Source organism: Micromonospora sp. NPDC049900, from assembly GCF_044461025.1.
Classification (GTDB): Bacteria; Actinomycetota; Actinomycetes; order Mycobacteriales; family Micromonosporaceae; genus Micromonospora.
Genome location: NZ_JBITKM010000010.1, coordinates 1 through 51,621 on the forward strand (window position 1 = coordinate 1; position 51,621 = coordinate 51,621).

46 protein-coding genes, 2 tRNA genes and 2 pseudogenes are annotated in these 51,621 nt (G+C 70.0%); 23 read left to right on the forward strand and 27 right to left on the reverse strand.

Going from position 1 to position 51,621, the window contains the following annotated elements:
- Positions 1-145: 145 nt before the first annotated feature.
- Together ACIBMZ_RS21080 and ACIBMZ_RS21085 are read right to left on the reverse strand one after the other, a co-directional pair.
- A complete protein-coding gene (locus ACIBMZ_RS21080; protein WP_396696269.1) occupies positions 146-2,212 on the reverse strand; it encodes a S8 family serine peptidase in 2,067 nt (688 codons plus the stop codon).
- 244 nt (positions 2,213-2,456) lie between these two features.
- Positions 2,457-3,917 carry a CCA tRNA nucleotidyltransferase gene (locus tag ACIBMZ_RS21085; protein WP_396696271.1) on the reverse strand — a complete coding sequence of 487 codons (1,461 nt, stop codon included), beginning with the start codon at positions 3,915-3,917 and terminating at the stop codon, positions 2,457-2,459.
- Positions 3,918-4,042: 125 nt separating this feature from the next.
- Between ACIBMZ_RS21085 and murJ the strand changes: the two genes are divergently transcribed.
- The 7 genes from murJ to ACIBMZ_RS21120 all read left to right on the forward strand — a co-directional run bounded on the left by murJ (position 4,043) and on the right by ACIBMZ_RS21120 (position 12,532).
- Positions 4,043-5,794: a murein biosynthesis integral membrane protein MurJ gene (murJ, locus tag ACIBMZ_RS21090; protein ID WP_396696273.1), complete on the forward strand. Its 1,752-nt coding sequence runs from the start codon at positions 4,043-4,045 to the stop codon at positions 5,792-5,794.
- Between the two features lie 443 nt (positions 5,795-6,237).
- The gene (locus ACIBMZ_RS21095) at positions 6,238-7,842 is read left to right on the forward strand and encodes a protein kinase family protein (RefSeq protein ID WP_396696275.1); all 1,605 of its coding nucleotides are present in this window, start codon (positions 6,238-6,240) and stop codon (positions 7,840-7,842) included.
- 40 nt (positions 7,843-7,882) lie between these two features.
- Positions 7,883-8,611 (forward strand): RNA polymerase sigma factor SigM, encoded by a 729-nt coding sequence (gene sigM, locus ACIBMZ_RS21100; RefSeq protein WP_396696277.1) that lies wholly within the window; start codon positions 7,883-7,885, stop codon positions 8,609-8,611.
- The gene (locus tag ACIBMZ_RS21105; protein WP_396696279.1) at positions 8,608-9,675 is read left to right on the forward strand and encodes a hypothetical protein; all 1,068 of its coding nucleotides are present in this window, start codon (positions 8,608-8,610) and stop codon (positions 9,673-9,675) included. Before sigM ends, ACIBMZ_RS21105 begins: the two co-directional genes overlap by 4 nt.
- Before the next feature lie 175 nt (positions 9,676-9,850).
- A complete protein-coding gene (gene trxB / locus ACIBMZ_RS21110; protein ID WP_396696644.1) occupies positions 9,851-10,801 on the forward strand; it encodes a thioredoxin-disulfide reductase in 951 nt (316 codons plus the stop codon).
- A 31-nt stretch (positions 10,802-10,832) separates the two neighbouring features.
- Positions 10,833-11,156, forward strand: a complete 324-nt coding sequence (gene trxA / locus ACIBMZ_RS21115; RefSeq protein WP_396696281.1) for a thioredoxin — start codon at positions 10,833-10,835, stop codon at positions 11,154-11,156.
- A 209-nt stretch (positions 11,157-11,365) separates the two neighbouring features.
- Positions 11,366-12,532, forward strand: a complete 1,167-nt coding sequence (locus tag ACIBMZ_RS21120; protein WP_396696283.1) for an N-acetylmuramoyl-L-alanine amidase — start codon at positions 11,366-11,368, stop codon at positions 12,530-12,532.
- Positions 12,533-12,549: 17 nt separating this feature from the next.
- On the opposite strand, the gene ACIBMZ_RS21125 is transcribed toward ACIBMZ_RS21120, so the two are convergent.
- Complete coding sequence (locus ACIBMZ_RS21125; protein WP_396696285.1) at positions 12,550-13,218, reverse strand: GNAT family N-acetyltransferase; 669 nt, start codon at positions 13,216-13,218, stop codon at positions 12,550-12,552.
- A gap of 291 nt (positions 13,219-13,509) precedes the next feature.
- On the opposite strand from ACIBMZ_RS21125, the gene ACIBMZ_RS21130 reads away from it, so the two are divergent.
- Both ACIBMZ_RS21130 and ACIBMZ_RS21135 read left to right on the forward strand, forming a co-directional pair.
- On the forward strand, positions 13,510-14,823 hold the full coding sequence (locus ACIBMZ_RS21130) for a PLP-dependent aminotransferase family protein (RefSeq protein WP_396696287.1): 1,314 nt from the start codon (positions 13,510-13,512) through the stop codon (positions 14,821-14,823).
- 8 nt (positions 14,824-14,831) lie between these two features.
- Positions 14,832-15,821 carry a D-alanine--D-alanine ligase gene (locus tag ACIBMZ_RS21135; RefSeq protein ID WP_396696289.1) on the forward strand — a complete coding sequence of 330 codons (990 nt, stop codon included), beginning with the start codon at positions 14,832-14,834 and terminating at the stop codon, positions 15,819-15,821.
- 50 nt (positions 15,822-15,871) lie between these two features.
- On the opposite strand, the gene ACIBMZ_RS21140 is transcribed toward ACIBMZ_RS21135, so the two are convergent.
- From ACIBMZ_RS21140 to rpmH, 9 genes are all read right to left on the reverse strand, one after another.
- On the reverse strand, positions 15,872-16,882 hold the full coding sequence (locus ACIBMZ_RS21140) for a hypothetical protein (RefSeq protein ID WP_396696291.1): 1,011 nt from the start codon (positions 16,880-16,882) through the stop codon (positions 15,872-15,874).
- A gap of 1,553 nt (positions 16,883-18,435) precedes the next feature.
- Positions 18,436-19,464, reverse strand: a complete 1,029-nt coding sequence (locus ACIBMZ_RS21145; protein WP_396696293.1) for a ParB/RepB/Spo0J family partition protein — start codon at positions 19,462-19,464, stop codon at positions 18,436-18,438.
- Positions 19,465-19,491: 27 nt separating this feature from the next.
- Complete coding sequence (locus ACIBMZ_RS21150) at positions 19,492-20,778, reverse strand: AAA family ATPase (RefSeq protein ID WP_396696295.1); 1,287 nt, start codon at positions 20,776-20,778, stop codon at positions 19,492-19,494.
- Between the two features lie 352 nt (positions 20,779-21,130).
- A complete protein-coding gene (gene rsmG, locus ACIBMZ_RS21155) occupies positions 21,131-21,931 on the reverse strand; it encodes a 16S rRNA (guanine(527)-N(7))-methyltransferase RsmG (protein WP_396696297.1) in 801 nt (266 codons plus the stop codon).
- 3 nt (positions 21,932-21,934) lie between these two features.
- Positions 21,935-22,522 carry a protein jag gene (locus ACIBMZ_RS21160; protein ID WP_396696299.1) on the reverse strand — a complete coding sequence of 196 codons (588 nt, stop codon included), beginning with the start codon at positions 22,520-22,522 and terminating at the stop codon, positions 21,935-21,937.
- A gap of 213 nt (positions 22,523-22,735) precedes the next feature.
- Positions 22,736-23,728, reverse strand: coding sequence for a membrane protein insertase YidC (gene yidC, locus ACIBMZ_RS21165; protein WP_396696301.1), 993 nt, complete (start codon positions 23,726-23,728; stop codon positions 22,736-22,738).
- Positions 23,725-23,970: a membrane protein insertion efficiency factor YidD gene (yidD, locus tag ACIBMZ_RS21170; protein WP_217706055.1), complete on the reverse strand. Its 246-nt coding sequence runs from the start codon at positions 23,968-23,970 to the stop codon at positions 23,725-23,727. The genes yidC and yidD overlap by 4 nt, the downstream gene beginning before the upstream one ends.
- Before the next feature lie 44 nt (positions 23,971-24,014).
- Positions 24,015-24,428: a ribonuclease P protein component gene (gene rnpA, locus ACIBMZ_RS21175; protein ID WP_396696304.1), complete on the reverse strand. Its 414-nt coding sequence runs from the start codon at positions 24,426-24,428 to the stop codon at positions 24,015-24,017.
- A 29-nt stretch (positions 24,429-24,457) separates the two neighbouring features.
- Positions 24,458-24,595, reverse strand: coding sequence for a 50S ribosomal protein L34 (gene rpmH / locus ACIBMZ_RS21180; RefSeq protein ID WP_067300964.1), 138 nt, complete (start codon positions 24,593-24,595; stop codon positions 24,458-24,460).
- A gap of 628 nt (positions 24,596-25,223) precedes the next feature.
- Here rpmH and dnaA point away from each other — a divergent pair.
- From dnaA to ACIBMZ_RS21205, 5 genes are all read left to right on the forward strand, one after another.
- Positions 25,224-27,062, forward strand: a complete 1,839-nt coding sequence (gene dnaA / locus ACIBMZ_RS21185) for a chromosomal replication initiator protein DnaA (RefSeq protein WP_396696306.1) — start codon at positions 25,224-25,226, stop codon at positions 27,060-27,062.
- A gap of 777 nt (positions 27,063-27,839) precedes the next feature.
- Positions 27,840-28,973, forward strand: a complete 1,134-nt coding sequence (gene dnaN, locus ACIBMZ_RS21190; protein WP_396696308.1) for a DNA polymerase III subunit beta — start codon at positions 27,840-27,842, stop codon at positions 28,971-28,973.
- 40 nt (positions 28,974-29,013) lie between these two features.
- A complete protein-coding gene (gene gnd / locus ACIBMZ_RS21195; protein WP_396696310.1) occupies positions 29,014-29,886 on the forward strand; it encodes a phosphogluconate dehydrogenase (NAD(+)-dependent, decarboxylating) in 873 nt (290 codons plus the stop codon).
- Between the two features lie 15 nt (positions 29,887-29,901).
- On the forward strand, positions 29,902-31,035 hold the full coding sequence (gene recF, locus ACIBMZ_RS21200; RefSeq protein WP_396696313.1) for a DNA replication/repair protein RecF: 1,134 nt from the start codon (positions 29,902-29,904) through the stop codon (positions 31,033-31,035).
- Positions 31,025-31,768 (forward strand): DciA family protein, encoded by a 744-nt coding sequence (locus ACIBMZ_RS21205; protein WP_396696315.1) that lies wholly within the window; start codon positions 31,025-31,027, stop codon positions 31,766-31,768. Before recF ends, ACIBMZ_RS21205 begins: the two co-directional genes overlap by 11 nt.
- Before the next feature lie 62 nt (positions 31,769-31,830).
- Here the strand turns inward: ACIBMZ_RS21205 and ACIBMZ_RS21210 are convergent, their stop codons facing one another.
- Positions 31,831-32,412, reverse strand: coding sequence for a hypothetical protein (locus tag ACIBMZ_RS21210; protein ID WP_396696317.1), 582 nt, complete (start codon positions 32,410-32,412; stop codon positions 31,831-31,833).
- A 539-nt stretch (positions 32,413-32,951) separates the two neighbouring features.
- Between ACIBMZ_RS21210 and gyrB the strand changes: the two genes are divergently transcribed.
- From gyrB to ACIBMZ_RS21245, 7 genes and pseudogenes are all read left to right on the forward strand, one after another.
- Positions 32,952-34,898 carry a DNA topoisomerase (ATP-hydrolyzing) subunit B gene (gene gyrB, locus ACIBMZ_RS21215; protein WP_396696319.1) on the forward strand — a complete coding sequence of 649 codons (1,947 nt, stop codon included), beginning with the start codon at positions 32,952-32,954 and terminating at the stop codon, positions 34,896-34,898.
- Between the two features lie 128 nt (positions 34,899-35,026).
- The gene (gene gyrA, locus ACIBMZ_RS21220) at positions 35,027-38,806 is read left to right on the forward strand and encodes an intein-containing DNA gyrase subunit A (RefSeq protein ID WP_396696321.1); all 3,780 of its coding nucleotides are present in this window, start codon (positions 35,027-35,029) and stop codon (positions 38,804-38,806) included.
- Between the two features lie 4 nt (positions 38,807-38,810).
- Positions 38,811-38,999, forward strand: a pseudogene (locus ACIBMZ_RS21225) (DUF3566 domain-containing protein); the annotation flags it as partial.
- A 177-nt stretch (positions 39,000-39,176) separates the two neighbouring features.
- Positions 39,177-39,737 (forward strand): annotated as a pseudogene (locus ACIBMZ_RS21230) (DUF3566 domain-containing protein); the annotation flags it as partial.
- A gap of 198 nt (positions 39,738-39,935) precedes the next feature.
- A tRNA-Ile gene (locus ACIBMZ_RS21235) sits at positions 39,936-40,009 on the forward strand.
- Between the two features lie 43 nt (positions 40,010-40,052).
- On the forward strand, positions 40,053-40,181 hold the full coding sequence (locus ACIBMZ_RS21240; protein WP_217705935.1) for a DLW-39 family protein: 129 nt from the start codon (positions 40,053-40,055) through the stop codon (positions 40,179-40,181).
- Positions 40,182-40,221: 40 nt separating this feature from the next.
- Positions 40,222-40,297, forward strand: a tRNA-Ala gene (locus tag ACIBMZ_RS21245).
- 55 nt (positions 40,298-40,352) lie between these two features.
- Here ACIBMZ_RS21245 and ACIBMZ_RS21250 read toward each other — a convergent pair.
- The 14 genes from ACIBMZ_RS21250 to ACIBMZ_RS21315 all read right to left on the reverse strand — a co-directional run bounded on the left by ACIBMZ_RS21250 (position 40,353) and on the right by ACIBMZ_RS21315 (position 48,981).
- A complete protein-coding gene (locus ACIBMZ_RS21250; RefSeq protein WP_396696323.1) occupies positions 40,353-41,504 on the reverse strand; it encodes a tyrosine-type recombinase/integrase in 1,152 nt (383 codons plus the stop codon).
- Positions 41,501-41,707, reverse strand: coding sequence for a helix-turn-helix domain-containing protein (locus tag ACIBMZ_RS21255; RefSeq protein ID WP_396696325.1), 207 nt, complete (start codon positions 41,705-41,707; stop codon positions 41,501-41,503). The genes ACIBMZ_RS21250 and ACIBMZ_RS21255 overlap by 4 nt, the downstream gene beginning before the upstream one ends.
- On the reverse strand, positions 41,707-43,446 hold the full coding sequence (locus ACIBMZ_RS21260; protein ID WP_396696327.1) for a replication initiator: 1,740 nt from the start codon (positions 43,444-43,446) through the stop codon (positions 41,707-41,709). Before ACIBMZ_RS21260 ends, ACIBMZ_RS21255 begins: the two co-directional genes overlap by 1 nt.
- A 102-nt stretch (positions 43,447-43,548) precedes the next feature.
- Positions 43,549-43,986 (reverse strand): hypothetical protein, encoded by a 438-nt coding sequence (locus ACIBMZ_RS21265; protein ID WP_396696329.1) that lies wholly within the window; start codon positions 43,984-43,986, stop codon positions 43,549-43,551.
- Entirely contained in the window at positions 43,983-44,612 is a 630-nt protein-coding gene (locus tag ACIBMZ_RS21270; RefSeq protein WP_396696331.1) for a hypothetical protein, read from the reverse strand. The genes ACIBMZ_RS21265 and ACIBMZ_RS21270 overlap by 4 nt, the downstream gene beginning before the upstream one ends.
- Positions 44,597-44,866, reverse strand: a complete 270-nt coding sequence (locus tag ACIBMZ_RS21275; RefSeq protein WP_396696333.1) for a hypothetical protein — start codon at positions 44,864-44,866, stop codon at positions 44,597-44,599. Before ACIBMZ_RS21275 ends, ACIBMZ_RS21270 begins: the two co-directional genes overlap by 16 nt.
- Positions 44,867-44,882: 16 nt before the next feature.
- A complete protein-coding gene (locus tag ACIBMZ_RS21280; protein ID WP_396696335.1) occupies positions 44,883-45,161 on the reverse strand; it encodes a hypothetical protein in 279 nt (92 codons plus the stop codon).
- On the reverse strand, positions 45,158-45,346 hold the full coding sequence (locus ACIBMZ_RS21285) for a hypothetical protein (RefSeq protein WP_396696337.1): 189 nt from the start codon (positions 45,344-45,346) through the stop codon (positions 45,158-45,160). Before ACIBMZ_RS21285 ends, ACIBMZ_RS21280 begins: the two co-directional genes overlap by 4 nt.
- A 24-nt stretch (positions 45,347-45,370) precedes the next feature.
- On the reverse strand, positions 45,371-45,682 hold the full coding sequence (locus ACIBMZ_RS21290) for a spread protein (RefSeq protein ID WP_396696339.1): 312 nt from the start codon (positions 45,680-45,682) through the stop codon (positions 45,371-45,373).
- Positions 45,679-47,337: an FtsK/SpoIIIE domain-containing protein gene (locus ACIBMZ_RS21295; protein WP_396696341.1), complete on the reverse strand. Its 1,659-nt coding sequence runs from the start codon at positions 47,335-47,337 to the stop codon at positions 45,679-45,681. Before ACIBMZ_RS21295 ends, ACIBMZ_RS21290 begins: the two co-directional genes overlap by 4 nt.
- Positions 47,337-47,510: a hypothetical protein gene (locus ACIBMZ_RS21300; protein ID WP_396696343.1), complete on the reverse strand. Its 174-nt coding sequence runs from the start codon at positions 47,508-47,510 to the stop codon at positions 47,337-47,339. The genes ACIBMZ_RS21295 and ACIBMZ_RS21300 overlap by 1 nt, the downstream gene beginning before the upstream one ends.
- Before the next feature lie 423 nt (positions 47,511-47,933).
- Positions 47,934-48,098, reverse strand: a complete 165-nt coding sequence (locus ACIBMZ_RS21305; RefSeq protein WP_396696345.1) for a hypothetical protein — start codon at positions 48,096-48,098, stop codon at positions 47,934-47,936.
- 291 nt (positions 48,099-48,389) lie between these two features.
- The gene (locus tag ACIBMZ_RS21310) at positions 48,390-48,581 is read right to left on the reverse strand and encodes a hypothetical protein (RefSeq protein ID WP_396696347.1); all 192 of its coding nucleotides are present in this window, start codon (positions 48,579-48,581) and stop codon (positions 48,390-48,392) included.
- Position 48,582: 1 nt separating this feature from the next.
- The gene (locus ACIBMZ_RS21315; protein WP_396696349.1) at positions 48,583-48,981 is read right to left on the reverse strand and encodes a transcriptional regulator; all 399 of its coding nucleotides are present in this window, start codon (positions 48,979-48,981) and stop codon (positions 48,583-48,585) included.
- Between the two features lie 178 nt (positions 48,982-49,159).
- Between ACIBMZ_RS21315 and ACIBMZ_RS21320 the strand changes: the two genes are divergently transcribed.
- Both ACIBMZ_RS21320 and ACIBMZ_RS21325 read left to right on the forward strand, forming a co-directional pair.
- Positions 49,160-50,002, forward strand: coding sequence for a sigma-70 family RNA polymerase sigma factor (locus ACIBMZ_RS21320; RefSeq protein ID WP_396696351.1), 843 nt, complete (start codon positions 49,160-49,162; stop codon positions 50,000-50,002).
- The gene (locus tag ACIBMZ_RS21325; RefSeq protein WP_396696353.1) at positions 50,002-50,835 is read left to right on the forward strand and encodes a protein phosphatase 2C domain-containing protein; all 834 of its coding nucleotides are present in this window, start codon (positions 50,002-50,004) and stop codon (positions 50,833-50,835) included. The genes ACIBMZ_RS21320 and ACIBMZ_RS21325 overlap by 1 nt, the downstream gene beginning before the upstream one ends.
- Positions 50,836-51,621: the final 786 nt, after the last annotated feature.

Here is a 51,621-nt window from a genome sequence, read left to right on the forward strand (position 1 = left end):
TGGGGTTTCCCCGGGCTGGCCTGCCCCCTCTACCCGCCAGGGGGGGCCCCCCCCGCCCGGCCCCCCCCCCCCCCCCCGGCCCCCCCCCCGGGGGGGGCCCCCCGGGGGGGGGGCCGCGGGGGGGCGCCGGGGGTGGTACGAGAGGTCAGGCGATGGCGAAGAAGAACTTCTCGCCGTTGCCGAGCCCCAGGTCCTCCCTGTTCCAGTTGATGTTCTTGCTGGAGATCAACTGCTTGTTGCCGGCCTTGCCTGCGGTGACCGCCTGGCCGTCCCGAGCGCCGAGGTAGACCGAGCCGTCCGGGTTGTAGTCCAGGAAGTCGAACGTCTGGTACGTGCCGGTCGACTTGCTGTTGGCGATCAGCGGCTTGCTGCCCTTGCTCGCCGCGATCACGTAACGGTTGTTGGCCAGGGCCTTGAGGTAGAAGAACCCGTTGCCCCGGTTGACCATCTGGTACTTGGTCGACTTGGTGACCGACTTGCTGGTGGCGATCAGCGGCTTGCTGCCCGCGACCACGTACCTGTTGCTCGCCTTGGCCTTGATGGTGACCACCGGGGCCGGCGCGTCGAAGGTGAACTTCTCCGAGGAGCCGACGCTGGTCTTGCTCGCCTTCAGCGACGACTTGCCGGACTTCGCCGCGGTGACGTACTTACCGTTGACCTTGGCCTTGAGGCTGATCGTCCCGTCGGTGTGGTGCACGATCGTGAACTTGCCCGCCGTGACGATCGTCTTGTGGCTGGCGATCAGCGGCTTGGTGCCCTTGCTCGGCGCAACCACGTATCGGCCGGTGCTCTTGGAGCGCAGCGCGACCAACCCGCTGCCGGCGTTGACGACGTCGTACCGCTGCGCAGTGCCCAGGCTCGACCCGTTGTTGACGAGCGCCTTCTTGGTGCTGGCGGCGGTGACGAACTTGCCGTTGGAGCTGGCCTTCAATCCGTACCCGCTGCGGGCCTGAGTGACCGAGCCGACGGTGAGCAGCCGGTCCATCGAACCCTTCGGGTCGTACACCGCACCGGCGATGCCGGTGGTGACGATCCGGTCGCGGACCTGCTTCGGCTTCCACGTCGGGTTGCTGTGCAACAGGAGGGCCGCCGCGCCGGCCACGTGCGGAGCGGCCATCGAGGTGCCGCTCATCCCGACGCTGCCGGTGTTGTTGTCGTGCCGGGCCGAGACGATGCTGACGCCGGGGGCGAACACGTCGAGGCACTTGCCGTAGTTCGAGAACCACGCCCGCATGTCGATTTGGTCGGTGGCGCCCACCGTGATGGCGTCCGGCACCCGGGCCGGGGAGACGTCGCAGGCGTTCTGTGACTCGTTACCGGCCGCGATCGCGAAGGTGACGCCCGAGTCGATGGACTTTCGCACGGCCGCGTCGATCGCCGACGACACGCCACCACCGAGGCTCACATTGGCCACGGCCGGTTGCTGTGCGTTCTCGGTGACCCAGTTGATGCCGGCGATCACGCTGTCGGTGGTGCCCCAACCCTCACAGTCGAGCACCCGTACGCCGACGAGCTTGACCTGCTTGGCAACGCCGTACTTGGCGCCGCCGACGGTGCCGGCCACGTGCGTGCCGTGGCCGTCGCAGTCCTCCTGCGGCGGCTCCGGCGTAGGATCACCCGGCTCGGGGTCCACGGGCGGCTCGGCGAAGTAGTCGTACCCCATGACGGCCCGGCCGCCGAAGTCCTGGTGCTTCGTGTTGATACCGGTGTCCACGATGTACGCGGTGACACTGCTGCCCGTGTTCGGGTACTTGAAGCTCTTGTTCAGCTTCGCGGACGCCTGGTCGAGCCGGTCGAGTCCCCAGGACGGTGGGTTGCTTTGGGTGCCACTGGCCGACACCCGACGGACCGGTTCCACGTAGGCGACGGCCGGATTCGCCGCCACCTTCTCGGCCTGCTGCTTGCTCATCGAGGCCGAGAAGCCGCTCAGCGCCGTACCGAAGACCTGCCGGACGTTGCCGCCGTTGGCCCGGGTGAGCGTGGCGGCGATGGTCCGGACCGAGGTGTAGGTGGCCCGTTGGTCCTTCAGCACGACGATGTAGCGACCCGGCACGACGTCGGAGCGCTCGGTGCCGCGCACCTCGGCCCGCGCGGGCTCGTCAGGGGTGGTCGCCAGCGCGGCTTGGCCGCTGGCGACGGTGATGATGGAGGAGGCGGTCGCGAGGGCGAGCCCGGCCGCCGCCGAGCGGCGCAGTACGCCACGGCGTTTCACTAAATGATCTCCCCGTTGTGTCGACCGCGCCGGTGGGCCGGTCGGACGGACAGTGGATCGTCTCGCTTCGGCAGTGAATCTGCGAGCTGAAGAGACGTAGCAACATCATGTACGACCGCCGCAACGACCCGTCTCAACCTTTCGGTCGAAACGTCGGCGTTTCGTCGTAGCGTCCTGCCCCGACGGAACGAGCCACGATGGACGTCGGGTCGGCGCGGTGTCCGCGATGGCATGACGACGGCGGTCAGCCGACGATGCCCTCCTCGCGCGCCCAGCGCAGCAGCTCGGCCTCGGCGGTGTCGCGATCCAGCGGCCCGCGCTCCAGGCGTAGGTCCTTGAGGTGCTTCCAGGCACGGCCCACGATCGGCCCCGGCGGTACGCCGAGCAACTCCATGATCGCGTTGCCGTCGAGATCGGGCCGGACCCGGGCCAGGTCCTCCTCGGCCGCGATCCGGGCGATCCGCTCCTCCAGCGCGTCGTAGTCGGCGGCGAGCTGGGCGGCCTTGCGGCGGTTACGGGTGGTGCAGTCGGACCGGGTCAGCTTGTGCAGACGGGGCAGCAGGTCACCGGCGTCGGTCACGTACCGCCGTACCGCCGAGTCGGTCCACTCGCCCCGACCGTAGCCGTAGAACCGCAGGTGCAACGCGACCAGCTCGGTGACCTTGGCGGTGACGTCCTTCGGGTAGCGCAGCGCCTTCATCCGCGCCTTGGTCAGCCGGGCACCCACCACCTCGTGGTGGTGGAAGCTGACCCGCCCGTCCGTACCGACCGACTTGGTGGCCGGTTTGCCGACGTCGTGCATCAACGCGGCCATCCGCAGGACGAAGTCCGGCCCGTCCTGCTCGTACGAGATCGCGTTGCGGACCACCGTGAGGGTGTGCTCGTAGACGTCCTTGTGCTGGGCGTGCTCGTCGATCTCCAGCTTCAGGCCGGTCAGCTCCGGCAGGAAGCGCTCGGCCAGCCCGGTGTCCACCAGTAGCCGCAGCCCGGTGATCGGGTCGGCTCCGGTGAGCAGCTTGGTGAACTCGTCACGGATCCGCTCGGCGGTGATCCGGTCCAGGTCGGCCGCCATCCGGCTCATCGCCGCGTGCACGTCCGGGTGGACCGCGAAACGGAGCTGCGCGGCGAAACGGGCGGCCCGCAGCATCCGCAGCGGATCGTCGCCGAAGGACTCGGCGGGCGTGCCGGGGGTACGCACCACCTTCGCCGCCAGGTCGGCCAGCCCGCCGTACGGGTCGGTGAACCGGTGCTCGGGCAGGCTCACCGCCATCGCGTTGACGGTGAAGTCACGCCGCCGCAGATCCTCGATCAGGCTGCTGCCGTACTGAACCGTCGGATTACGGGTGACCTGGTCGTAGGACTCGGCACGGAAGGTGGTGATCTCCAGCCGCAGGCCGTCGCGCTGGCAGCCGATGGTGCCGAACTCCCGGCCGGTCTCCCAGATCGCCTCGGCCCAGCCGCGTACGACCGCGAGTGTCTGGTCCGGGTGGGCGTCGGTGCAGAAGTCGAGGTCGTCGCCGAGTCGGCCGAGCAGTGCGTCACGTACCGAACCGCCCACGAGGTGCAGTTCGTGGCCGGCGGCGGCGAACCGGCGACCCAACTCGTCGGCGACCGGGGAGACTCGGAGGAGTTCGGCGACGGCGTTGCGCTGCGCGGCGGTGAGTTCGCGGCGGTCGGTGGTGTGGGATGCGGCGGCTTCGGACATCGGACCAGCAGCCTATCGGTCCAGATCGGCATCTCCTCCGCCGGGCGCGGGTAACAGGCCGGGGTTGACTAAGGTCTGTGGCGTGCGGGCCGGTACGGCTCCGGCGTACCCCTGGGAGGCACAGCATGAGCGGCGGGCTCTACCGCAGCGCGAACGCCGCGCAGGGCGGCGCGCCCGGCGGCCGGCCGGACGACGGTGCCACGTTCATCTCCGCCGACCCGCTGAACCAGCCGGCCGTCGAGTCGGTCGCGCCACCCCAGGAGCAGGTCGGCGAGGCCAGCGCCGCGACCAACAGCGCGGTCATGGCGATCGGCAGCCTGGTCAGCCGAGGTACGGGCTTCCTGCGCAACCTGGTCATCGGCGCGGCGCTCGGCGGGGCGTTGGTGGGCGACGCCTACACCACCGCGCAGATCCTGCCCGGAATGGTCTACGAGTTCCTACTCGGCGGCATCCTGACCAGCGTGCTGATCCCGGTGCTGGTTCGCCGACGCAAGGCGGACAGCGACGGCGGACAGGCGTACACCCAGCGGTTGTTGACCCTGGCGCTGCTGGCACTCGGCGCCGCCGCCCTGCTCGCGGTCGCCCTCGCCGCACCGCTGACCTGGCTCTACGGTGCCAGCGAGTCCGCACCCGGCTACTCGGGTCTGGTCACCATGCTGGCCCGGCTCATGCTGCCGATGATCTTCTTCTCCGGCCTGAGCGCACTGATCAGTGCCGTGCTCAACACCAGGGGCCACTTCGCCGCGCCGATGTGGGCGCCGATCCTCAACAACCTGGTGGTGATCGGCACCGCCGGCCTCTATATCGGGATCTTCGGTGCCGAGATCGTCGGCCCGGAGGACATGACCACCGGGCGGATCCTGCTGATCGGTGGCGGCACCCTGCTCGGCGTCGCCGTCCAGGTCGCCGGCCTGATGCCGGCGCTGCGCAAGGTCGGCTTCAGGTGGAAGCTGCGGTTCGACTTCCGCAAGCTCGGGCTGGCCGAGCTGGGCCGACTCGGCGCATGGATGATCTGCTACGTGGCGGTCAGCCAGATCGGCCTGATCGTGCTGTTCAACCTGTTGAACCGCGCCGGCAAGGAAAACTCCGCCGGTCCGTTGATCTACAACAACGTGTTTCTGCTGTTGATGACCGCGCACGGCATCATCGCCGTATCGATCATCACGGCGTTGATGCCCCGGATGAGCGCCGCCGCGGCCGACGGCCGGTACGCCGACCTCGCCGCCGACCTGTCCCGGGGCACCCGCACCGTGTCGGCCGTGCTCGCGCCGATCGCGGTCTGCTACGCCGTGCTCGCCACCCCGATCGCGTTCACGCTGTTCCGGTGGGGCGCGTTCGACGAGGACAACGCCAGTGCGACGTCGCTGGTGCTGCTCGCCGCCGCGCTGGCGCTGGTGCCGTTCGCGATCAGCCAGCTCTTCACCTTCGCCTTCTACGCACTGCCGGACACCCGCACCCCGGCGCTGATCAACATTCCGGTGGTCGCGCTACGGATCGGCGTGCAGATCGCGCTGTTCCTGGCCTTCTCGGCGAGCTTCGCGGGCGCCGGGATGATGATCGGCAATACGGTCTCCTACCTGGCCGCCGCCATCATCTCCGCCTGGCTGCTGCGGCCCCGGGTGGGGCGGATCGGGCTGGGTGCGATCCTGCGGACCCTCGGCCGCGTCGCCGTCGCCGCGCTCGGTTCGGCACTGGTCGGTCTGCTGGTGGTCGCTCTGCTGCCCGGGGGCGACACGCCGACTCGCCTGGAGGCGATCGTGCAGCTCGTGGTGGGTGGCGCGGTGATCGGCGGTACCTATCTCGGGCTGGCCACGGTCCTGCGGATCTCCGAGATCACCGAGGTGATCGGCATGGTCCGCAGCCGTCTCGGGCGTTGATCACCGACGTCGGGCACCGGTGCACTGAGCGTGACCGAGGATCACCAGGCTGGGGATGTACCTGTGGATAACTCCGTGAGTCGCCGCTCAACTGCCGGATCGGCCTGTGGATAACCAACCGGAAGGCCGAGTATGGTCAGCCGTTCGACGGGAACCCGCTGACGTCGTACCCGCCGTCGCTCTCGGTACCGCCCCTGCGGCAGCCGATTGTGGACGACCTCTAGATTGGCAACTACATGTACCGGCAACGTGGCTGACATCGGTCGCAACGGGACGAGTCCGCCTGACTGCGAACTCCCCGGCCGGCGACGGCGGGAAGATGACATGTCGGGGAGCGGGCCAACCCAGGTAAGGTCGCTCTCGACGGGTACGGCAGGAACGGCGCGCGTCACATCGCGGGACCGGTCCGTCCGGTGCCACACGAATGCGGAGCGGGAAGTCAGATGCCCAGCAGCGCGGGTCCATCGATCGACACGATCACCGAGGGAGGACGGGTGACCCAGGTCGGCGAGGGTCAGGACGCGGACGAGACCACTCCGCCGGTCATGACCTTCGGTGCTCCGGCGGTCGGTGAGATCCTCGCCGAGCGGTACGAACTGGTCGAGCACATCAACAACGACAGCGCGGGCCGGTTGGTCTGGCGCGGGGTCGACGTCGTGCTCCGCCGACCCGTCGCGGTCGTGATGCGCTACCCGGGCGGCGACTCCGCCACCGAGATGCTCCAGGCCGCGGTCGCCGCGAGCCGGGTCGTTCACCCCAATCTGGTCGGCGTCTACGACGCCATCGACGAGGCCGACCGGGCCTACGTCGTACGCGAGTGGGTCGACGGGCGTTCCCTGCGGGAACTGGTCGCGGACGGGCCGCTGGACGGTGCCCGGGCCACCGCCGTCGGCAGTGCGGTCGCCAGCGCGCTGGCCTCCGTGCACGCCACCGGCATGGTGCACGGCAACGTGCACCCCGGCACGGTGATGATCAGCGACGACGGCCGGGTGGTGCTGGCCGACGCGCGGACCGACGGCGACGACAGCCAGGAGAGCGACGTCCGAGCGGTCGGCGGTGTCCTCTACTACGCGCTGACCGGCTACTGGCCGCACACCGAGGCGCCGCTGCGGGGCGCCACCGCCGGGCACGGTCGGGCGGCCATCCCGGACGCGGTACGCGACGCCAACGGCGTGGTGGCGGCTCCCCGTCAGGTCCGGGCCGGAGTGCCGGCCTACCTCGACGACCTCACCACGGACCTGCTCGACGGCGGGATCGCCCCGCCCTCGTCCGACGTGCTCGCCGCCGAGTTGGCCCGACTCGACGTACCCGCCGACGACGACTACCTCGACAACAGCGGTCCGCTGCGCTTCGCCGCCGAGTCCGGTGACGAGCCCTCGCCGCTGGCAGCCGCAGGCGGGCGGAAGGTGGCCCTGGGTATCGCCGGTGTTCTGGTGGTGGCCCTGGTCGGCCTGCTCGTCGGAATCAGCGCCCTCGGTGGCGACGACGACAGCCCGCAGACCGACCCGGTCGCCGCGCCCACGTCCAGCGCCCCGGTGAGCGAGGATCCGCCCCCGCCCCCCGCCGTACGGAACCTCCAGATCAGCGCCGCCCGGATCATCGATCCGGACAGCGGCGACCGCAGTGAGGTCCGCGACGCCGAGAAGGTCTTCGACGGTGACCGGGACGAGGGCTGGTCCACGGAGACGTACAACCGGAGCAACTTCGGCAACCTCAAGGAAGGCATGGGGGTCTGGGTCGACCTCGGCGCCGAGCGGACGGTCAAGTCGGTGCAGGTCCACCTCTCCAGCACCGGGGCCTCCGCGTCGCTGCTCACCGGCACCGTAGAAGCCCCCTCGAACAGCGCCGGTGACCGCCAGATCGTGGACGCGTTCAAGAACGGCGCGATCGGGCAGCCCTTCGAGGAGCACGACGGCACCACGATGACCTTCAACGGCTTCGACGCCGACCAGAAGTACCGCTACCTCATGTTCTGGATCACCGAGTTGCCGTCGAACAACGGTGGCTTCAAGCTCGGCGTCCAGGAGATCACGGTCCAGGGGTCATGATCTGGTCTCCACCGGAGCGGCACACCCAGCGGACCCGGTGATGGAGGTACGCGGCCGGGACGCTGCCGGCGTACCGCCGGACGGGGCGGTCAGCGACATCGACCTGCTCCGCGCGCACGTCGACGGTGACCGGGACGCGTTCGCCACGCTGTTCCTGCGGCACCGGGACCGGCTCTGGGCGGTCGCCCTGCGTACCCTCGGTGACCGCGAGGAGGCCGCCGACGCGCTCCAGGACGCGATGCTGTCGGCCCACCGTGCCGCCGCGCGGTTCCGGGGCGACGCCGCCGTCACCACCTGGTTGCACCGGATCGTGGTGAACGCCTGCCTCGACCGCATCCGCCGTCGGCAGGCCCATCCCACGGTGCCGCTGCCGGACGGTACACACGACGCCGAGGCCGGTGGCGGCACCGGTGGCACCGAACCGACCGCGCCCGTACGCGATCACGACACCGCGATGGTGGTCCGGGAGGCGCTGGCCACTCTGCCGACCGAGCAGCGGGCCGCCCTGGTCCTGGTGGACGTGCAGGGCTACCCGGTCGCCGAGGTCGCGCGGATCCTCGGCGTCGCCGAGGGCACCGTGAAGAGTCGGTGCGCCCGAGGTCGCGCCCGGTTGGCGCTCCTGCTCGGACACCTGCGCACCGGCAGCGAACCGGCACCCGCCGGTGCCGCTGAGGTGCCGCGGATCACCCGGGGGAACCCCGGAGCCCCACACGGCGTCCGATCGAGGTCGGGAAGTCATCGCCCGGATGCCATCCAGGAGGAATCGTGAGTACCGGGGAGTTCAGCGGGGTCGACCTCGACCTGCTCGCCGATTACCTCGGTGGCGCGCTGGACGGCACCCCGCAGCAGGCCGAGGTCGCCCGCCTCGTGGAGCAGGACCCGGAGTGGGCGCAGGCGCACGCCCGACTCGCCCCGTCGATGGACGAGGTACAGGACGAGTTGGTCGACTGGGGCACGCCGCCGGTCGAGATGCCGCCAGCGGTCAGCGACCGGATCCTCGCCGCGTTGCGCGACGCCGACCTCCCGACGGCCGTGCCCTCGGTCGGCGTACCCGAGGAGGACCTCGACACCGACGACGCGGCGACCACGGATGGCGACCATGCCGCGACGAAGCCCTCGCCGGTGCCGGCCCAGCCGCTCGGCGGCACCCGGCGGCCCGGCGGCAGCCCACGGCCGGGCCAGGAGCGCGCCACCCCGAGCCACCCGGGTCGGCGTCGGCGCCGCTGGGCCCGGCTGGCCGGACCGGTCGCGTTGGCCGCCGCGGCGGTGGTCGGCCTCGGCGCCCTGCAACTGTCCCGGCCGCAGCAGGCCGGAGACTCGACGGCGGGGACGGCCCTGAGCGATCGGGGCACCAGTCCGGTCATGCCCCATGCCTATCCGGAGGACCCGGCCGGGCAGGCGCCCGAGGCCGCGTCGCCGGACCGCGCCGCCGCGTCGGCCCCCACCCCGTTCCGGATCGCCAGTCCGCCGTTGCGCACCGGGTCCGACTACACGCCGGAGAGCCTCGCCGGGCCGACGGTGATGAAGGGCCCCGGGTTCGGTGGAGGTCCCACGGACAGCACGGAGGGTGACAACCGGCTCGCCGTGCCCGGTGAACTCAGCCGGCTCGGCGACCAGGCGGCGTTGAGCGCCTGCCTGGCCGAGATCGGTGTCGAGCACGGCGACCAGCCGCTGGTCTTCGACGTCGTCGACTACGCCCGCTTCGGCGGGCTCCCGGCACTGGTGGTGCGTTTCACCGACGCCTCCGGCGAGCAGTGGGCGTGGGTCAGCGGGCCCGAGTGCGGAATCCCCGGATCCGCCTCGGACACCCGCTATCGATCGCGGGTAGGGTGAATCGCGGCCACCGGACGTTTGGCCGACCAAGTGACGTGACCCACCGGATGACCGGCTCGGGAATCTCCGCTTCGTACGATGACGTTCTGCAGGTCAGAATGCCGCCGCGTCGGCACTCGGTTCGGCATCGGCGGACGACGCCGGTGGCGACGCTCAACACGATTGGGAGATGGCAGTGGACGAGGTCCGCAACCTGATCATCATCGGCTCCGGGCCGGCGGGATACACCGCTGCGGTCTACGCGGCGCGGGCGAACCTCAACCCGCTGGTCATCGAGGGCGTACAGTCCGGCGGCGCGTTGATGACCACCACCGAGGTGGAGAACTTCCCCGGCTTCGCGGACGGCATCCTCGGTCCCGAACTGATGGACAACATGCGCAAGCAGGCCGAGCGGTTCGGGGCCGAGTTCCTGACCGACGACGTCACCCGGGTCGAGTTGGCCGACACCGGCCACCCGGGCGCGGTGAGCACCGTCTGGGTCGGTGAGAGCGCCTACCGCGCCTCGGCCGTCATCCTCGCCACCGGTTCCGCCTGGCGACCGCTCGGCGTACCGGGTGAGCAGGAGTACCTGGGCCACGGCGTCTCGTCCTGTGCCACCTGCGACGGCTTCTTCTTTCGCAACCAGCACATCGTGGTGGTCGGCGGTGGTGACTCGGCGATGGAGGAGGCCAGCTTCCTGACCCGCTTCGCCGAGTCGGTGACCATCATCCACCGGCGCGACTCGTTCCGGGCCAGCAAGATCATGGCGGAGCGGGCGCTGGGCAACGACAAGATCAAGGTCGAGTGGAACACCGTGGTCGAGGAGGTCCTCGGCGCGGACGGCAAGGTCACCGGGGTACGGGTACGCAACGTGCACACCGGCGAGGCCAAGGTTCTCGACGTGACCGGCGTCTTCGTGGCGATCGGGCACGACCCGCGGAGCGAACTGTTCCGGGGCCAGGTGGACATGGACGACGAGGGTTACGTCAAGGTCCAGGCCCCCAGCACCCGGACCAGCATCCCGGGCGTCTTCGCCGCCGGTGACCTGGTCGACCACACGTACCGGCAGGCCATCACCGCGGCCGGCACCGGTTGCGCCGCCGCACTCGACGCGGAACGCTTCATCGCCACGCTGCCCAAGGGCTGAACGAGAGACATCCCGGAGGAGGGGTCACACAGTGGGAGCAACCAAGTCGGTTACCGACGCTAGTTTCGCCGCAGACGTACTCAAGTCCGACAAGCCGGTCCTGGTGGATTTCTGGGCCGAGTGGTGCGCGCCGTGCCGCAAGGTGTCGCCACTGCTGGAGGAGATCGCCGGCGAGATGGGCGACCTGGTCAGCATCGTCAAGCTCAACATCGACGAGAACCCGGAAACCGCCCGCGCCTACCGGGTGATGTCGGTGCCGACGCTCACCGTCTTCAAGAACGGCGAGCCGGTGCAGTCGATCGCCGGCGCCAAGCCCAAGGGCGAGCTGGTCAAGCTGATCGAATCGGCGCTCTGACCTCAGCGCTGTGACCGTCGACCCCGTCCCGGGACCACCGGGGGCGGGGTCGACGCGTTTTTCCCCGCCCGCACCCGCGCCGAACGCCCAGCGCCTAACCTCGAACTACGGGGCCGCCGGACGCCGGTGAGCACCTGGGTCCCCGTCGCACTGCCACGCGTGCCGACGCAGGGCCCGGTAAGCCACCGATCGTGCAGAGGGGGCCGAACGTGCGTCCGATCCGTCCCGGTGACCGGGGACCCGCAGTGATCGAGATCCGAGCGGTGCTGACCAGCCTCGACCTGCTCTCCAAGGCGACCGGTCCGTTCAGCGACGAGTTCGACCCCGCCACCGAGCGGGCCGTACGGGCGTTCCAGCAGTCCCGGGGGCTCAGCGTCGACGGCCGGGTCGGTGCCGAGACCTGGCGGGCGCTCGACGCAGCCCGCTGGCGGCTCGGCGCCCGCACCCTCTACCACGCCGTCCCGGTGCCGCTCACCGGCGAAGACGTCCGGTCGTTGCAGGAACGCCTGCTGGAGATGGGGTACGACACCGGCCGCGCCGACGCCATCTACGGCATCCGCACCTCACGGGCGGTGGCCCAGTTCCAGCGCGAGGTGGGGCTGGCACCGGACGGCACCTGCGGCCCGCAGACCATGGACGCGCTACGCCGGCTCGGCCGTAAGGTGGTCGGCGGTCGCCCGCAGTGGCTCCGCGAGTCCGACGCTATCCGGCAGTCCGGGCCGACCCTGGTCGGTCGCACCGTGGTCATCGACCCGGGACACGGCGGCACCGACCCGGGCGTGGTGGTGCCCGACGGCCCGCTGCGCTGGACCGAGGCGGACCTGGTGCACGACCTGGCCAGTCGGCTCGAAGGGCGACTCGCCGCGTCGGGCGTACGGGTGCAGCTCACCCGGGGACCGGCCTCGGAGACCTGTCTGCCCGACATCGACCGGGCGCAACTGGCCAACTCGCTCGGCGCGGACGTGTTCATCTCGCTGCACGTCGACGGGCACGCCAACCCGGAGGCCGAAGGCGTCGCCACGTACCACTACGGCACCGACAACGGAGTGACGTCGGCGACCGGCGAGCGGCTGGCCGGGCTGGTCCAGCGGGAGATCGTCGCGCGTACCGGGCTGCGGGACTGCCGTACCCACGCCAAGGCGTGGGACCTGCTGCGGATCACCCGGATGCCGGCGGTACGCGTCGAGGTCTGCTACCTCACCTCACCGGCCGACCGGGCACGGCTGATCGACCCCCGGTTCCGCGACCGGCTGGTCGAGGCGATCGTGGCGGCGGTGCAACGGATGTACCTGCCGATCGAGCGGGACGTGCCGACCGGCTCGATCGACGTGAGCGAACTGCGGGCGGCGGTCGCCGCGGGCACCGTGGTCGACTGACCGCCCGGTGCAGGTCGTCAGCCCGCCGTGGTGGAGCGGGTGGCCGGGGCGGGCCGGACCGGACGCAGCAGCGACTCCGGGCTCATCGAGCCGAGCAGCTTCTCCAGCGCGTACTCGACGTCCGACTTCCAGCTCAACGCCGTCCGAAGCTCCAGCCGCAGACGCGGGTAGCGGGGGTGCGGCCGGACGGTCTTGAAGCCCACCGAGAGAAAGAAGTCGGCGGGTGCGACGCACGCCCCGGCGGGATCGGCGGCGTCACCGAACTTGGCGTCACCGAACGCCTCGATCGCCTTGATGCCCCGCTTGGTCAGGTCGCGGGCGACCCCCTGCACCAGCATCCGGCCCAACCCGCCACCGGCGAAGGCCGGCACCACGTTGGCGGTGGTCAGCAGCGCCGCGTCGGCCGACACCGGCGACGTCGGAAAGGCCATCGAGCGCGGCACGTAGGCGGGCGGGGCGTACATGACGAAACCGGCGGGCATGCCGTCGACGTAGATCAGCTTGCCGCAGGAACCCCACTCCAGCAGGGTCTGGGAGACCCACGCCTCCTTCTCCAGTCCGGGGTCACCAGCGGCGCAGGCGCGATCGGCGGAAACCGGATCAAGCTCCCAGTAGACGCACTGCCGGCACGGACGGGGCAGGTCCTCCAGCGTGTCCAGGGTCAGACTGACCAGACGTCGCGACATTGGCGCTTCCCCACACTAGGCTCAGACTCGGGACCGGCCCGGACGGCTCCGCCGCATCCCTGCCCCCGACGAGCGATCGTACGCCGCCGATCGGCGACGCGGGAGGGGACGCGCGAATGCCCACCCCAGGCACGGTCGACACCGGTCCGGCATGTGGACGCGCGGTAATCGAGGGCGCTCGTGGCGGTGTTCGGCGGCTACCATCGACACTCGGCGCGCCGTGTCGCCATGGTCGCCGGTGTCCTGGGTATCCCCGGACGGGAGCTGTCCGAGCAGCATCGAGGTGATGTCATGACCGGCACGACACTCGACGACTACACCGACCGGTACGCCCGCCGGGTGCGGGGCATGACCGCCTCGGAGATCCGCGCACTGTTCGCGGTCGCCAGCCGCCCGGAGGTGGTCTCGCTCGCCGGCGGTGCCCCGTACATCGCCGCGCTCCCGCTGGACGCCGTCGGTGAGATGCTCGGCCGGCTCGCCGCCGAGCACGGCACCACCAGCCTGCAGTACGGCATCGGCCAGGGCACGCTGGAGCTGCGCGAGCGGATCTGCGAGGTGATGGCCCTCTCCGGGATCGACGCCGCCTGCGGCGCCTCGCCCGAGGACGTGGTGGTGACGGTCGGCGGCCAGCAGGCGCTCGACCTGGTGGCCCGGCTCTTCCTCGATCCGGGTGACGTGGTGCTCGCCGAGGGGCCGACCTACGTCGGCGCACTCGGAGTGTTCCAGGCCGCCCAGGCACAGGTCGTGCACGTGCCCATGGACGACGACGGCCTGATCCCCGAGGCGTTGGAGATCGCCATCGCCGAGCAGGCCCGGGCCGGGCGGCGGGTGAAGTTCCTCTACACCATCCCCACCTACCAGAACCCGGCCGGCGTGACGCTGAGCGAGGAACGCCGGGAACGGGTCCTGGACATCTGCGAGCGTGCGGGCCTGCTCGTGATCGAGGACGACCCGTACGGCCAACTGGGTTTCGAGAGCGAGGCGCCGGCACCGCTGCGCGCTCGCCGCCGGGACGGGGTCTTCTACCTCAGCACCTTCTCCAAGACGTTCGCCCCGGGGCTGCGGGTCGGTTGGATCCTCGCCCCGCACGCCGTGCGCGACAAGCTGGTCATCGCCAGCGAGGCGCAGATCCTCTGCCCCAGCGCGTACGCCCAGGCCGCCGTGAGCACCTACCTGAGCACCATGCCGTGGCGGGAGCAGTTGAAGGTCTACCGGGAGGTCTACCGGGAGCGGCGGGACGCGATGCTGGCCTCCCTGGCGGACCTGATGCCGGCCGGGACGAGCTGGACCGTCCCCGGTGGCGGTCTCTTCGTCTGGGCGACGCTGCCCGAGGGCCTGGACTCGAAGGCGATGATGCCCCGGGCGATCGCCGCCCGGGTGGCCTATGTGCCCGGCACCGGCTTCTACGCCGACGGCACCGGCAACGGCCACATGCGGCTCAACTTCTCGTTCCCGTCGCCGGAGCGGATCCGCGAGGGGGTCCGTCGGCTGGCCAGCGTGATGGAGCAGGACATCGCCATGCGGCGGGTGTTCGGGGCGGTCGGCGCGCCGGACGCGCGGCGAGGTCGGGCCGGCTCCGACACCCCGGGTCCCGACTTGGCATGATGCCCGGCATGGGTGCCACCGCTGCCAGAGAATCCGCCGTGTCCGGTCCCGCCACCACCGACCTCCGCGTCCTCGTGCTCGCCGGTGGCCTGTCGTACGAACGGGACGTGTCTTTGCGTTCCGGCCGCCGGGTGCTCGACGCGCTGCGCTCCGTCGGGATGGAGGCCGAGCTGCGGGACGCGGACGTGGCCCTGCTGCCCGCGCTGGACTCCGACCCGCCGGACGCCGTGGTGATCGCCCTGCACGGCGCCACCGGCGAGGACGGCTCGCTGCGTGGCGTCCTCGACCTCTGCGGCGTGCCGTACGTCGGGTGTGACTCCCGCGCCTCCCGTCTCGCCTGGGACAAGCCGTCGGCGAAGACGGTGCTGCGCGAGGCCGGGATCGCCACCCCCGACTGGGTGGCGCTGCCACACGACCGGTTCAGCGAGTTGGGCGCGGTGGCCGTGCTGGACCGCATCGTCGCCCGGCTCGGGCTGCCGCTGATGGTGAAGCCCGCGCAGGGTGGTTCCGGACTGGGTGCCGCCGTGGTCCGGGACGCCGCGTCCCTCCCGGCCGCCATGGTCGGTTGTTTCGCGTACGACTCGACTGCGCTCGTCGAGCGGTACGTGCCCGGCATGGACGTGGCCGTCTCCGTCATCGACCTGGGCGACGGCCCCCGGGCCCTGCCGCCGGTCGAGATCGTGCCCCGCAACGGGGTCTACGACTACGCCGCCCGCTACACCGCCGGCCGGACCACCTGGCATACGCCGGCCCGGCTGGACGCGGCGGTGGCCGACGCGGTGGCGGAGGTGGCGCTGGCCGCCCACACCGCACTCGGTCTACGGGACCTCAGCCGCGTCGACCTGATCGTCGACCCGGCCGGGCAGCCGCACGTACTGGAGGTCAACGTCTCCCCAGGCATGACCGAGACGTCGCTGCTGCCACTCGCGGTGCAGGCCGCCGGGCTGGACTTCGGTCAGGTGATCGCCGACCTGGTCGGCCGAGCCGCCGCCCGCTGAGAGCCTCCTGACGACTCCGTTCGGATCCTCACCCACTCCGGGCCTGTCGATCAGCCGTTCGCCCCGTGGGCGCCCGCTGAACGCTGTTGCGGGGTGACGCGCGTGCTCCCCCCGCCGGAGTCCGGTGCGGTCGGTTCCGCAGTGCCCGTCGCCCCGGCCGTCTCATCGGCCTCCCCGGGGCGGTCCACGGACAGACCGTCGACCTCAGCCGTCGGTGCGGCGTCCTCGTCCCCGGCGTGCGCCTCCTCGACGTCCGACACCGGCCCGTCCGTAGCTTCGTCGCCCGCTTCCTCGTCGCCCGCTTCCTCGGCGGCCCGCTCGGGGAGCATCGTGCCGGGCGCGCTCGGCCGGGCGGCGAGGTCGTCGACCAGGGGTACGTCCGGCGGTTCGGCCGCCTCGCCGATGGCGTCCAGCAGTGACCCGCCCTCACTCGGCTGACTCTCCTGCGCGGGTGCCGCCTGCGCAGCGAGGCTTGACGGCGCCTGCCACTGGATCCGAGGTGGCTCGGCCAACGGCCGACCGCCGAACTCCGCGAGCCAGGCGGCGACCAGGGCCAGGTTCTCCCGCCACTTGTCCTCGGAGATGGGCGGCAGGATCGAATCCCAGAGGGAGAGGAACGTCCCGCGCAGTTGGAGTCGCCCGTACGGTCGGGCCAGGAACCAGAGGTGCAGGTGCGCCGACCCGTCGCCCCAGCGGTTGACGTGTACCCGGGCCACCCCGTCGAGCGAGCGGATGGCGCGCTCCAGCCGTACCGTCATCACCCCCAGCTCGGCCGCGAGCAGGTTGGGCAGGTCGCCGAGATCGAGGTGCGACCGGGACTCCAGGATGAGGACTATCGGCAGGCCGGTGGGGCGGTCCATGGCCCGTACGCGCCACCGCTCACCCACCCAGATGTACGCCTCGTCGGGAGCCTGACATGCAGTGCATTCGCGGTGCGCCTCGCCCTTGCGGGGCGGCTCCACCGCGACCGGTTCGTCGAGTCGCTTGACTTGCAGGTCACCTTCGAAGGGGAAAGACGGCCACTGGGTGAAGTCCGGGACTGAGGGAGGGGTGTCGTGCACGAGGCTGACCCTAACCGAGTACGGCACCAGTGTCCCTACCCGAAGCATGTTCGATTCCACTGCGGCTCGGATCGCGGGACAGCAGCACTCTCCCGCTTTCCCCAGAGTTATCCACAGGCTTGCACGTCTACGTACGGTCGTCGCGATCCCCAGTTCGACAAGGGTTTTCGGCCTTCGTTTCACGTGAAACGGCGCGAGCCTGTGGACAACCGGTGTGGATAACTTCTGGACCACCCGCGACCACTACCGCCGCCACTCGTTTCACGTGAAACGGTGCCTTCCTGGGGCTGGCGCGGTCGAGTCCGGCGTCCAGGGGCGACACTGCCGGGGCGTCGCGTCAGCGGTTCTCGTGACTGTCGAGTCCGTCGTACGCCCGCCTCTTACGGATCTCCGCGATGGGACGGCTGCCGGGCGGGGCGACGCCGCGCACTCATCGGATCTCGGGATGCCTCGCCGAAGTCCGGCCGACCGGATGACTCGCCCTCCGGCTCGCGTTTCTGTGGTCGACTTCGCGCACCACCGACCTCCGCATCTCCCGCACCTCTCCGCTTCGCGCACTGACCTCGCGCACTCAGCGGCGAGCAGGCATTGGAGCGCGCGCGTTCTGCGCCTACCGAAGAACGCTGGTTCGACGGTGCCGCGCCTGCTCACTGGATGCCTGTTCGGACGGGCGGACGGGCGGCCCTCTCGGGGCGCTGTGGTACCGGGCGACGGACAGGTCTGCTGCGCCCTCGCGTGCGCTCCGTGCCCGAGCGGGATCGGGCACGGATGCGACGGATGCGGATCGCAGCGGCGGCTCGTTTCACGTGAAACGAGCCGCTCAAGCGGGACCTCGCCTCAATCATCGCCGGCCCGATCGCCACCCGTGTTGAAGGCACGGCGACGTTCAACCGGCACGTCGGCCTCATCCGGCGGCGATCATCCAGGGCTCGATGTCTCTCCGCCGCCAGGGCTCGTGGCTTTTGGCACACGTGACCGGTCTGGTGGAGTCGGCCGGGCAGATACTCGACCACGCCGCACGGCCATTGCTTCCAAAGATCGGCCCGCGTAGGGGTGGGGGATCTCCCGCCCACAGCCGCAACGCCCACGGGCGGCGCGAGAACCAGGACGAGTCGCAGACCTCCGTCGCCCGTACCTTTCCTTCTCAGTCTCTGCGCTCTTGCTCTTTCCGTGCTGGCTGCCGCCTTCCTCGACCCTTTTACCCTGCCCCTTCCTCTGAACCGTCCCCTCCTACCGGTCATGACCTGTCTCCTTGGCCGTCGTCCCTCACGCAGGGGCGTCTTCGTCTCGGGCCCTCGCCAGCCCTCGACTTCGCGCCTTTCGGCCGCCCTGCGACGGACCCACCTCCCGCCAGTCCCTCGGCTTCCCTTCTGCCGACCGCTGAGCGGGCTCGTAGCCGTCCGATGCGTCGAAGCTTCGCCAGGGACCAGAGAGGCGGTCTCACCGTCGCCAGAAGGCCGTAGGAACTGTCGCCCAGACGGGCTGGGGTCCCTGGGGGCGACGAGAACGGCCGCGCCCATTCGGGACGCGGCCGTCGGTGGGACGAGGGTGGCTCAGTCCTGTGCTTCCTCGGACTCGACTCCGATGATGCCGACAATCCGCTCCAGATCGTCGACCGTCGCGAACTCGATCGTGATCTTGCCCTTGCTCCGACCGATGTCGACCTTCACTCGGGTGTCGAACCGATCGGAGAGTCGATCGGCGAGGTCGTTCAGGGCCGGGGCGACCGGCTTCGGCCGACGCTTGGCCGACTCCTTCGTACTCGGGCCGTCGCTGAGCGACAGCGCCACGATCTCTTCGGTGGCGCGGACCGACAGTCCCTCGGCCACGATCCGGAGCGCGAGCTGTTCCTGGGTCTCCGCGTCCTCCAGGCTGAGCAGCGCCCGAGCGTGACCGGCAGAGAGCACTCCGGCAGCCACTCGCCGCTGTACCTGGGCCGGGAGATTGAGCAGGCGGATGGTGTTCGAGATCTGCGGGCGGCTGCGCCCGATACGGCGGGCAAGCTCCTCGTGGGTGGCCCCGAACTCCTCCAGGAGCTGCTGGTAGGCGGCGGCCTCTTCAAGCGGGTTGAGGTTGGCCCGGTGGATGTTCTCCAGCAGGGCGTCCCGCAGCATCGCGTCGTCGCGGGTGTCGCGAACGATCGCCGGGATACTCTCCCGGCCGACTGCCTGGGCGGCCCGCCACCGCCGCTCGCCCATGACGAGTTCGAACTTCTCGTCGTCGAGCTGCCGGACCACGATCGGCTGAAGGAAGCCCACCTCCTGGATCGAGGTCTTCAGCTCCTCCAGCGCCTCCTCGTCGAAGACCTGCCGAGGTTGCTTCGGGTTGGGCACGATCGAGTCGACCGAGATCTCGGCGAACCGGGCACCGGGCACCGGGCTGAGGACCGGCTCAAGGCTGACCGCGGGGAGCGGCGCTTCCGGTACGGGCGGCGCGGCCACCTCGGGCGCACCGACGGCCCCGTTCGTGATGGCCCCGTTCGTCACGGCGCCGGCAGCGGCACCATCCGGCTCCTGTGCCGGCCCGGTCGGGATGAGTGCCCCCAGGCCCCGCCCCAGACCGCCCCGAGGACGGTTCTTCATGCCACGCCTCCCAGCGCCTCTTCCGCACTACGCATTCCGGCTCACCGGCTCCTTGACGCCACGCTCGGCGATCTCCTGGGCGGCCTCGAAGTAACTCGTCGCCCCCCGCGATCCGGGATCGTAGGTCATCACCGACTGGCCGTAGCTGGGTGCCTCGGAGACACGTACGTTTCGTGGGATCACCGCCTGGAGCACCTTGTCGCCGAAGTGGTTCCGCACGTCCTGCTCGACCGCGTCCGCCAGGCGGGTCCGCCGGTCGTACATGGTGAGCAGGATCGTGGAGACCTCGAGCTGCGGGTTGAGATGCTGGCGTACCAGGTTGATGTTGTTGATGAGCTGGTTCAGCCCTTCGAGCGCGTAGTACTCGCACTGGATCGGGATGAGCACCTCCTGGGCCGCGACCAACGCGTTCACGGTCAGCAGGCCGAGCGAGGGCGGGCAGTCGATGAAGACGTAGTCGAAGTGCCCGGGGTAGGCGGTGATGGCGCGGGCAAGCCGCGACTCACGAGCCACCACCGAGACCAGCTCGATCTCCGCACCGGCCAAGTCGATGGTCGCCGGTACGCACCAGAGGTTGGGGATGCCCTCGACCGCCTGGGCCACCTCCTCCAGCGGGACGGAGTTGATCAGGCAGTCGTAGACGTCCGGCACACCGGTGTGGTGCGGCACGTTCAGCCCCGTGGAGGCATTGCCCTGCGGATCGAGATCGACCACGAGTACCCGGTTGCCGTGCAGCGCCAAGGCCACTGCGAGGTTCACCGTCGTCGTGGTCTTTCCTACGCCGCCCTTCTGGTTCGCGACGCACATGACCCGGGTCCGGTCCGGCCGAGGCATGGTCACCTCGCCACTGGGGTTCAGGATCTGCACGGCGCGCATCGCCTCCATTGCCAACGGTGGATCATCCTCTTCGCGCGTCGGGGTTTCACGTGAAACGTACGCGGCCTCGGTGTCGGCCGGCTCGTAGGGCCCACCCGAAGGGGTAGGCGTGTCGGGGGCCGGGCGGGGGTCAGGTACCACTCCAGGGACCGCTTGGTATGTCGCCGCCTCGAATCGCGCGGCGGCTGAGGTGTTGCGGCGGATGGGGATCACACGGGCGTCGGGGGTGGCGTTCACGGGTCGACCGGCCCCGTCCGACGCGTCCCGACCGGACGAGAATTCCGGACTCGGGGACCACGGTACGCCAGAGGTCGGCCTGTCCCGCATGGACTCCGCCGGGTCCTGCGAGCGCCAGCGTGGGTAGTCGGTTTCACGTGAAACAGGGTCGCCCGCTGACCCGGTCACGCGCGGATCGTCGTACCTGCCGTCGTCATGCACCTGTCATCCCTGCCCGCTTCGGATGGTCGGTCTGCACCCGTCACCCGGGCCTCTCGCGCTGTCCTCGCAGAGGTACCCCCCGGCGGGAGCGGCCGGCCTTCGGGGAGACCCATCGCCGCCCGCTCCACACTATCGACGCGCGGTCAGCCTACGGCGCATAGGCGTGGCGGGTCCACGTCGGGTTCGCAACCCGCCGGCCACAGCCGCGCCGGTGCGGATCATCGACGCCTCCAGACGGTGCCGAACGGCACCGGCAAGCCGGGCGTGTCACGCGCGTCGTCGCCCGCAACGTGTGAAGAAGGGTCCCTTCCTATGCACGAGGCGTTAGCAAGGGACCCTTCCTTACGAGCGGTCAGCGACGACGTCGGGACTTCTTCGAGGCGCGCTGGGGAACGATCACCCGTTCGCGCACGACTTCGACCACAGTGGTCGGTGGTGCGATGACGTCCTCGCCGCAGCGGCGCAGCACCGGCTGCCCGCCGCCGAGCCGGTGTACCGCCTCGGCGTGCTCGGCGATCTCGTCGGCGGCCGAGGCGCCCTTGAGCGCGATCAGACGTCCGCCGGGCGCGGCCAACGGCAGGCACCAGCCGGCGAGCCGGTCCAGTGGTGCGACCGCGCGGGCGGTGACCACATCACTGGGCGGCAGCTCCGGTTCGGCGACTGCCTCCTCGGCCCGACCCCGGAACACGCGCACCGAGGCGGTCAGACCCAGCGACTCCACCGCCTCGTCGAGGAAGACGGTCCGTCGGGCCAGCGGCTCGACGAGCGTCACCGTGAGGTCGGGACGGGCGATGGCGAGCACCAGACCGGGCAACCCGGCCCCGGATCCGACGTCGACCACCGTCGCGCCCTGCGGGATCAGCTCGCCGACCACAGCGCAGTTCAGCAGATGACGGTCCCAGATCCTGGGCGTCTCGCGAGGTCCGATCAGACCGCGTACCACGCCGTCGGTGGCCAGCAGTTCGGCGTAGGCGGCGGCGAGGTCGAGCCGGTCACCGAACAGGTGCCGGGCCGCCTCGGCCAGTTCGGGCGGCAGCACCGCCATCGAGGGGGCGGGACCGTCGGCTGCGGCCGTCGCCGTGGACGGGTCCGGCCCGGGCGGCGTACCACCCGGGCCGGACGGGGCAACACCCCTGGCGTCGTCTGCGGTCACCCGTCAGCCCGCGGGCCGGACGACGATGCGACGGCTGGGCTCGACGCCCTCGGACTCGCTCTCCACACCGTCGATCGCGTTCACCACGTCGTGGACGCACTTGCGCTCGAAGGCCGACATCGGCTCCAGGCGTACCGCCTCGCCGTGCTCCTTGACCTTCTCGACCGCGTTACGGGCCACCGCGGCGAGCTCCTTGCGCCGGTTGGCCCGGTAACCGCCGACGTCGAGCAGCAGTCGGCTCGGCGATCCGGTCTGCCGGAAGACGGCGAGCCGGGCCAGTTCCTGGAGCGCCTCCAGGGTGGCGCCGCGCTGGCCGACCAGGTTCTGCAGCCGACCGCCGACGACCTCCACCACCGGACGACCGCCCGACACCAGCTCGTCGATGTCGCCGTCGTAGTCGAGGATGTCGAGCAGCCCCTCGACGTAGTCGGCTGCGATCTCGCTCTGTCGGAAGAGGTCGCCCTCACCGGCGGTCTTGCTCGGCGCCTTCTCGGCCTCGGTCTCCTCCGGCTCGCCGTCGACCGGAGCCGCCGCCGTCGGCTCCTCGTCGTCCAGGGGCTGGTCGGCGCGGGGGATGCTGGTGTCGGTCACGGTGTCATCTCCGTACTCACTCGGCCGGACCTCGGGTCCGCTGGTTCCCCGCGGCCGGCGGGACGTCGCCGGTGCCCACGGGCACGTCTGTAGGGGCGGTGTCGCCCGTTCGCCACGTCGCACGCGGCGCTTCCGCACTCCGGCGCCGGCCTCTCGGCGGCAGCACGTCGCGCGACGGGCCGCCGTCGGTCTCCCGACGGCGGCCCGGACGATTCAGCCCTGCCGTTTGGCGGGGCGACCCTTCTTCGGGTTGGCCGGCTTGGCGCCCGGCTTCGGGCCGGCGACCTTCGGCGCGGCCGGTGCGGGCGGCGCCTCGGCCGGCTTGCTGCGACCGAACAGGCCACGGTTCTTGGCCGGCTGCGCGCCGTTGCGCGCGGCGGCGCTGGTGGCCGGCTTGCTAGTGGCGGTCACCGGCGGCGGGAACTTCCGCAGCACCCACTGCTGCTGACCGAGGGTGAAGAGGTTGTTGGTGACCCAGTAGATGATCACACCGATCGGGAAGATGGCGCCGGAGATGAGCAGCGACAGCGGGATGCCGTAGAGCATCAGGCGCTGGATCATCCGCTGCTGCGGGTCCTCGGCCCAGCCGGTCTTGAGGATCATCTGGCGGCTGGTGAGGTAGGTGGTGCCCATCATCACCAGCACCAGGACACCGGCCATGATCTTCACGACGGTGCCGTTGGCGCCGAGCTGCGCCAGCTCGGCGGCGGTGGAGCCGAACTTGCTGGCGATCGGCGCGGTGAAGAGCGTCGCGTCCGAGGCGCTGTTGAACTGGTCGACCGTCCAGCCGTAGATGTCCTTGTTGTTCTTCGCCGGGTCCGGGTTGAGGCGGCGCAGGACGTGGAACAGGCCGAGGAAGACCGGGATCTGGAGGAACATCGGAAGGCAGCCCATCAACGGGTTGGCCTTTTCCTTCCGATAGAGCTCCATCATCTCTTTCTGGAGCGTCTCCCGGTCACCCTTGTGCTTCTCCTGCAGCGCCTTCACCTGCGGCTGGAGCGCCTGCATGGCCCGCTGCGACTTGATCTGCTTGACGAAGACCGGGAACAGGATCACCCGGACGGTGACCACCAGGAAGACGATGGCGAGAATCCAGGCCCAGTTCGTGCCGAGGACCGTGGCGTCGGGAATCCCGATGGCCTCCCAGGCCGAATGCCAGGCCAGCAGGATCCACGAGATCGCGTAGTAGATCCAGTCGAGACTCAATTCTCGGCTCCAGTCACGTCGGCAGGTCGGCGGCTGCCCGGCTCCGGTACCGGGTCGTATCCACCAGGATGGAATGGGTGGCAGCGCGACAGTCGCCGGACCGTCAGACCGGCTCCCCGCAGCGCGCCGTGCCGGGCAATCGCCTCCAGGGCGTACGCACTGCACGACGGGTAGAACCGACAGCGGGCCGGCAACGCCGGACTTATCCACCGACGGTACGCGATGACGGGCAGGGTCAGCACTCGGGCACCGGTGGTAGCCGGGCGCGGCGACGTGGGCTTCGAGGTCACCGTGGCCGCCGTCCCCGGCCGGCCCGGGCGGCGGCGAGCGCCGCGTCCAGGTCCGCGCCGAGCCGTTGGTACGTCACGTCGGCGGCGGCCGGCAACGCGCGTACGACGAGGGTGCTCCCGGCCGGCAGGGTGGCGAGCCGTTCCCGGGTCAGATGCCGCAACCGGCGACGGACTCGGTTACGGACCACCGCGGGACCGACGGCCTTGGAAACCACGAAGCCGGCGCGGGATACGGGTGCGGAGTCTTGCTCCGCACCGCCCCGCGCCGGCTCCGGCGCTACGTCTGCGGCCCCGGGTGTGACCGGCAGGGTCAGGTGCACGACGAGCGTGCCCCGCCCGGCTCGTCGGCCACCGCGAACCGCTGCGGCGAAGTCGATGCTGCGCCGCAGTCGTTGCGCGGCCGCCAGCACGACTGCCGTCCCGGAGCGGACTGTCGGCCTCAGGCCGACAGGCGGGTGCGGCCCTTGGCGCGACGGGTCGAAAGGATGGCGCGGCCGGCCCGGGTGCGCATGCGCAGCCGGAAGCCGTGGGTCTTCGCGCGCCGGCGGTTGTTCGGCTGGTAGGTGCGCTTGCTCACGTCAGGCTCTCCGTTGTCGGACGCCCGGACACATGGATCGTCCGGGTCGTGGTGGTCCAGGCCGCCGCTGCGGTGGCCCCGATCGGCGCTGCCCGAGTGGCTTGTCACCCCGGTGTGACGGGGCGCGACCGTGGGCAGCAAGCACCCATCACCCTAGCAGAGGGCGTGAGAGCAGCCCCTCCACCCTAGGTCGGGGTGCAATCACCGTCAAACCGGCGCACTCGGGCCGTCACCTGCGACGACAAGCGCCCGAAAGCGGGCGATTTCGCTGATGCCGACAACGTGCCAGGCGCGTCGACGGTTGATGATGCGGCGACATCGCTGTTACCGTGCCCGATTGCGGTCAGCGTCTCCAGTTCCGGGATGTCGCCGCCAGGCAAGACCGGACACGGTAGTGAATCGTTCGGCACGGTGAACCCGCTTCAGCGCCCGGCCACGGCAGGGGGCAGGTCCGACCCGCGCCCGGCGGGCGGCCACAATCGGTCGGTACACAGGCTGTGGATAACTTGTGGAGGACGACCGGTGCGGCGTCCGGGTGGGTGCGACGTCACACCGCTCGGTACCAGGCATCCGGACAGCCGGGGGACGGCGGCGTCCGGGGGAGCAGAGGCGAGGGGGTGGCACGACGGTGGCCGGTACGACCGACCTTGCCGCGGTGTGGACGGCGACGACGGACGAGCTCGCCGACGAGATCATCTCCGCGCAGCAGCGGGCGTACCTGCGGTTGACCCGGCTGCGGGCCATCGTCGAGGACACCGCGCTGCTCTCGGTGCCGGACGCGTTCACCCGGGACGTGATCGAGTCCCGACTGCGTCCGGCCATCACCGAGGCGCTCACCCGCCGACTGGGTCGGCCGATCCAGGTCGCGGTCACCGTCCGGGTACCCGAGGACGGGCACCCCACCGGCACCGTCTACCGCAGTTCCCCGGAGCCCGGCGTCGGTGGGCAGGACGGCCCGGTCGACTTCGACGCTCGCGGGTCGGACGGCGGCGGAGCCGGTGACCCCGGTCGCCAACAACTCCCGCTGATCCCGGAACAGCCGCAGCCGGGCCGGTTCGACCGGCCCGTGGCGGAGGTGTCACCGGCCGACGGCGGTGGACGGACCGGTCCCCCGTTGGTCGACGGCCAGGAGACCCTCTTCGGCCACGCCTTCGGTGAGCCGTCCCGACCGCACGACCGGCCGACCGAGGTGCCCCGGCGGCCCGCCGACCGACTCGGCTTCACCGAGCAGACCGGCCGCCTGGACCCGCCGCCGAACGGCCCGCGCGGCTTCCCCGGACGGTACGGCGAGGACCACGGTGTCTCGCCCCGCGACCAGCACGTGATCCGGGCGATGCCGAACGACGGCGGCACCGACAGCGGGCCCGGTCGGGGCAGCGCCGACCACCGCCCGGTCGGACGTGACGACCGCCGTCTGCCGACCGGCGCGGACAGTGGCGGCAACCGGCTCAACCCGAAGTACATGTTCGAGACGTTCGTCATCGGTTCCTCGAACCGGTTCGCGCACGCGGCGAGTGTGGCGGTGGCCGAGTCGCCCGCGAAGGCGTACAACCCGCTGTTCATCTACGGCAGTTCGGGGTTGGGCAAGACCCACCTGCTGCACGCCATCGGGCACTACGCCACCACGTTGGGCAACGCCCGCTCGGTCCGGTACGTCTCGACCGAGGAGTTCACCAACGACTTCATCAACTCGCTGCGGGACGACAAGACCAGCGCGTTCCAGCGGCGCTACCGCGACGTCGACATCCTCCTGATCGACGACATCCAGTTCCTGGAGAACCGCGAGCGCACCCAGGAGGAGTTCTTCCACACCTTCAACACGCTGCACAACGCGAACAAGCAGATCGTGATCACCTCCGACCGTTCGCCGAAGCAGTTGGCGACGCTGGAGGACCGGCTGCGGACCCGGTTCGAGTGGGGCCTGCTGGCCGACATCCAGCCGCCGGACCTGGAGACCCGGATCGCGATCCTGCAGAAGAAGGCGGCCCAGGAGCGGCTGTACGCCCCACCGGACGTGCTGGAGTTCATCGCCTCCCGGGTGTCGAACTCGATCCGGGAGTTGGAGGGCGCTCTGATCCGGGTCACCGCCTTCGCCAGCCTGACCCGGTCGAGCGTGGAGCTGTCGCTGGCCGAGGAGGTGCTGCGGGACTTCATCCCGGACGGCGCCGGTCCGGAGATCACCGCCGACCAGATCATGGTGGCCACCGCCGACTATTTCGGCGTCAGCCTGGAGGACCTGCGCGGGCATTCCCGCTCCCGGGTACTGGTCAACGCCCGTCAGGTGGCCATGTACCTGTGCCGGGAGCTGACCGACCTGTCACTGCCCCGCATCGGACAGGCGTTCGGCGGACGGGACCACACCACCGTCATGCACGCCGACCGCAAGATCCGCCAGCAGATGGCCGAGCGGCGTTCGCTCTACAACCAGATCGCCGAGCTGACCAACCGGATCAAGCAGAACACCTGAGGCGTACGCCACCTCACAGCGATACCCACGACCCGGCCGGAGCCTCGGCCGGGTCTCTTTTCGGTCTCGACCCTGGACTCTCGACGAGGTGTAGACCACACCGTCGCAGGCGTGTCCGCTTCGGCCCGCACTCGTTGTCCACAGCTCGTTGTCCACCGGCGGTGGATAACCACGTACCGTCGGCACCCGGTTACCCACAGGCTGTGGAGAAACCCTGGGGACAACGCTGTGGACGCCTGTGGGCGACTGGGGAAAACTCGTCGCTCTGTCCACCGACGACGAACCACCTGTGGACGCCCTGTTGAAGGTTCTGGGGATGACGGGGTCCGAGACGGTCTCGGCTGTCCACAGGACTGGGGAGAAAGTCGGTGGATTACCGGTGGACAACCGGTGGACGACGGTGGACAACGCGGTGCACGACGAGGGCCTGTGGACCACCAGGCAGGTTTTACCCCGGGTTCTCCACAGCGAAACCACACGTGGATAACCGCTCTGAGCTGCGACGACGCGAGTTCTCCACAGTTTGCACAGGTGCGATGAAGACGATGGGTTATCTCTTCTAAAAGAACGAAAACCAATCATCACCGTTGGACTTCCTGTGGATCGGGCCGATGCTGTCGGAGGCATCCGTCAGCATCGACTCGATCGCCAGGGGTCGGGCGCACAGCCGATACCCTCGCGCCCTAAGGTGCGATGGGTACCCGCACGCCAGGTGGGTCGGTGGGCAGCGGCCGGCATGAGAGAGTTGACGACGTCGACGTCGACGCGGAGGCATTGATGAAGTTCCGAGTGGAGCGCGACGCGCTCGCTGAGGCCGTGGCCTGGACCGCGAAGAGCCTGCCCAACCGGCCGTCCGTACCGGTGCTGGCCGGCGTGCTGCTCCGGGTGACCGAGGGCAGCCTGCAGGTGTCCGGCTTCGACTACGAGGTCTCCAGCCAGGTGACCGTGGAGGTGCAGGGCGACGCCGACGGCGCCGCGTTGGTCTCCGGTCGCCTGCTCGCTGAGATCACCAAGGCACTGCCGGCCAAGCCGGTGGACATCGCCGCGGTCGGCGCCCACCTCGAACTGGTCTGCGGTAGCGCCCGGTTCACCCTGCCCACCATGCCGGTGGAGGACTACCCGACGCTGCCGGAGATGCCGGAGAGCGCCGGCACCGTCGACGCCGCCGCCTTCGCCGCCGCGGTCGCCCAGGTGGCGGTCGCCGCCAGCCGGGACGAGACGCTGCCGATGATGACCGGCGTACGCCTCGAACTCTCCGGCGGCACGCTCGCCATGCTCGCCACCGACCGATACCGGCTGGCGCTGCGCGAGATGGAGTGGCACCCGGACGACGCGGACATCAGCATCAACGCGCTGGTGCCGGCGCGGACCCTCAACGACACCGCCAAGACCCTCGGGCCGCTCGGCGGTCACGTCGTCCTCGCCCTGTCCCAGGGCGCGGCCGGTGAGGGCATGATCGGTTTCTCCGGTGGCACCCGCCGGACCACCAGCCGCCTGCTGGACGGCGCGAACTACCCGCCGGTGCGGTCCCTCTTCCCGGCCAACCACAACGCCGACGCCCGGGTGGCCGTCAGCACGCTCATCGAGGTCGTCAAGCGCGTCGCGCTGGTCGCCGAGCGGACCACCCCGGTGCTGCTCAGCTTCAGCGCCGACGGCCTGGTCGTCGAGGCCGGCGGCACCGAGGAGGCCCGGGCCAGCGAGGCCATGGAGGCCACCTTCACCGGCGAGCCGCTCACCATCGGCTTCAACCCGCAGTACCTGATCGACGGGCTGGCCAACCTCGGGTCCCAGTTCGCCGTGTTGCAGTTCGTCGACGCCTTCAAGCCGGCGGTGATTTCCCCTGCTGGTGAGGATGGCGAGCTCATCCCTGGGTACCGGTACCTCATCATGCCGATCCGCGTGTCCCGCTGATCGACAGAGCACACCCGAAACCCACGAAAGGTAAGAACCGATGCAGCTCGGCCTGGTAGGACTCGGCCGGATGGGCGGCAACATGCGCGAGCGGTTGCGTGTTGCCGGTCACGAGGTGGTCGGTCTCGACCACAACTTGGAGCTGAGTGACGTCAGCAGCCTGGCCGAGCTGGCGGAGAAGCTGGACGCACCCCGGGCGGTCTGGGTGATGGTGCCCGCCGCCGTCACCGATGCCACGATCGACGACCTGGCCGGGGTGCTCGGCGAGGGCGACCTCATCATCGACGGCGGGAACTCGCGGTTCAGCGACGACGCGCTGCGCGCCGAGCGGCTCAACGAGCGCGGCATCGGCTATGTCGACGTCGGGGTCTCCGGCGGCGTGTGGGGCCGACAGAACGGCTACGGCCTGATGGTCGGCGGTGCCGACGAGCACGTCGAGCGGCTCAAGCCGATCTTCGAGTCGCTCAAGCCCGAGGGTGAGTTCGGCTTCGTGCACGCCGGCCCGGTCGGCGCCGGCCACTACGCCAAGATGGTGCACAACGGCATCGAGTACGGCCTCATGCACGCCTACGCCGAGGGCTACGAGCTGATGGCCGCCTCGGAGCTGGTCACCGACGTGCCGGGCGTGATCAAGTCCTGGCGCGAGGGCACCGTGGTCCGCTCCTGGCTGCTGGACCTGCTCGACCGGGCGTTGGACGAGGACCCGGAGCTGAACCAGCTCAGCGACTACACCGAGGACACCGGCGAGGGCCGCTGGACGGTCGACGAGGCGGTCCGGCTCGCCGTACCGCTCAACGTGATCACCGCGTCGCTCTACGCCCGGTTCGCGTCCCGGCAGGACGAGTCACCGGCGCTGAAGGCCGTCTCCGCACTGCGCCAGCAGTTCGGCGGGCACGCCGTCCGTAAGCGCTGACCGGCGCCCGGCCCCGTGTACGTCCGCCGGATCGAACTGGTCGACTTCCGCTCCTACGAGCGGGTCGGCGTCGACCTCGAACCGGGGCCGAACGTGCTGATCGGCGCCAACGGCGTCGGTAAGACCAACCTGGTCGAGGCGCTCGGGTACGTGGCGACGCTCGCCTCGCACCGGGTCGCCACCGACGCGCCACTGGTCCGCGCCGGAGCCACCGCCGCGGTGATCCGCTGCGCGGTGGTGCACGAGGGCCGGGAACTGCTGGTCGAGTTGGAGATCGTGCCGGGCAAGGCCAACCGGGCCCGGCTCGGCCGTTCACCGGCCCGCCGCGCCCGTGATGTGCTCGGTGCGCTGCGGCTGGTGCTGTTCGCCCCGGAGGACCTCGAACTCGTCCGGGGCGACCCGGCGGAACGCCGCCGCTACCTCGACGACCTGCTGGTGTCGCGCCAGCCCCGGTACGCGGGGGTCCGCGCCGACTACGAGCGGGTCGTCAAACAGCGCAACGCCCTGCTGCGGACCGCGTACCTGGCGCGCAAGACCGGTGGCTCCCGGGGCGGCGACCTCTCCACCCTGGCCGTCTGGGACACGCACCTGACCCGGCACGGCGCCGAACTGCTCGCCGGTCGACTCGAACTGGTCGCCGCGTTGGCACCGCACGTCGCCAAGGCGTACGACGCGGTGGCGGCCGGACGCGGCGCGGCGGGCATCGCGTACCGGCCGTCGGTGGAGCTCGCCGAGCCGACCACCGACCGGGAGACGCTGGCCGCGATCCTGGCCGCCGCGCTCGCGGAGTCCCGGTCCGCCGAGATCGAGCGGGGCACCACCCTGGTCGGCCCGCACCGGGACGAACTCGCCCTCACCCTCGGCCCGCTGCCCGTCAAGGGGTACGCCAGCCACGGCGAGTCGTGGTCGTTCGCGCTCGCGCTCCGGCTCGCCGGCTACGACCTGCTGCGCGGCGACGGCATCGAACCGGTCCTGGTGCTCGACGACGTCTTCGCCGAGTTGGACTCCGGACGGCGGGAGCGGCTGGCCGACCTGGTCGACGGCGCCAGCCAACTGTTGGTGACCTGTGCGGTCGCCGACGACGTACCGCCGGCCCTGCGCGGTGCCCGCTTCGAGGTGGCCGAGGGGACGGTGCGTCGTGTCGGATGAGCCGGACCGGCCGCACCCCGACGCGGCTCCCACCCGTGCCCGCGGGGCCGACGACGACGGCGTCGCAGCGCCCCGCCGGGCGACCCGGGGTTCGCGCGGCGCGGGCCGGACCACCCCGACCGGCAACGACGAAGCCGGTGCGTCGCCCCCGGCCGGTCCCGGCCGGTCCGCAGGAGCCTCCGCCGAAGGCGGCCCGGCGGCCACGGGCGCGGACGCGGGCACCCCGGCGGACGGCACCTCCGGGCCGCAGCTCGCACGGGCGGTGCTGGACGCCGCCAAGGCCCGCCGGGAGGCCGCCAAGCCGCGCCGACGCGGTGTCACCGGAGCGGGTACGGGCGAGCGACGGCTGCGCGGCTACTCCGGGCCCGGGCCCGATCCGCGCGATCCACAACTGCTCGGCACCGTGCTGGCGCGGCTGGTGAAGGCGCGCGGATGGCAGCAGCCGGCCGCCGAGGCGACCGTCTTCGGCGCGTGGGAGCGGGTGGTCGGGCCGGAGGTGGCCCAGCACAGCCGTCCGGTGAAGCTGGAGAACGGCGAGTTGACCGTGGAGGCCAGGTCCACCGCCTGGGCCACCCAGCTCCGCCTGCTCGCCGGATCGCTGCTGCAACAGATCGCCCGCGAGATCGGCCACAACGTGGTGCGCAAGCTGCACATCCACGGCCCGGCCGCGCCGTCCTGGTCACGCGGCCCACGCCGGGTACGCGGCCGGGGCCCCCGCGACACGTACGGCTGAGGACCCGACCCGTTCCCCGCGTGGCGTACGCCGCACCTGGCGGGTGCGGCGTACGCCGACGGTCAGGTGTGCGCGGCGCGGCGCGGCGCGGCCGACTCGGCGTAGACCGCGAAGCCCCGCTCGGCACAGCGCCGGTAGAACGCCGCCACGACGCTCAACTCGGCACAGGTGTACGTCCACTGCGGCGGCGCGCCGCTCTCGTCCCGCAGCGCGTCCAGCCGACTGTCCAGCCAGCGCAACTGCTGCTCGGCCAGGCGGCCGTCGGCCAGCAGCGACCGCAGCACGGTGCCGACCGACTCGAACGTGACCGCCTCGCCGTGCGGACGGTGCGCGATCACGAAGCGCTCGATGCCGCCCGCGATCCAGGCGCAGCCGTCCGGGTCGATGACCGGGTCCTCGTCCTCCGCCGCCGCGTCTGTGGCGTAGAGCACACCGTCGAGTCCGAGGATCAGGTCGACCACCTCTGTGTACGCGGTGGCCCGGACCGTACCTGTCTTCGCGATCAGCTCGGCGAGCGCGGCGGTCGGCGCCGATATCCCCGGTACGTCGACGATCTCGCCGAAGTCGACGAAGTCGGCCGGCGCGACCGGATCGTAGAACTGGCCGGTCCGCGGCCACTGGACCGCGACGTTGTCCAGCCCCATCTTGGTGTCACCTCTCAACGGGCACGGGTGGGTCAATCGGGTCGATCGTCCGGTTCCGGCCCTGAAAGATCAAGGCCGGCCCGCCAACGCGAACGGACGGCAACGACCATGGTGGGCGATACCGGCCAGTAGCGCCGTCGGGGCCGCCGTCAGGGCCGTGTCGCCGTCACGCGACGGATCCGGCGATCATGCCCTTGCGTGTAGGGGGAGTCGCAGACAGCGCGGTTCGGCCCGCTCCGTAGATCTGAGCCGCCGCGAAGGGGTGCCGAGTGGTGGTTCTGTCGCCCGCGCACAGTAAGATTGGGGTGAGACGAAGACCCGGTGCGGAGCGACGGGTCACGGGCCCGACACGGGCCCGCGATCATTGTCCGACTCGGGTCGAGCCGATCGCGATCCGCGGGCAACCGCGGCGACCGGCGCGTTCGACCCGTACCCCGGATTTGTCCCCGGTGCCGGTCTGCGTGCCGACGTCGCGTCTGTCCGCCGAACCCGCGCCGGGCGTGCCTGACGGCGCGGACGGCGCGAGAAAGTGGCCGAGGGTGGCAGCGCAGGACAATCAGCAGTACGGCGCCGAGTCGATCACCGTCCTCGAAGGTCTGGAGGCGGTCCGTAAGCGGCCCGGTATGTACATCGGGTCCACCGGCGAACGGGGCCTGCACCACCTCGTGTGGGAGGTCGTCGACAACGCGGTGGACGAGGCGCTGGCCGGTCACTGCGACACGATCGACGTGGTGCTGCTCGCCGACGGAGGCGTACGGGTCACCGACAACGGGCGTGGCTTCCCGGTCGACCTGCACCCCAAACTGAAGAAGCCGGGCGTCGAGGTGGCGCTGACCGTGCTGCACGCCGGCGGCAAGTTCGACGGCAAGGCGTACGCCGTCTCCGGCGGCCTGCACGGCGTCGGCGTCTCGGTCGTCAACGCCCTCTCCACCAAGATGGCGGTGGAGATCCACAAGGACGGTTTCGTCTGGCGTCAGCAGTACCACCACTCCAAGCCCACCACCCTGGAGAAGGGCGAGCCGACCGACACCACCGGCTCGGCGGTCTCCTTCTGGCCCGACCCCGACGTCTTCGAGACGGTCGACTTCGACTTCCAGACCATCTACCGCCGCCTCCAGGAGATGGCGTTCCTGACCCGTGGCCTCAAGATCCACCTGCTCGACGAGCGGGTCGCCGAGGGCGAGGAGGGCAAGCTCCGCGAGGTGACCTTCCAGTACGAGGGCGGCATCGCCGACTTCGTCCGGCACCTCAACGCCTCGAAGAGCCCGATGCACAAGACGGTGATCGAGTTCGGTGCCGAGGAAGAGGGCATGTCTCTTGAGATCGCCATGCAGTGGAACGAGTCGTACGGCGAATCGGTCTACACCTTCGCCAACAACATCAACACCCACGAGGGCGGCACCCACGAGGAGGGCTTCCGGGCCGCGCTGACCAGCGTGGTCAACCGCTACGGTGCGGACAAGAAGCTGCTCAAGGGCGACGAGAAGCTCTCCGGCGAGGACATCCGCGAGGGCCTCGCGGCGATCATCTCGGTCAAGCTGACCAACCCGCAGTTCGAGGGTCAGACCAAGACCAAGCTCGGCAACACCCCGGTGAAGAGCTTCGTCCAGCGGGTCTGCAACGACCGGCTGGTCGACTGGCTGGACCGCAACCCGGCCGAAGCGAAGATCATCATCACCAAGGCGTCCCAGGCCGCCCGCGCCCGGATCGCCGCCCAGCAGGCGCGCAAGCTGGCCCGACGCAAGTCGCTGCTGGAGTCCGGCTCGATGCCGGGCAAGCTGGCCGACTGCCAGTCCACCGACCCGCGCGAGTCCGAGGTGTTCATCGTCGAGGGCGACTCGGCGGGCGGCTCGGCCAAGCAGGGCCGGGACCCGCGTACCCAGGCGATCCTGCCGATCCGCGGCAAGATTCTCAACGTGGAGAAGGCCCGGATCGACCGGGTGCTCAAGAACAACGAGGTGCAGGCGCTGATCACCGCGCTGGGCACCGGCATCCACGACGACTTCGACATGGAGAAGCTGCGCTACCACAAGGTGGTGCTGATGGCCGACGCCGACGTCGACGGTCAGCACATCCAGACGCTGCTGCTCACCCTCCTGTTCCGCTTCATGCGGCCACTGGTCGAGCTCGGTCACGTCTACCTCGCCGCCCCGCCGCTCTACAAGATCAAGTGGAACAAGAAGGGCGACGACGCGCAGTACGCGTACTCCGACCGGGAGCGCGACGGGCTGATCGCGCTGCGTCAGCAGAAGAAGCCGAACGCCAAGCCGGACGACATCCAGCGGTTCAAGGGCCTCGGCGAGATGAACTACCCGGAGCTGTGGGAGACCACGATGAACCCGGCGACCCGGACGCTGCGTCAGGTCACCCTGGACGACGCCGCCACCGCCGACGAGCTGTTCAGCGTGCTGATGGGCGAGGACGTCGAGGCCCGCCGCTCGTTCATCCAGCGCAACGCCAAGGACGTCCGCTTCCTGGACATCTGACGGACGCGCCTGCCGGACCGGAGTTCCGGTCCGGCAGGCCGATCCACAGAGTTATCCACAACTTGGCCGCTATCCACAGCAGTTATCCACAGGCACAAAAACGACTCTCAGTCTGATAAGGGTTAACAGTGACCGATTCCCCCGAGTCCACACCGAACGAGCCCGAGGTCCCCGAGGCGCCGGCTGCCGTGGTCGCCCACGACCGCATCGAGCCGGTCGGGCTCGAGGTGGAGATGCAGCGCTCCTACCTCGACTACGCGATGAGCGTCATCGTCGGGCGGGCGCTGCCGGACGTCCGGGACGGGCTCAAGCCGGTCCACCGCAAGATCCTCTACGCCATGTTCGACTCGGGCTACCGACCGGACCGCGGTTACGTCAAGTGTTCGCGCGTCGTCGGCGACGTGATGGGCCAGTTCCACCCGCACGGGGACTCGGCCATCTACGACGCCCTGGTCCGGATGGCCCAGCCCTGGTCGCTGCGCTACCCGCTGGTGGACGGCAACGGCAACTTCGGTTCGCCCGGAAACGACCCTGCTGCGGCGATGCGTTACTGTCTGACCGCAGATGTCCGTATTCGCACCGCTGATGGCAGCGTGCGGATCGGCGACGTGGTGCCGGGCGCGGCGTCGAGCAGCGAGACCGACATCGACCTCAAGGTCCGCGACCGCAACGGCGACCTGGTCCGCGCCTCGGCGTTCTTCCACTCCGGCGAGCACCCGACGCTGCGGCTGCGCACCCACGAGGGGTACGAGCTGACCGGCACCCACAACCACCCGGTGCTCTGCCTGGTGGACGTGGCCGGCGTACCGACGCTGCTCTGGAAGCTGCTCGCCGAGATCTCCCCCGGTGACCGGGTGTTGCTCCAGCGCAGCGTGCCGGACGAGATCGGCTGTCCGATGCCGGAACACGTCGAGGCCGCCGTCCTCGCGGGTGCCTTCGTCAGCGAGGGGTGGGTCTCCGAGACCCGCGCGGGCTTCAACAACGTCGACCGCGAGTTCTTCGTCCGCGTCCTGGCGGCCTACGACCTCGCCGTCGGTGGGCGCCGGCACGTCAGTGAGCGGGTGACCGCGTCCGGAAGCGTCCTGCACGAACTCGACATCCAGGATCTCACCGCGCTCCGGGCCAGCATCCTCGGCGAGACGATCGGTGCGCGCAGCGCCGACAAGGTCGTGCCGGAGTTCGTCTGGCAGGGGCCGGCCGCGACCAAGCGGGCCTTCCTCCAGGCACTCTTCGAGGGGGACGGTTCCTCCTCGATGCTGCCGCGCAACACCATCCAGATCTCGTACTCCACGCGCAGCGAGCGGCTCGCCCGCGAGGTGCAGCAGTTGCTGCTGGAGTTCGGCGTCGTCAGCCGCCGGTGCCGGTACGACGACGGCGAGATCAAGGTCGTGGTGACCACCCGCCGGGACGCGCGGATCTTCGCCGCCCAGGTCGGCTTCCTCGGCCGCAAGCAGGCCAAGCTGGAGTCGGAGCTGGCCTCGGTCCCGGCGAGCAGCACGGCGCTCTCCAGTGACCACGTGCCGCTGGTCGGTGACTTCATCCGGGAGCACGGCGCCAGCCGCTGGACCGAGCGGGACTGGCTGCGCCGGCACAACGTGGACCGGATCGAGCGTTGGGAGCGCGATCGCGCCGAGATCACCGCCCAGATCACCGAGTCCGAGGTGCTCGACGTGGTCGAGCCGCTGGTGGACGGTCGGTTCTACTACGCCGAGGTGGCCGGGGTCACCGACGCGGGTGTGCAGCCGGTCTACAGCATCCGGGTGGACACCGACGACCACTCGTTCGTCTCCGACGGGTTCGTCAGTCACAACACCGAGTGCAAGCTCGACCCGCTCGCCATGGAGATGCTGCGGGACATCGACGAGGACACCGTAGACCTGCAGGACAACTACGACGGCCGGGCCAAGGAGCCCACCATCCTGCCGTCGCGGATCCCGAACCTGCTGATCAACGGCTCCGAGGGCATCGCGGTCGGCATGGCCACCAAGATCCCGCCGCACAACCTGCGGGAGATCGGCGCGGCGGTGCAGTGGTGCCTGGAGAACCCGGAGGCGGACGAGGCCACCACGCTTGAGGCGCTGCTGGAGATCGTCAAGGGTCCGGACTTCCCCACCCACGGTCTGATCGTCGGCCAGTCCGCCATCCAGGACGCGTACCGCACCGGTCGGGGTTCGATCCGGATGCGCGCGGTGGTGGAGGTCGAGGAGGACAAGCGCGGTCGGCCGGCGCTGGTGGTCAGCGAGCTGCCGTACCAGGTGAACCCGGACAACCTGGCCGAGCGGATCGCGGAGCTGATCAAGGAGGGCAAGCTCGGCGGGATCGCGGACATCCGCGACGAGTCGTCCGGCCGTACCGGCATGCGGATCGTGCTGGTGCTCAAGCGCGATGCGGTCGCGAAGGTGGTGCTGAACAACCTCTACAAGCACACCCAGCTCCAGGAGACCTTCGGCGCGAACATGCTGGCGCTGGTCGACGGGGTGCCGCGCACGCTGAACCTGGCGCAGTTCATCCGCTACTACGTCGAGCACCAGATCGAGGTGATCCGGCGGCGGACGGCGTTCCGGCTGCGCAAGGCCGAGGAGCGGGCGCACATCCTGCGTGGTCTGTCCAAGGCGCTGGACGCCTTGGACGAGGTGATCGCACTGATCCGGCGTTCGCCCACGGTCGAGGACGCCCGGCAGGGCCTGATCCGGCTGCTGGAGATCGACGAGATCCAGGCGACCGCGATCCTGGACATGCAGCTCCGTCGGCTCGCCGCGCTGGAGCGGCAGCGGATCCTGGACGACCTGGCCAAGCTGGAGCTGGAGATCGCCGACCTCAAGGACATCCTGGCCAAGCCGGAGCGGCAGCGGCGGATCGTCTCGGAGGAGCTGGGCGAGATCGTCGCGAAGTGGGGCGACGAGCGGCGTACCCAGATCATCCCGTTCGACGGCGAGGTCTCGATGGAGGACCTCATCGCCCGCGAGGACGTGGTGGTGACCATCACCCGTACCGGGTACGCCAAGCGGACGAAGGTGGACCTCTACCGCTCGCAGCGGCGCGGCGGCAAGGGTGTCAGCGGTGCCACGCTGCGGCAGGACGACATCGTCAGCCACTTCTTCGTCTGCTCGACGCACGACTGGATGCTGTTCTTCACCAACAAGGGGCGGGTGTACCGGGCCAAGGCGTACGAGCTTCCGGAGGCCAGTAGGGTGGCCAAGGGCCAGCACGTGGCCAATCTGCTCGCGTTCCAACCGGATGAGCAGATCGCACAGATCATCGAGATCCCGAATTACCAGGTGGCGCCCTACCTGGTCCTGGCGACGAAGAACGGCCTGGTGAAGAAGACGCGGCTTGAGGAGTTCGACTCCAACCGGTCCGGCGGAATCATCGCGATCAACCTGCGCGATGAGGACGAGTTGGTGGGTGCTGCGCTGGTCGACCCCGGTGAGGACCTGCTGCTGGTCTCCAAGAACGCCCAGGCGATCCGGTTCAACGCGACCGACGAGGCCCTGCGGCCGATGGGTCGGGCCACGTCGGGCGTGATCGGCATGCGCTTCAGCGACGAGGACGAGCTGTTGGCCATGGAGGTCGTCCGCGAGGGGCTGGACGTGCTCGTCGCCACGAACGGGGGATACGCGAAACGTACCCCGATCGAGGAATACCCGGTGCAGGGCCGGGGAGGTAAGGGCGTACTGACTGCGAAGATCACCGAACGGCGCGGTGGTCTGGTCGGTGCCGTCGTGATCGACCCGGACGACGAGCTGTTTGCCATCACCAGCAACGGTGGCGTTATCCGGACTCCGGTGAAGCCTGTACGCCGTACACGCGACCGGAACACAATGGGGGTCAAGCTGATGGACCTCCCGGATGGCGTGACTATCGTGGCGATTGCTCGCAATGCCGACGAGCCTGACGAACAGGACTAGTTGAATGACGGAGACACAGGCGAAGTCGGGGAACGCGGGGACCTCGGCCAACCCGGTCGACGAGGACGCCGCGAAGACCGGCACGCCAGCGACCGGCCGCGCGGCCGTGGGCCGGGCGACCGTTCCCGCCGACGCGCCTGCCCCGAAGTTCACTCGGGCCCCCGGTATGGCTCCGCCGCCCGACAAGCCCACAGACGAGAAGGATGCCGAGGCGTCCGGCGACAGGCCGGGCACCGAGGCCCCCGGCTCGCCGGGCACACCGACAGTTGCCGCCAGCGCCGCCGGCAAGCCGTCGACCACATCGACGACCGGACCTCGCCCAGGTCCGTCCTCGCCGGGCACCACGGGCGTGCTGCCGACGTCGAGCACCGGGACCACGGGCACCCAGCCCCGCATCACCGGCCTCGGGGCGAAGCCGGACACCAACCGTCCGCTCGGTGCGGGTCGCCCGACGAACGGCGGCGGTCTGCCTCCGGGAGTCGGTTCGTCGGCCGTCGGTGCCGCGCGGGTGGGCGAGGCGGTACGCGCCGCGCGTACCTCGGTCAGCTCGGCCGCGTCACGCGGGCCGCGCCGGGCCCGACTGAACCTCAAGCGGATCGACCCCTGGTCCGTGATGAAGTTCGCGTTCGCCGTGTCGGTGGTGCTGTTCATCGTCATCGTGGTCGCGACCTCGGTGCTCTACCTCGCGCTGGACGCGATGGGCGTCTTCGCCAGCGTGAACGACAGCCTGGGTGACCTGGTCAACGCGGGTGGTGGGCAGGGCACCAGCGGCTTCCAGATCACCGCCCGCGGCGTGATCTTCAGTTCGGCGCTGATCGGTCTGGTCAACGTCGTCCTGTTCACCGCGCTGGCCACGCTCGGGGCGTTCGTCTACAACGTCTGCGCCGACCTGGTCGGCGGCATCGAGCTGACGCTCGCCGAGCGCGACTGACACCTCAGGAACACCGCCTCCGGGCCGGCCGCCTCCCGCGGCCGGCCCGGTCGCCGTTCCCGGCCCGTCCCAGGTATCTCGGTGGGCCGGCCAGCGGCGTTCGGGTAGGTTCGATGACGACGGTGTCGGGCAGTCCCGAGGGCCCACCCCGATTTGGGGCGGCGTGAGCGGATGGGTTAACCTTGCTCGTCGCTACGCGGGGCTATAGCTCAGTCGGTTAGAGCGCAGAGCTGATAACTCTGAGGTCGCTGGTTCGATTCCAGCTAGCCCCACCGCAATGGTCCGACGGTGCGTCGAGCGTAAGGGGCAGGCCCCATGTTCAAGAAGCTGTTGATCCTGGCCGGCGTCGTCGGTGTGGCCGCCGTGGTGGCCAAGAAGATCAAGGAAGCGAACGACGAGCGCGCGCTCTGGCACGAGGCCACCACCTCCCCGGACCTGCGCTGACCGTCGTCGTTCCGACCGGCGGGCATCCCAGCCCGCGTACGGGGCCCTAGCTCAACTGGCAGAGCACTGCCTTTGCAAGGCAGGGGTTAGGGGTTCGAGTCCCCTGGGCTCCACCAGCACTTTCCTTGGTTGATCTCGGTCCGAGTACAGCCATTCGTACAGCCAAGCCCTTCATGCTGTCCCCTTCTCGCCGAGAAGCCGGTCGATGGCGGAGGTTGCCTGGCGAGCACGCGCTGGCAGGACGTGGCCGTAGGTATCGGCCGTCATCCGGATCGTGGAGTGCCCGAGCAGTTCCATCACCGTGCGCAACTCCTCGCCCTGGTCGAGCAGGAACGTCGCGAAGGCGTGCCGAAGGTCGTGCAGATGCAACCAGTCCAGTCCGGCCGCCGCGCGGAGCTGCTCGAAGCGCCGGTTGATATTCCGCGGTTCCATCGGCGTGCCGATCGTGCTCGCGAAGACCAAGCCGTGATCCGACCACACCTCACCGGCCGCAAGCCGCTCCTTGGCCTGACGTACCTGTTGCGACTCCAACGCCCGCACCGCCAGGGAGGACAGCGGCAACGGCCGGGTGGATCGGTGTGTCTTCGGTGGCACGAACTCCAAGCCACGGTCGGTGCGCTGGAGCGTTTGCCGTACGAACAGCGCCTTGGCTGGCAGGTCGACATCCGACCAACGCAGGCCCAGTAGCTCAGCCCGGCGTAGCCCGGTCACCAGCGCCAGCACGAACAGCGACTCCAACCGGTCACCGGTCAGCACCGACAGCAGCGCCTTGGCTTCCTCCGGCGTCAGCGCGCGCCGCTCGGTTCGGCCGAGGGCCGGAGGCTTGGCCGCTTTGGCGACGTTGCGCGGCACCAGATCCATCCGCTCAGCGTCGGCCAGGGCGACGCGCAGCACCGCGTGCACCTTGATGATGCTCGCCGGAGCCAGCTTGCTCCGAAGCCCGGTCAGGAACCGCTGCACATCCCGAGGCGTCAACCGATCGAGCTTCACCCGACCCAGCCCCGGAACGAGATGCTTCGTCACGGCCAGGCGGTAACGCACCAGCGTTGAGGGACGAGTGCCGTCATGCGCCTTCACGTCGCGCAACCACTCGGTCAACCAGGCTTCCACGGTTCGGGGCGGCGCAGTGAGGTCGACGCCAAGCTGTAGTTGCCACCGCAGCTCGCCACGCTTCCGAACCGCCTCAGCCTCGCTCTTGGCGTAGACGTACTTCCGCTTCCGCTTGCCATCCATCCAGCCCAGATCGATCACCGCAGCCCATACGCCCGGCCGCTGCTCGTAGACCGAGCCTTCCCCGTGGGACCGACGCCGCTTCCCGGTCACGCCGCGAACTCCTCATCAGCCGACAGGAACTCATCAATGGCCGCCAGCGGAATGAGCCGAGCACGACCCGCCTTGATCGATCGAAGCCGGCCGGAGCGCATCAGGACGTACACGGTGTCGCGACAGACGCCGAGCAGGGCTGCGGCTTCGGCCGGTCGGACGCTCCTAGGCGCGACCGCGCGAGGTTGATTGAGAGAGGTCATCAGACACGTTCTTCCTTATCGACGGAGCTGGAATCGGTCAGCGGCGAGGAGACCTGGGCAGCCTTATCGCGTGCCGCGAGGAGCGCGGCCTTCCATTGCGCGCGTTGGGATAGGGCGCGTAGGAGGCGGTGTTGCAGGGGTGGTAGGTCGGGGTCGTCGGGGCGGGCGAGTTCCCAGGCGTATGCGGGTGGGTCGTCCGGTTCGACGGTGTGTGCGTCGGTGGCGCTGGTGCTGACGCCGAGGATGTTGCGGACCCAGGCGCGGGCGTCGGCGCGGTGGTCGGCGAGGGTCTTTCCCGACCAGTCGCGGGACACGAGGATGCGGCGTCCGCCGATGCCGAGGGTCGCCCGCTGGTGGACCTTGCCTTTGCAGCGGCCCGCTTGCAGCCGGCCGTGGGCCTTCTTGGGTTGGACGCCGTAGAGCAGCCAGTTGGCGCACCGTTCGTTGCATGGCGTGATCCGGAGTTCGTGCCAGAGTCGGTCGAGGTGGTTCCGTTGCCGGTCGGTGTCTGCCTTGTGGCAGTCGGCGGATGATTTGGTGATGTATTTGGTGATGTAGCCGATGGTGCGGTTGGCGTGGACGGTGCCGGGGGTGACGCCTTCGGCGTGGACTTGGGTGCCGAATCGGACGACGTGTGACGGTGAGGCGTCGGGGTCGGTGTCGATGAGGTCCAGGGCGTCGGCCCAGGACGGCAGTGCGTCGCCGGTGTCGGGGTCGACCCAGGCGGCTTGGTCGTTGTCCCAGACGGGTGGCCGGTCGAGGGTGTACTGCGGTGTGTCGGCGGGTGGCCACCAGACTTGGTGGTAGGTGGCGGCGGCGACCTGTCGCAGCACGGCACGGGGGATGGTGCCGCGGATGGCGAAGTGTGCGTGTGGGGCGAGGCGGCGTTGGGGTTCGACGCAGCCGGCGTATTGGACGTTCCAGCCCACGCAGCGGCGCAGGTTCTGCCAGAACCGGTCGAGGAGGCGGGCGAAGTGCACGGCGTCCCAGGCGGCGCGTCGGTAGTCGTAGGTGTCGGGGTTGGCGGGGGTGCCGTCGGGCAGGACGCGGCCGTAGGAGCCGAGGGTGAGTGACAGCCACATGGACGGGCGGTGTTGGGTGCCGTCGTGGGCGGTGTAGACGCGGCCGAGGGTGCGCGGTTCGACCTTCTTACGCGGTAGGTCCGGCGCGTCCTGGCGGCGGCGGGTTGATCGGGTGCGACGGCCGCCGGGGTCGTCTTCGTCGTGGCGGGGTGCGATGTGGCCGCGTAGTCCTTCGGCGGCGGTGGCTTCCTCCACTTCGGCGATGGCCTGGTCGATGGCGGGGATCTGGTCGAACTGGGCGGCGCGTTGGGCTTCGTCGCGGGCGAATTCGAGGTGCGCGCGGAGCAGGACGAGTTCGCGTTGGGCGTCGGTGGCGGGGTTGGGGCCGGTGGGGTGGGGTTCGTCGGTGCGGTGCCAGCCTTCCCGGATCTGGGTTTGCCGCAGCCGCCGAGCGCGTTTGGCGCACGGTTCGCATTTGTCTTCGCGGGTGCTGCCGCAGGGCAGGTCGATGACTTCGGTGTGGCCGGTGTGCAGGTCGGTGCGGCGCAGGCTGACCGGCCGTAGGCACACGCCGTACTCGGCGGCCATCTCCGTCAACACCTGGCGGGACATGGGCATGGCCAGCCGGGCGGCGCGAGAGCCGGGCGCCGGGGTGTCGGGCAGGTCGGTGGTGGGTGGGGTGTCGGGGGTGAGGCCGGGCAGGGTCGGGGCGGTCAACGGGTCACCTCCGGAAGATCGAACAGAGCAGGTGGAACGGATCGGTCGGGGTGGCCCGTCTCCCACAGCGGGTGCAGGAGACGGGCCACCGAACAGCGGTGGTCAGTGGTTGCAGCCGGGGCAGTGCAGTCCGACGCAGCCGGGCTTGCGGGACCGCAGCAGAACGGCGAGGACGACCAGGACCAGGACCACGCCCGCGATCAGTGGCGCGGCGGACCGGACGGCGTGGGCGACTTGGGAGGCGGCGTAGCCGATCCCGGCCACGGCGGCGACGCCGGGGACGGTGGCGGCGGCGATGACGTGTCCGCGTCGCAGTCGACGCACCACCGGCACGGCCGGGGCGGGGGTGTCCAGGAACCGGACGGTGACCATCACCTGATCCGGGCCGCCGGGCATCTGGTGGGGGGCGGTCATGGACAGCAGGCGGCCGGAGTCGCGGATCAGGGCGACGGTCGCGGCGACTTCGGCGGGGGTGCCCACGACGCGGCGGGTCAGGACGGCGGGTCGGGGCTGGACGCGGGCGAGGTGGGTGCGGGTCATCGGGTGACCTCCGAGGTGAAGACGTGGCCGTTGCGGGGGGTCTGGACGACCGAGGACACCAGCGCCGAGCGGACCGCGACCGGACTCGACGGCACCGCAGGCGGGGCCGGGACGACGACCGGGGCGGGTTCGGTGGGTAGGTCCGCCGGGGTCATGTCGACCGGCTCATCGGCGGGTTCCTCCCGACGCAGCGCAGCAGCCGCAGCGGCCGGGGCGGTGGGTGCGGTTTTGGGGGTGCCGGTGAGGATGAGCTTGGACAGAGCGAGGAACGCCAGCGCGGGCACCGACGACAGCAGGCGGGAGGAAAAGCTGTCGTTGGCCACGGCGATCTGCGCGGCCAGCGATAGGGCGACCGCAGCCACGAGGAGGACCAGGGGGTAGGCCACGGACGCGCGCGGGTCACGGCGACGACGACGGCGGATGACCAGCAGCGCCGCGGCGGGCATCAGTTCGGAGATGACCGCGTTGGACCACCCGAACCACTCGCCGGTACCGGCGGGGGCGTGGGCCATCGTCCAGTCCTTGACGTGAGTGAACGACGCGGCGCCGGCCATGCCGCCCACGGCCAGGAGGATGAGGACCAGGGCGACGCCTTCGAGGCGTTCGGCGTTCAGGAGCCGGCGCACGTGGTCACCTCCCGCTCGGGGGTAGTGGGGGTCGGGGTGGGGCGGAGCCAGGCCCGCAGGTTGCGCAGGTAGATGGCGCCGTAGACGAAGCAGGAGACGAGGAAGCCCCACTGCTCTGTGGTCAGGGAGTAGGCCAGCCACAGCACCTGGGCGGCGAGGCCGACAGCCCAGCCGGTCCAGGAGCGTTTCCCGGCGAGGTAGAGGCCGGTGACGCCGACGGCCATGAGGAGCCAGGACCAGAGTTGGTTGTTCACGGGCGGGTCCTCCTGTTCACCAGAGGGGTTGTTCGGCGTAGCCGTCGGGCAGGGTCATGGGCTGCCGGCGTCGGGGTTTGGTGGTCGGGGGTGCCGGATCGGCGGGTGGGGTGCGGCGGACGTTGCGGATGTCGGTGTCGACCGTGGAGCCGTCGGGTAGGCGCAGCAGGACGCGGCTGTCGGTGGTCATCCGGATGACGTCGCAGGCGGGTTGCCGGTAGGCCGCTGCCGGGGCGGTCATGAGGGTCGGCACCAGCCACACCTCCTGGCCCTCCCGGTAGGGCTCCCTGCTCACGCGACCCACCCCCACGCTTCGGCGTCCTCGGCGGCGATCTCGGTGTGCTGGCGCAGGGCGGCGGCGATGATGTCGGCCGCGTGGGGGTCGGGGTTGCAGTAGAGGCAGTGCTGGTCGGGGTGGGTGTGGTTGAGGTCGAGGCAGGTCCGGCGCATCGGCCGGCGGGACAGGCGTCGGGTACGCATCAGCAGCGCTCCAATCAGGCCGGGTCAGCGGGTGGTGGGGGTGATGTGGACGCGGATCCACTCCGGCGGTTCACCGGTCGACGCCACGGCTTCGGAGAGGCACCGCCACAGCGCCCACGCCTCGTTCGGGGTCAGGTACATGCGGCGACGTCCGGAACCGATCGCCAGGTAGAGATCGGCGTCGGGAGTGACCCGGACGGTGACCGGCACGGACGCCTTCTCCACGTGCGGGGCACGCAGCCGGTAGAAGCGGCGCGGCTCGACAGCGGGCGGGTCGGGTTCGTCGGCGTACGGCATCCGCACCGGGGTGCCCTCGGGCTGCTCGTGGGCGCTCATCGGGGGTCACTCCCGTTGCTGGTCGGGTCGAGGTTGAGGGCGTTGAGCAGCGACGACGGCAGCAGCGGCGTGTCCTGCTTCGGCGGCGTCGGCCGGTAGGTATGCCTGCCGTTGCCGTTGCTGCTGGTGCGGGGCTTGGTCACCGTCGGGGAGGGAGCGTCGACGGGTTCGGGCTGGATCTCCGGCGGGGCCGGGAACGTTGCGGCCATGTCGCGGATCACGTCATCGGGCAGGTAGGAGAACCGCACCCGCGCGGGTTCCGGTTGACCGTCCAGCAGCACGTAGGCGACGCCCTTCGCCGTGGTGGGGATCTGGTCCGCGAGTGCTCCCCGGTCGCGGGCACCGTCACCGAGCAGGAGATCGACGTGGGCGCGTTCGGTGAGGCCGAGAGCGATGCGGGTGGGGAAGAAGTCCCGCACCGACACGATCTCTTTGCGGGGGTCCTGGGTCGCGGCGACGACCAGCACGCCGAGCCCGGCGCCTTGGGTGAGGAGTAGGCCCAGGGCTTGGGTGATGCGCTGGCGGATGTCGCTGTCGGGCAGGAACGCCAACAGCGCGGCGATCTCGTCGATGACGACGACGATCAGCGGTTCGTCGGTGGTGGGGGTGTGCACCCGCACCTTGCCCCGCAACGCCTGCTGTCGGGCGCGCATCCGGGTGACGGCGTCGTCCAGGAGGTCGGCCATGCGGGTCCAGTCGTCATCGACGTAGCGGGAGAACAGGGGGCGGCCGATGGCCAGCTCCATGCCGCCCTTCGGGTCGATCGCCCACACCCGCACCAGGCCCGACCGGATACCGGCCGCCAGGGCGCGGAGCAGGGACCAGATGACCGAGCCTTTGCCCATTCGCGTGGCCCCACCGATCAGCACGTGCGTGGCCAGCAGCCGCAGGCAGTACACGGCCAGGTCCTCCCGCACCCCCAGCGGCAGAGCGGTGAAGTCCGGACGCGCCGGCACCGGCAGCGCAGCGACGACGCGGGTCAGCGGGTCACGACGGATGAACACCAACCACACATGGCGAGGCCGATCGCGGAACCGGACCCGATCCACCAGCCGCAGCAGGACGGCGAGACGACCCGTGCGGGCCGGTGGTGCCTGACGGCGGCCGGAGAAGACCCGGCAGTGACGGGTGCCGAATGAGTACGCCAGATCCCGGGCGGCCTTGTGGTAGACCTCCGGGTTCTGGCCCTTCGGCATCCGCACCACCAGTTCATCGGTGGCATACGAGCATCGGACCGACAGCAGACGCGGCAGCTTCTCCCCGCCGTCGTACTTCTTCACCAGCCCGCACAGGGACATCACCTCGTGCCACTGACGCCGGTACACCCACACCCGCCGCCACAGCGTCACCGCTCGGAGCACCACCAGGCGGTGAAACGAATCCCGACCCTTCCACCACCACAGACCAGCGGCAGCAGCGACGGTGAGGAGGACCAGGAGGTGAGGCCACCAGCCGTGCGACCGGTAGACGTCGACGGCGACCAGGACCACGGCGACGACGGGCCAGGCACGCCAGTGCCGCACCGCGCCCACCAGCAGACGCACCGCGACCACGGCAAGGCGGGCGAGCAGGAACAGAGCGGTGAGCGTCCACACGATCGGCCACGGAGTGGTGATCTGGAACCGGCGGAAGTTCACCAGCGGCGCCCGCACCATTAGGCCACCGCCTTGGGCGCCGAGGTCTGCTGCTGCTCGATCCAGACTTCGGCGCAGACCTTGTGCACGGGGGTGCCCTTCGGGCTACGGCAGATCGCCGGTTTCCCGCAGAGCACGCAGGGGACCGGATCGCCGGCACTGCCGGTCCGAGTCCAGTCCAGTTCTCTTGGCATGATGAAACCGCCCTTCCAGGCCGACACGGATTGGTGGGCAGCGGGGCGGCCGGCTTCCTAGGGCATGGGCCGCCCCGCACCACGATCAGTTGGGGCTGTTACTTGTTGCGGCGCTCGATACGAGCCGCCGCGTCGAGACCGGCCTTACCGGACCGGCCAGCGCCGGACACCTGCCCCTGCCGAGTCGCGGTCACCGCGATCTGCGGGCAGTAGCCACACGCGCCCGAGTTGCCACACGTGCACGAGGGAGGACGAGTACCTTTGGCCATCGGTGGGACCTCCGCAGTCCTTCCGATCGGCCCGCCGGGAGCTGCAACTCTCGGCGGGCCACCTGAGCCAGTCGGCTGACTGACCTCGCCCCGCACGCCGAACCACAGATGATGGGGTCGGCGTGCGGCGACACCAGTCACATGGCGAGCTGGGTCAGTAGCCGTGCCGTTTGAGCGCGTCGTACGCGGCAGCCTTTTCCGCCGGGGTCGCCTTGCCCATCGCGGTCTCGAACGCGGCCTTGGCCGAGTCGAACTCGGGACTGTCGATGTCCCGATCAGCGGCGTCGGTCTCCTTCATCCCGAGGCTGATCAGCTTCATCACCTGATCACGACGAACCGGCTCCGATTCGGAGCGCTTCCGGCCGAACATCAGCCGGCCTTCCCACTCGTCACCGGCGTAGGGCAGTCGTCGCAGCGGGTCGGGGCGGACACTCCACCCCACAAGGTGGCGTAGTGCCGACCGCAGGGCAGCAGGACGGTCCGCGTTCGCGGATCCGGCGGGTTTCGGGGGATCATTGAGGTCTCTCCCAACGGTTCAGAAGGGCTGACGGGGTGAGGCCGGCGGCGCGGCGGAAGGTTTGCGAGGCCAAGAGGCCGCGCCGCCGGGTAACTAGTCCGTGATCGTGATGCCGTCCGCGCGTCGCTGCCGTTCATCCGCAGCCCACCCGTGGATCTGGCCCTGCACATGCGGCGGCAGGGCACGCCATGCCGCGCGAGTGGCGTCGTCGCGGTGGGTCTGGGTCACCGCCCACTCGGAGACGATGTTGGCCAGATCCTGACCAGTCGCCTTCCGCTTAGACACCTCAGGCAGCCTTACCGCGCGTCTCGGCGAGAGTCTTCGGCGCGACCAGGGCCGTCGCCCGGTAGGAGAACGCCAACCGGCCGTTGGAACCCACGTACGGGGTGACGGTCAGGCCCTCGAACTCCACCGGCTGGAACGGACCCACCGGCGGCACCGGCTGCACATCCGCCAATACCTTGATCGACACCTCACGCGAGCGGGCACCCAACTCCGGATCCATGTCCATCACCCGGCACTGCCACACCCGCTGACCCGTCACCTTGTCCTTAGCCGGCGTCCGCACCCGAGTCGCCTCGTTGAAGTCCTGCGCCTCCGCGATCGAATCCGGCACGAACACCGCACCATGCGGAAACACCGCCTCGAACGGAACCGAGAACCGCGTACCACCCCTCAGGGCCATGACGATCTCCTCTTGATCGGCCACCGGCGCACCCGGTAGCGGTCTTGTATACCCCCCTATACAGTTGGACCAGCGTGTCCCGAGGTCTGTCTAGGGGGATAGACAGCACATTAGCTGGATACGGTGAGAGCGTCAAGGGGGCTAGACGCCTGAGGTTGAATCGAGTGCTGGGACGGACATGACAGACGAAGTGGATCGTATTGCCGCGATCAGCGATCCGTTCGAACTGCTCCGTGAAGCGACGAGCCGTATGGCCGTTGCCCAGGAGGAGGTCACCGAACTCGCGCGACTACGCCGCAGAGTCATCAACGAGCTGCATCAGGGAGGGCTGTCGTACGCCCACATCGCTGAGCGGGTGGGCCTCACGCGTGGCCGAATCCACCAGATCCGTCACGGAGGACCGCCGGCCGAAGGAGCCTTCCTCGGGGCCGGCCACGTCACCATCGTGACGCCCTTGAAGAAGGAAGCCATCAAGGCCCGGCCCGTCGTCGCCTTCGAGGACGTTACCGGTGCTCAGCGTCTTGCCGAACTGGCCCGCAACCTCGGGCTGGAACCCTCTTTCGAGCACGTGCCCACCACTGGCGAGATCGACCTCAATCGACCGAACCTTATCGTGATCTGTGGTCCCCGTATCTCTCAGCCGGTGGCTGACGTGCTTAGCCAGGACAGAAGACTGAGTTTCGAGCGTGCCCCCGACGGCCCGTGGATGCTAGTCGACCGCAAGGCCGGGAACACGTATCGGTCCGGCCAGGACCAGACCCCGCCACAGAACTCCGACGTCGCGTACCTCGGCCGACTGCCACGGCCGGACGGCAAGGGGTCGCTCATCGTGTTCACCGGCATTCACCCAGCGGGATCACTCGGCGTCGTTCACTTGATCTGCACACGCATTGGTGAGCTGTACGGCGAGGTCCAGACCGACACCTTCTCGGTCCTAGTTGGCACCGAGTACGAGCCCGACACGAAAGAACCCCGCAAGGTGCAGTTGTTGACTCCCATCAACCGCCACCCGGAGGAATGATGCACGTCTCGTTGGCGACGCTCCCTGCCAAGTCTTACGAACCCAACGAGGACTTCACCGCGGCAACCACGAACGGTGTTGTCCTGCTCGACGGTGCTGGCCTGTCCGGCACCACCACGAAGTGCCACCACGGGGTCAGTTGGTACGCCCGACACCTCGGCGGCGCCCTGGCGGCCGGTCTGCCCGACGAGGACAGGGACCTGATATCCATTCTGGCCGAGGGCATCCGGGAGACGGCTGCGCTGCATGCCAACACCTGCGATCTCGATGACCCAGGCACGCCGTCGGCAACGGTCGTCATGATCCGGACCGTTGCCGATCATCTTCAGTACCTGGTGCTGGCCGACAGCGTTCTCCTGCTGGACGTCACTGAAGGAGAGCCGGTTGCTGTGTGCGACAACCGGGAGGAGGAGGTCGGCCGGGGGTACCGGGCAGCGATGGATGCGGCCGAGAACGGCACCCCCGAGCACGATAAAGCCCGAAGGGCCTACGTCGACGCGATGCGCGTGCACCGGAACCGGCCGGATGGGTTCTGGGTGGCTGCGGCGGACCCGGAAGCGGCCCACGAGGCGATCACGGGTGAGATCCCAGTGCATGAGCTGAGAAGCGTCCTGCTGCTTAGCGACGGCGCCAGTCGCATCACCGACCGGTTCAACCTTGCAGGATGGCCGGAGGTGATCGCCATGGCCGCCACCGAAGGGCCTGCCGCGATCCTCCAACGTGTCCGCGAGGCAGAGCGCCTTGATTTGAACGGCGCGAGGTGGCCAAGAGGAAAGACGCACGATGACGCGACAGCGGCGTACTGCACGCAGTTGCAGGTCGAGGTGAAGTGAGAGACCGGGACAGGGCAACGAACAGCGAGGCAGCCAGCGCTTGACGATGGGTGACACCGACGGCGGCGAGCAGAGTGCCACAGCATCTGCCAGCAACGGTGGGCGTAACCACGTCACGTCGCCGCGACGATCGGTCTGGCGAGATGAGTCAGGTCGGCGTTGCCAAGCTGGGCCGTGGTCGGGCCGGGAGTTGCCCGTGATCTGTTGCCGAATTGGCCTGTACTAGATCAAGCGCGCTCCGCGCGGCGCGGGCCGGGCGCGGTAACCGGCTCCTGACGGAGCCGCCGCCCCGCCCGCCTTCGGCGGCGGGGCGGAAAGTCAGCCGGCCCGAAACCCACGCCCGCCCCGCGCGTCACCCGTGGGTCAGCAAGGGTGACCCGGTGACGAGTCTCGGAGGTCGACCGGGACCAGGACGACAACGTCCCACCTCACGTCACGCATTCAGCTTCACGACGGGAACCGCGGACCGGTCGACGGCCAGGCCGGACGAGTTGCCGAACGGAATCACGCCGACCGGTCACGGGTCCGAGGTGGGGAAGAGGTGAAGGTGGGGAAGATGGCGGTGGGTGGGGCGGGGTGGGGGTCAGAGATTGTGCCTCCGGCGGGGGCCAGACGACTCCAGGATGGAGTTGCCGAACGGTTCCGGCCGTGGGTGGTAGTGGTTGAGGGATGCCATCCCGTCCACCGCCGACCCAGGCAAGCCGAGCGGGGCCCGGGCCCGGGGGGTAACAGGATAGCGACCGGTGTGGGGCGACCCCCAAGAACCCCCCCCCGCCCCCCCCCCCC

Coding starts and splice junctions, on each gene's coding strand:
- ACIBMZ_RS21085 (WP_396696271.1), bottom strand. CDS start 3,917: ATGTCCGAAGCCGCCGCATCCCACACCACCGACCGCCGCGAACTCACC.
- murJ (WP_396696273.1), top strand. CDS start 4,043: ATGAGCGGCGGGCTCTACCGCAGCGCGAACGCCGCGCAGGGCGGCGCG.
- ACIBMZ_RS21095 (WP_396696275.1), top strand. CDS start 6,238: ATGCCCAGCAGCGCGGGTCCATCGATCGACACGATCACCGAGGGAGGA.
- sigM (WP_396696277.1), top strand. CDS start 7,883: ATGGAGGTACGCGGCCGGGACGCTGCCGGCGTACCGCCGGACGGGGCG.
- ACIBMZ_RS21125 (WP_396696285.1), bottom strand. CDS start 13,218: ATGTCGCGACGTCTGGTCAGTCTGACCCTGGACACGCTGGAGGACCTG.
- ACIBMZ_RS21130 (WP_396696287.1), top strand. CDS start 13,510: ATGACCGGCACGACACTCGACGACTACACCGACCGGTACGCCCGCCGG.
- ACIBMZ_RS21135 (WP_396696289.1), top strand. CDS start 14,832: ATGGGTGCCACCGCTGCCAGAGAATCCGCCGTGTCCGGTCCCGCCACC.
- ACIBMZ_RS21145 (WP_396696293.1), bottom strand. CDS start 19,464: ATGAAGAACCGTCCTCGGGGCGGTCTGGGGCGGGGCCTGGGGGCACTC.
- dnaN (WP_396696308.1), top strand. CDS start 27,840: ATGAAGTTCCGAGTGGAGCGCGACGCGCTCGCTGAGGCCGTGGCCTGG.
- gnd (WP_396696310.1), top strand. CDS start 29,014: ATGCAGCTCGGCCTGGTAGGACTCGGCCGGATGGGCGGCAACATGCGC.
- ACIBMZ_RS21210 (WP_396696317.1), bottom strand. CDS start 32,412: ATGGGGCTGGACAACGTCGCGGTCCAGTGGCCGCGGACCGGCCAGTTC.
- ACIBMZ_RS21240 (WP_217705935.1), top strand. CDS start 40,053: ATGTTCAAGAAGCTGTTGATCCTGGCCGGCGTCGTCGGTGTGGCCGCC.
- ACIBMZ_RS21255 (WP_396696325.1), bottom strand. CDS start 41,707: ATGACCTCTCTCAATCAACCTCGCGCGGTCGCGCCTAGGAGCGTCCGA.
- ACIBMZ_RS21265 (WP_396696329.1), bottom strand. CDS start 43,986: ATGACCCGCACCCACCTCGCCCGCGTCCAGCCCCGACCCGCCGTCCTG.
- ACIBMZ_RS21285 (WP_396696337.1), bottom strand. CDS start 45,346: ATGCGTACCCGACGCCTGTCCCGCCGGCCGATGCGCCGGACCTGCCTC.
- ACIBMZ_RS21290 (WP_396696339.1), bottom strand. CDS start 45,682: ATGAGCGCCCACGAGCAGCCCGAGGGCACCCCGGTGCGGATGCCGTAC.
- ACIBMZ_RS21295 (WP_396696341.1), bottom strand. CDS start 47,337: ATGGTGCGGGCGCCGCTGGTGAACTTCCGCCGGTTCCAGATCACCACT.
- ACIBMZ_RS21300 (WP_396696343.1), bottom strand. CDS start 47,510: ATGCCAAGAGAACTGGACTGGACTCGGACCGGCAGTGCCGGCGATCCG.
- ACIBMZ_RS21305 (WP_396696345.1), bottom strand. CDS start 48,098: ATGAAGCTGATCAGCCTCGGGATGAAGGAGACCGACGCCGCTGATCGG.
- ACIBMZ_RS21315 (WP_396696349.1), bottom strand. CDS start 48,981: ATGGCCCTGAGGGGTGGTACGCGGTTCTCGGTTCCGTTCGAGGCGGTG.
- ACIBMZ_RS21320 (WP_396696351.1), top strand. CDS start 49,160: ATGACAGACGAAGTGGATCGTATTGCCGCGATCAGCGATCCGTTCGAA.
- ACIBMZ_RS21325 (WP_396696353.1), top strand. CDS start 50,002: ATGCACGTCTCGTTGGCGACGCTCCCTGCCAAGTCTTACGAACCCAAC.